General features: G+C 68.5%; 52 protein-coding genes and 2 tRNA genes (1 of these 54 cut by a window edge). 30 read left to right on the plus strand and 24 right to left on the minus strand.

From position 1 onward, the window contains the following. Window positions 1-222: 222 nt before the first annotated feature. The 15 genes from OXS27_RS19480 to greA all read left to right on the plus strand — a co-directional run bounded on the left by OXS27_RS19480 (window position 223) and on the right by greA (window position 19,502). On the plus strand, window positions 223-1,113 hold the full coding sequence (locus tag OXS27_RS19480) for a hypothetical protein (protein WP_267358312.1): 891 nt from the start codon (window positions 223-225) through the stop codon (window positions 1,111-1,113). A gap of 65 nt (window positions 1,114-1,178) precedes the next feature. Further along, window positions 1,179-1,255: transfer RNA gene (locus tag OXS27_RS19485), tRNA-Trp, on the plus strand. 180 nt (window positions 1,256-1,435) lie between these two features. Next, a complete protein-coding gene (gene secE / locus OXS27_RS19490) occupies window positions 1,436-1,732 on the plus strand; it encodes a preprotein translocase subunit SecE (RefSeq protein WP_243923916.1) in 297 nt (98 codons plus the stop codon). A 57-nt stretch (window positions 1,733-1,789) separates the two neighbouring features. Further along, window positions 1,790-2,323 (plus strand): transcription termination/antitermination protein NusG, encoded by a 534-nt coding sequence (gene nusG, locus OXS27_RS19495; protein ID WP_243923914.1) that lies wholly within the window; start codon window positions 1,790-1,792, stop codon window positions 2,321-2,323. Window positions 2,324-2,540: 217 nt separating this feature from the next. Then, window positions 2,541-2,990 carry a 50S ribosomal protein L11 gene (rplK, locus tag OXS27_RS19500; protein ID WP_043385646.1) on the plus strand — a complete coding sequence of 150 codons (450 nt, stop codon included), beginning with the start codon at window positions 2,541-2,543 and terminating at the stop codon, window positions 2,988-2,990. An 11-nt stretch (window positions 2,991-3,001) separates the two neighbouring features. Continuing rightward, the gene (gene rplA / locus OXS27_RS19505; RefSeq protein WP_243923912.1) at window positions 3,002-3,700 is read left to right on the plus strand and encodes a 50S ribosomal protein L1; all 699 of its coding nucleotides are present in this window, start codon (window positions 3,002-3,004) and stop codon (window positions 3,698-3,700) included. A gap of 135 nt (window positions 3,701-3,835) precedes the next feature. Further along, window positions 3,836-5,479 (plus strand): B12-binding domain-containing radical SAM protein, encoded by a 1,644-nt coding sequence (locus OXS27_RS19510; RefSeq protein ID WP_267358313.1) that lies wholly within the window; start codon window positions 3,836-3,838, stop codon window positions 5,477-5,479. Window positions 5,480-6,008: 529 nt separating this feature from the next. Beyond that, on the plus strand, window positions 6,009-6,527 hold the full coding sequence (gene rplJ / locus OXS27_RS19515) for a 50S ribosomal protein L10 (protein ID WP_243923909.1): 519 nt from the start codon (window positions 6,009-6,011) through the stop codon (window positions 6,525-6,527). Between the two features lie 49 nt (window positions 6,528-6,576). Next, complete coding sequence (gene rplL, locus OXS27_RS19520; protein WP_243923907.1) at window positions 6,577-6,954, plus strand: 50S ribosomal protein L7/L12; 378 nt, start codon at window positions 6,577-6,579, stop codon at window positions 6,952-6,954. Window positions 6,955-7,201: 247 nt separating this feature from the next. Then, the gene (gene rpoB, locus OXS27_RS19525; RefSeq protein ID WP_267358314.1) at window positions 7,202-11,326 is read left to right on the plus strand and encodes a DNA-directed RNA polymerase subunit beta; all 4,125 of its coding nucleotides are present in this window, start codon (window positions 7,202-7,204) and stop codon (window positions 11,324-11,326) included. 178 nt (window positions 11,327-11,504) lie between these two features. Then, window positions 11,505-15,713, plus strand: a complete 4,209-nt coding sequence (gene rpoC, locus OXS27_RS19530) for a DNA-directed RNA polymerase subunit beta' (protein ID WP_243923903.1) — start codon at window positions 11,505-11,507, stop codon at window positions 15,711-15,713. Window positions 15,714-15,980: 267 nt separating this feature from the next. Then, complete coding sequence (locus OXS27_RS19535; protein ID WP_267358360.1) at window positions 15,981-17,078, plus strand: cell wall hydrolase; 1,098 nt, start codon at window positions 15,981-15,983, stop codon at window positions 17,076-17,078. Between the two features lie 211 nt (window positions 17,079-17,289). After that, a complete protein-coding gene (locus tag OXS27_RS19540; RefSeq protein WP_243923901.1) occupies window positions 17,290-17,874 on the plus strand; it encodes a hypothetical protein in 585 nt (194 codons plus the stop codon). Between the two features lie 67 nt (window positions 17,875-17,941). Then, on the plus strand, window positions 17,942-18,928 hold the full coding sequence (locus OXS27_RS19545) for an MDR family oxidoreductase (RefSeq protein WP_267358315.1): 987 nt from the start codon (window positions 17,942-17,944) through the stop codon (window positions 18,926-18,928). Between the two features lie 100 nt (window positions 18,929-19,028). After that, a complete protein-coding gene (gene greA / locus OXS27_RS19550) occupies window positions 19,029-19,502 on the plus strand; it encodes a transcription elongation factor GreA (protein ID WP_243923899.1) in 474 nt (157 codons plus the stop codon). A 6-nt stretch (window positions 19,503-19,508) separates the two neighbouring features. On the opposite strand, the gene OXS27_RS19555 is transcribed toward greA, so the two are convergent. After that, window positions 19,509-20,408, minus strand: coding sequence for a LysR family transcriptional regulator (locus OXS27_RS19555; protein ID WP_267358316.1), 900 nt, complete (start codon window positions 20,406-20,408; stop codon window positions 19,509-19,511). 137 nt (window positions 20,409-20,545) lie between these two features. Between OXS27_RS19555 and wrbA the strand changes: the two genes are divergently transcribed. Continuing rightward, complete coding sequence (wrbA, locus tag OXS27_RS19560) at window positions 20,546-21,142, plus strand: NAD(P)H:quinone oxidoreductase (protein WP_267358317.1); 597 nt, start codon at window positions 20,546-20,548, stop codon at window positions 21,140-21,142. Between the two features lie 142 nt (window positions 21,143-21,284). On the opposite strand, the gene OXS27_RS19565 is transcribed toward wrbA, so the two are convergent. Beyond that, window positions 21,285-22,283 carry an L-threonylcarbamoyladenylate synthase gene (locus tag OXS27_RS19565; RefSeq protein ID WP_267358318.1) on the minus strand — a complete coding sequence of 333 codons (999 nt, stop codon included), beginning with the start codon at window positions 22,281-22,283 and terminating at the stop codon, window positions 21,285-21,287. 128 nt (window positions 22,284-22,411) lie between these two features. Between OXS27_RS19565 and OXS27_RS19570 the strand changes: the two genes are divergently transcribed. The 5 genes from OXS27_RS19570 (at window position 22,412) to OXS27_RS19590 (ending at window position 28,163) form a co-directional block, all read left to right on the plus strand. Then, a complete protein-coding gene (locus OXS27_RS19570) occupies window positions 22,412-24,151 on the plus strand; it encodes an acyl-CoA dehydrogenase (RefSeq protein ID WP_267358319.1) in 1,740 nt (579 codons plus the stop codon). Window positions 24,152-24,161: 10 nt separating this feature from the next. After that, window positions 24,162-24,929 (plus strand): enoyl-CoA hydratase-related protein, encoded by a 768-nt coding sequence (locus OXS27_RS19575; RefSeq protein WP_243923889.1) that lies wholly within the window; start codon window positions 24,162-24,164, stop codon window positions 24,927-24,929. Beyond that, window positions 24,926-25,768 (plus strand): SDR family NAD(P)-dependent oxidoreductase, encoded by an 843-nt coding sequence (locus tag OXS27_RS19580; protein WP_267358320.1) that lies wholly within the window; start codon window positions 24,926-24,928, stop codon window positions 25,766-25,768. Before OXS27_RS19575 ends, OXS27_RS19580 begins: the two co-directional genes overlap by 4 nt. Window positions 25,769-26,011: 243 nt before the next feature. Next, on the plus strand, window positions 26,012-27,700 hold the full coding sequence (locus tag OXS27_RS19585; protein WP_267358321.1) for a B12-binding domain-containing radical SAM protein: 1,689 nt from the start codon (window positions 26,012-26,014) through the stop codon (window positions 27,698-27,700). A 142-nt stretch (window positions 27,701-27,842) separates the two neighbouring features. Then, complete coding sequence (locus tag OXS27_RS19590; RefSeq protein ID WP_243923883.1) at window positions 27,843-28,163, plus strand: multidrug efflux SMR transporter; 321 nt, start codon at window positions 27,843-27,845, stop codon at window positions 28,161-28,163. Between the two features lie 126 nt (window positions 28,164-28,289). On the opposite strand, the gene OXS27_RS19595 is transcribed toward OXS27_RS19590, so the two are convergent. The 5 genes from OXS27_RS19595 to OXS27_RS19615 all read right to left on the minus strand — a co-directional run bounded on the left by OXS27_RS19595 (window position 28,290) and on the right by OXS27_RS19615 (window position 33,678). Then, window positions 28,290-29,975: a methyl-accepting chemotaxis protein gene (locus OXS27_RS19595; protein WP_267358322.1), complete on the minus strand. Its 1,686-nt coding sequence runs from the start codon at window positions 29,973-29,975 to the stop codon at window positions 28,290-28,292. A gap of 95 nt (window positions 29,976-30,070) precedes the next feature. Next, window positions 30,071-31,075 carry a magnesium transporter CorA family protein gene (locus OXS27_RS19600; RefSeq protein WP_243924817.1) on the minus strand — a complete coding sequence of 335 codons (1,005 nt, stop codon included), beginning with the start codon at window positions 31,073-31,075 and terminating at the stop codon, window positions 30,071-30,073. A gap of 268 nt (window positions 31,076-31,343) precedes the next feature. After that, window positions 31,344-31,616, minus strand: coding sequence for a hypothetical protein (locus OXS27_RS19605; RefSeq protein ID WP_267358323.1), 273 nt, complete (start codon window positions 31,614-31,616; stop codon window positions 31,344-31,346). Window positions 31,617-31,669: 53 nt separating this feature from the next. Continuing rightward, on the minus strand, window positions 31,670-32,917 hold the full coding sequence (locus OXS27_RS19610; protein WP_267358324.1) for an RNA methyltransferase: 1,248 nt from the start codon (window positions 32,915-32,917) through the stop codon (window positions 31,670-31,672). Then, window positions 32,914-33,678 (minus strand): TlyA family RNA methyltransferase, encoded by a 765-nt coding sequence (locus tag OXS27_RS19615; RefSeq protein WP_267358325.1) that lies wholly within the window; start codon window positions 33,676-33,678, stop codon window positions 32,914-32,916. The genes OXS27_RS19610 and OXS27_RS19615 overlap by 4 nt, the downstream gene beginning before the upstream one ends. A 108-nt stretch (window positions 33,679-33,786) precedes the next feature. On the opposite strand from OXS27_RS19615, the gene OXS27_RS19620 reads away from it, so the two are divergent. After that, window positions 33,787-34,326 carry a superoxide dismutase family protein gene (locus tag OXS27_RS19620; protein WP_243924813.1) on the plus strand — a complete coding sequence of 180 codons (540 nt, stop codon included), beginning with the start codon at window positions 33,787-33,789 and terminating at the stop codon, window positions 34,324-34,326. Window positions 34,327-34,393: 67 nt separating this feature from the next. Here OXS27_RS19620 and OXS27_RS19625 read toward each other — a convergent pair whose 3' ends face one another. From OXS27_RS19625 to OXS27_RS19650, 6 genes are all read right to left on the minus strand, one after another. Then, window positions 34,394-34,846 carry an acyl-CoA thioesterase gene (locus OXS27_RS19625; RefSeq protein WP_243924812.1) on the minus strand — a complete coding sequence of 151 codons (453 nt, stop codon included), beginning with the start codon at window positions 34,844-34,846 and terminating at the stop codon, window positions 34,394-34,396. Window positions 34,847-34,872: 26 nt separating this feature from the next. Next, window positions 34,873-35,010 carry a hypothetical protein gene (locus tag OXS27_RS19630; protein ID WP_243924811.1) on the minus strand — a complete coding sequence of 46 codons (138 nt, stop codon included), beginning with the start codon at window positions 35,008-35,010 and terminating at the stop codon, window positions 34,873-34,875. A 146-nt stretch (window positions 35,011-35,156) separates the two neighbouring features. Then, window positions 35,157-35,423 carry a hypothetical protein gene (locus OXS27_RS19635; protein WP_243924822.1) on the minus strand — a complete coding sequence of 89 codons (267 nt, stop codon included), beginning with the start codon at window positions 35,421-35,423 and terminating at the stop codon, window positions 35,157-35,159. Window positions 35,424-35,600: 177 nt separating this feature from the next. Next, a complete protein-coding gene (locus tag OXS27_RS19640; protein ID WP_267358326.1) occupies window positions 35,601-35,786 on the minus strand; it encodes a DUF1508 domain-containing protein in 186 nt (61 codons plus the stop codon). Window positions 35,787-35,921: 135 nt separating this feature from the next. Continuing rightward, window positions 35,922-36,395, minus strand: a complete 474-nt coding sequence (locus OXS27_RS19645; protein WP_243924809.1) for an SRPBCC family protein — start codon at window positions 36,393-36,395, stop codon at window positions 35,922-35,924. Between the two features lie 277 nt (window positions 36,396-36,672). Next, on the minus strand, window positions 36,673-38,202 hold the full coding sequence (locus tag OXS27_RS19650; RefSeq protein ID WP_267358327.1) for a DEAD/DEAH box helicase: 1,530 nt from the start codon (window positions 38,200-38,202) through the stop codon (window positions 36,673-36,675). 467 nt (window positions 38,203-38,669) lie between these two features. On the opposite strand from OXS27_RS19650, the gene OXS27_RS19655 reads away from it, so the two are divergent. After that, window positions 38,670-39,236 (plus strand): helix-hairpin-helix domain-containing protein, encoded by a 567-nt coding sequence (locus OXS27_RS19655; RefSeq protein ID WP_267358328.1) that lies wholly within the window; start codon window positions 38,670-38,672, stop codon window positions 39,234-39,236. A 98-nt stretch (window positions 39,237-39,334) separates the two neighbouring features. After that, entirely contained in the window at window positions 39,335-39,607 is a 273-nt protein-coding gene (locus OXS27_RS19660; protein ID WP_267358329.1) for a hypothetical protein, read from the plus strand. A 255-nt stretch (window positions 39,608-39,862) separates the two neighbouring features. On the opposite strand, the gene OXS27_RS19665 is transcribed toward OXS27_RS19660, so the two are convergent. Continuing rightward, window positions 39,863-39,947, minus strand: a tRNA-Leu gene (locus OXS27_RS19665). A 123-nt stretch (window positions 39,948-40,070) separates the two neighbouring features. Then, complete coding sequence (locus OXS27_RS19670) at window positions 40,071-40,376, minus strand: FliM/FliN family flagellar motor switch protein (RefSeq protein ID WP_243924821.1); 306 nt, start codon at window positions 40,374-40,376, stop codon at window positions 40,071-40,073. Window positions 40,377-40,486: 110 nt separating this feature from the next. On the opposite strand from OXS27_RS19670, the gene lipB reads away from it, so the two are divergent. Next, window positions 40,487-41,209 carry a lipoyl(octanoyl) transferase LipB gene (lipB, locus tag OXS27_RS19675; RefSeq protein WP_243924805.1) on the plus strand — a complete coding sequence of 241 codons (723 nt, stop codon included), beginning with the start codon at window positions 40,487-40,489 and terminating at the stop codon, window positions 41,207-41,209. A 155-nt stretch (window positions 41,210-41,364) separates the two neighbouring features. Here lipB and OXS27_RS19680 read toward each other — a convergent pair whose 3' ends face one another. Continuing rightward, the gene (locus OXS27_RS19680; protein ID WP_267358330.1) at window positions 41,365-43,521 is read right to left on the minus strand and encodes a carbohydrate porin; all 2,157 of its coding nucleotides are present in this window, start codon (window positions 43,519-43,521) and stop codon (window positions 41,365-41,367) included. A gap of 366 nt (window positions 43,522-43,887) precedes the next feature. Here OXS27_RS19680 and OXS27_RS19685 point away from each other — a divergent pair, with 366 nt between their 5' ends. From OXS27_RS19685 to OXS27_RS19700, 4 genes are read left to right on the plus strand one after another with little or no spacing between them, the layout of a single operon-like run. Next, a complete protein-coding gene (locus tag OXS27_RS19685) occupies window positions 43,888-44,451 on the plus strand; it encodes an iron transporter (protein WP_243924803.1) in 564 nt (187 codons plus the stop codon). A 16-nt stretch (window positions 44,452-44,467) separates the two neighbouring features. Then, entirely contained in the window at window positions 44,468-44,809 is a 342-nt protein-coding gene (locus OXS27_RS19690) for a cupredoxin domain-containing protein (RefSeq protein WP_267358331.1), read from the plus strand. Next, window positions 44,806-46,239, plus strand: coding sequence for a 4Fe-4S binding protein (locus OXS27_RS19695; protein ID WP_267358332.1), 1,434 nt, complete (start codon window positions 44,806-44,808; stop codon window positions 46,237-46,239). Before OXS27_RS19690 ends, OXS27_RS19695 begins: the two co-directional genes overlap by 4 nt. A 49-nt stretch (window positions 46,240-46,288) precedes the next feature. Further along, window positions 46,289-47,113: an FTR1 family protein gene (locus OXS27_RS19700; RefSeq protein WP_243924800.1), complete on the plus strand. Its 825-nt coding sequence runs from the start codon at window positions 46,289-46,291 to the stop codon at window positions 47,111-47,113. 94 nt (window positions 47,114-47,207) lie between these two features. On the opposite strand, the gene OXS27_RS19705 is transcribed toward OXS27_RS19700, so the two are convergent. Beyond that, window positions 47,208-47,684: a hypothetical protein gene (locus OXS27_RS19705; protein WP_267358333.1), complete on the minus strand. Its 477-nt coding sequence runs from the start codon at window positions 47,682-47,684 to the stop codon at window positions 47,208-47,210. 63 nt (window positions 47,685-47,747) lie between these two features. Next, on the minus strand, window positions 47,748-48,596 hold the full coding sequence (sseA, locus tag OXS27_RS19710) for a 3-mercaptopyruvate sulfurtransferase (protein WP_267358334.1): 849 nt from the start codon (window positions 48,594-48,596) through the stop codon (window positions 47,748-47,750). A 387-nt stretch (window positions 48,597-48,983) separates the two neighbouring features. Between sseA and OXS27_RS19715 the strand changes: the two genes are divergently transcribed. After that, entirely contained in the window at window positions 48,984-49,217 is a 234-nt protein-coding gene (locus OXS27_RS19715) for a GcrA family cell cycle regulator (RefSeq protein ID WP_243924797.1), read from the plus strand. A gap of 33 nt (window positions 49,218-49,250) precedes the next feature. On the opposite strand, the gene OXS27_RS19720 is transcribed toward OXS27_RS19715, so the two are convergent. From OXS27_RS19720 to OXS27_RS19745, 6 genes are all read right to left on the minus strand, one after another. After that, a complete protein-coding gene (locus OXS27_RS19720; protein WP_243924796.1) occupies window positions 49,251-50,228 on the minus strand; it encodes a type II secretion system F family protein in 978 nt (325 codons plus the stop codon). A gap of 46 nt (window positions 50,229-50,274) precedes the next feature. After that, on the minus strand, window positions 50,275-51,267 hold the full coding sequence (locus OXS27_RS19725) for a type II secretion system F family protein (protein ID WP_243924795.1): 993 nt from the start codon (window positions 51,265-51,267) through the stop codon (window positions 50,275-50,277). A 3-nt stretch (window positions 51,268-51,270) separates the two neighbouring features. Continuing rightward, window positions 51,271-52,716: a CpaF family protein gene (locus OXS27_RS19730; protein ID WP_267358335.1), complete on the minus strand. Its 1,446-nt coding sequence runs from the start codon at window positions 52,714-52,716 to the stop codon at window positions 51,271-51,273. Window positions 52,717-52,746: 30 nt separating this feature from the next. Further along, window positions 52,747-54,024 carry an AAA family ATPase gene (locus tag OXS27_RS19735; RefSeq protein ID WP_243924793.1) on the minus strand — a complete coding sequence of 426 codons (1,278 nt, stop codon included), beginning with the start codon at window positions 54,022-54,024 and terminating at the stop codon, window positions 52,747-52,749. A 68-nt stretch (window positions 54,025-54,092) separates the two neighbouring features. After that, a complete protein-coding gene (locus OXS27_RS19740; RefSeq protein ID WP_267358337.1) occupies window positions 54,093-55,016 on the minus strand; it encodes a CpaD family pilus assembly protein in 924 nt (307 codons plus the stop codon). A gap of 43 nt (window positions 55,017-55,059) precedes the next feature. Next, window positions 55,060-56,599 carry the 3' portion of a type II and III secretion system protein family protein gene (locus OXS27_RS19745; RefSeq protein ID WP_267358361.1) on the minus strand. It continues 17 nt past the right edge of the window, so only the last 1,540 of its 1,557 coding nucleotides appear in the window; its start codon lies off the right edge, out of view; it ends in the stop codon at window positions 55,060-55,062.

Consider the following 56,599-nt stretch of genomic DNA (forward strand, 5'->3'; position numbering starts at 1 on the left):
AAGGCTGCGCGAGCGCGTCACGACAAAAACTTGAGACCCTGCCCGATCGCATTACGACCGGGCAGGGCTCGACGGACCGGTGCACCGCGCGCCGGGCCACAAGCATCCCGCCGTCTCGCACGCGGGCGTCGACCCAGATCGATGTGACTCACGCCGGCCTTCGTCTTGACGGAGCGCCGGCGTTGCTTTGTCCTGTCTCCGCCTGGTCTTGGGGAGACTCGGATGTCGGTCGGTTCCATTCTTCGGCCTGGGTGTTTCGCGGCCCTGATCTGTGTGGGAGCGGCGGTTCTGACCGGCGCGGCCTGGGGTGATGCGTTGACCGATGGGCGCTTTCGTGCGGAGGTTGCCGCACTGATCCGTGACCTCCGGCCAGGGGTGAAGGTCCTCCTCGAGGCGGATCCGGCGCAGCTCAGCGTCGGCACGAAGACGATCGATCTGACGAACCTGTATCAGCGCGTCGACGGCCTCTCCGAGCCCGGGCGCCGGCATGAGGTCGAGGAATTCCTCGCCGTCGCTTTGGCGAAGGCCGCCCCCGCGCCGGATACGGGCGACTTCGCGACGATCCGGTCGCGCCTGCGGCCGCAACTCGTACCGGACGAGATCCTCCAGCAATACACGATGCTCGCGCATCGTCGGTTTTCCGAGACGCTGCACGTGGTCTACGTGCTCGACGAGCCGAATCGCTATCAGTACGTGACCCGCGAGATGCTTGCGGGCTGGCAGATCGATCCTGCACAGGTGGAGACGACGGCCGTCGCGAACTTGGCAGCCACGTCGAAGGATGCGCCGTTCGAACTGGTGCTCGGGGACGGTGCGCCCCTGTTTGCCATGGCCAATCCGGGCGACGACTTCGCCATCGCGCGGCTGCTCGTACCTCCTTATCTCAACGAGATCCGGAGCGCCCTAAAGACAGACAGCATCACGCTGGCCGGACCGACCCGCAACCTGCTCCTCGCATGGCCGTCCGGCAGCCCGGCGCGGCGCGCGTTGGCCGCGGAGGCCACGCGTTACCTGCGCACGGGCCCGTACGGCCGCAGCGACGAACTGTTCCGCTTCGATGGCCGCCACCTCCGGCCCCTGAACACGATGGAGCGGGCCGATCACGGCCGGTGATTTGCGGCGGCCGCTGGCCGAACCCCTTGCAAGCCGAGCCGCGATGAGGCATTGGGCGGTGCGCTAGGAGTGTAGCTCAACTGGTCAGAGCGCCGGTCTCCAAAACCGGAGGTTGCGGGTTCGAGTCCCTCCACTCCTGCCAGACATCCTGCCCGATCCCACGCAGCGGCCCGGTCGACAAGCCGGCGGAGTTGCGTTAGAGCGGGCGAAATCCGAGATCTGAAGCGACCGTCGGTGCGGGCCCATCCGGGTCCTCGGCGCCGTCATTCGTGTTCCCGGAGCGGTCTCTGCCCGGGGCCGAACACGCACAGACACTGGCGCCATGGCATCGAACGAAGCGACCAAGAAGGTGGACCTGGTGCGCGGCGCGGCCCGCGGCCCCGCGAACCCGCCGCCGGCCCGTCCGACGACGCCAGTTCGTGCGCCGCAGAAGCGCGCTACGCCGGGCGAGTTCTTCGCCCAGGTTCGCGACGAGGCTCGCAAGGTCACGTGGCCGTCCCGCCGGGAAACCACCATCACGACCATCATGGTGTTCGTGATGGTGGTGGTCGCAAGCCTGTTCTTCACGGTGGTGGATCAGGCCCTGCGCTTCGTCGTCGGCCTGATCCTGGGCCTCTGAGACCGGGCACCATCGGACGAGGGAGACCTCGCAGACGTATCGGAGTTGAACGGAACCGTGTCGAAGCGCTGGTACATCGTCCACGCCTACTCGAACTTCGAGAACAAGGTCGCGCAGTCCATCAAGGACCAGGCGGCCCAGCGCGGGCTGTCCGAGCTGTTCGACGAGGTGATGGTCCCGATCGAGAAGGTCGTGGAGGTGCGCCGCGGCCGGAAGGTCGATGCCGAGCGCAAGTTCTTCCCCGGCTACGTGCTGGTGAAGTGCGACCTCACCGACGAGGTCTACCACCTGATCAAGAACACCCCGAAGGTCACGGGCTTCCTGGGCGCCGACAAGTCGAAGCCGGTTCCGATCCCCGACTCCGAGGCCGAGCGGATCAAGGGGCAGGTCGCCGAGGGCGTCGACCGGCCGAAGCCCTCCGTGTCGTTCGAGATCGGCGAGACCGTCCGGGTCGCCGATGGCCCGTTCGCCAGCTTCAACGGCACCGTCGAGGAGATCGACGAGGCTCGCTCCCGCCTCAAGGTGGCCGTGTCGATCTTCGGCCGCGCCACGCCGGTGGAGCTCGAATACGCCCAGGTCGAGAAGGCCTGAGCCTCCTGGTTTCGGCGGCCCTCCGGCCGCCCGCCTTTCCCGGTCGTCGCTGAGCGGCAGCCGAGAAGCCGCCGCACCTCGCTAGGGATGCGGCACCATCCGCGGGAGATCCGCCCGGCCTCGCCTCCGGGATCAACGGTTCGCACCGCGAGCTGCAACCGTCCGACCCGCCGCGCTTCAGGCTGCGTGGGGGCGGATTATCATTGGGAGCAGTCCCATGGCGAAGAAGATCACGGGTTACGTGAAGCTTCAGGTCCCGGCCGGCGCGGCGAACCCGTCGCCGCCGATCGGCCCCGCGCTCGGTCAGCGCGGCCTCAACATCATGGAATTCTGCAAGGCCTTCAACGCGAAGACCGCGCAGATGGAGAAGGGCACCCCGATTCCGGTGATCATCACCGCGTATCAGGACCGCTCCTTCACCTTCGAGATGAAGCAGCCCCCGGTCACCTTCTTCCTGAAGAAGGCCGTCGGCTTGAAGATCGGCAAGAAGCCGGCCTCCGGCTCCAAGACCCCGGGCAAGGGTCCGACCGTCGGCAAGATCTCCGAGGCGCAGCTCCGCGAGATCGCCGAGAAGAAGATGCCCGACCTCAACTGCGACTCGATCGAGTCGGCCGTTGCCATGATCCGCGGCTCTGCCCGGGCCATGGGCCTTGAAGTCACGGCCTGAGGGAGGACATCATGGCTAAGGAAGGCAAGCGCATCCGCGCCGCCCGCGAGGGCATCGAAGTCACCAAGCTCTATCCCCTCGACGAGGCGATCAAGCTGGTGAAAGAGCGGGCGACCGCGAAGTTCGACGAGACCGTCGAGGTCTCCATGAACCTCGGCGTCGATCCCCGTCACGCCGACCAGATGGTCCGCGGCGTCTGCAACCTGCCGAACGGCTCCGGCCGGACGGTGCGCGTTGCGGTCTTCGCCCGGGGCGCCAAGGCGGACGACGCCAAGGCCGCCGGTGCCGACATCGTCGGCGCCGAGGATCTCCTGGAGATCGTGCAGAGCGGCAAGATCGAGTTCGATCGCTGCATCGCCACCCCGGACATGATGCCGCTGGTCGGTCGTCTCGGTAAGGTGCTGGGCCCGCGCGGCCTGATGCCGAACCCGAAGGTCGGCACCGTCACCATGGACGTGAAGAGCGCCGTCGCCGGTGCCAAGGGAGGCTCGGTCGAGTTCCGCGTCGAGAAGGCCGGCATTGTCCATGCCGGCGTCGGCAAGGTCTCGTTCGACGCCGACAAGCTCGTCGAGAACATCAAGGCGTTCGCGGACGCGGTCGCCAAGGCCAAGCCCGCGGGTGCCAAGGGCACCTACGTCCAGCGCATCGCCGTCACCTCGACGATGGGCCCGGGCGTGAAGGTCGAGCCGAACACCGTGCTCACCGCCTGACACCAGGCGAATCGTCCACGCTACGGAGCGCCCGGCCGGAACGGCCGGGCGTTTTTTCGTTGTCGATGCCCCCTCACGTCATTCTCAACCACGAAGGGGGGCGCCAAGCCGCACGGCTGTGCTAGATAAGCCGCCATGCGATGCACCCTGACGGTTTCCTCCAAGCGACGCATCCTGTGCGTCTTCCCGGCTTACACCCCGTCCTTCGGGACGTTCTCCCACGCCTACCCGCTGATGGGCGGGGTCAAGGCGTTCATGCCGCCGCAAGGCCTGCTGCTGATCGCGGCCTATATGCCGGAGGCTTGGGAATGCCGGTTCATCGATGAGAATATCCGCCGCGCGGGCCCGGCCGATTTCGCCTGGGCCGATGCGGTGTTCGTCTCCGGCATGCACATCCAGGAGCCGCAGATCCACGACATCCGCGACCGCGCCCGCGCGGCCGGCAAGGTCACGGCGCTCGGCGGCCCCTCGGTCTCGGGCGCCCCGGAGAAGTACCGCGACTTCGACTATCTCCATATCGGCGAGATCGGCGACGCGACCGACCAGCTCATCGCGCGCCTCGACGTCGACCTGACGCCGCCCCCCGCCCAGGTGGTGCTGGAGACCAAGGACCGGCTCGCCCTCTCGGATTTCCCGGCCCCGGCCTACGAGGCGGCACCGCTCAAGCGCTACCTGATCGGCTCGCTGCAATTCTCCTCGGGCTGCCCGTATCGCTGCGAGTTCTGCGACATCCCGCAGCTCTACGGCCGCCAGCCGCGCCTGAAGAGCCCGGAGCAGATGTGCGCCGAGCTCGACGCGATCATCAGCCAGCCGGGCCACCCGGCGGTGGTCTACTTCGTGGACGACAACTTCATCGCCAACCGCAAGGCGACCCGCGAGATGCTGCCGCACCTCGTGGCGTGGCAGAAGAAGAACGATTACCCGCTCCAGTTCGCCTGCGAGGCGACGCTGAACATGGCCAAACAGCCCGAGATCCTCGAGCTGATGCGGCAGGCGAACTTCATGACCGTGTTCGTCGGGATCGAGACCCCGGAGACGGAGGCGCTCAAGGGGATCGACAAAACCCACAACGCCGCCGTGCCGATGTACGAGGCGATCGAGACGCTCAATTCCTACGGGCTGGAGGTGACCTCGGGCATCATCCTGGGGCTCGATTCCGACAGCGACGAATCCGAGCAGAACCTGATCGACTTCATCGACCGCTCGGCCATCCCGGTCCTCACCATCAACCTGCTCCAGGCCCTGCCCAAGACGCCGCTCTGGGATCGGCTGCAGCGTGAGGGCCGGCTCCTGCACGATGCCAGCCTGGAATCGAACGTCCTGTTCAAGCGCCCCCACGATTCCGTGGTCAGCAGCTGGCGCCGGGCGATCGCGCACGCCTACGAGCCCGAAAAAATCTTCGAGCGGTTCAAGCATCAGTGCGCGGTGACCTACCCGAACCGAATCAAGACGCCGACCGCCGGCAAGCTGACCTTCACCAACCTGCGCCGCGGTCTGATCCTCGGCTTCAACATCATCACGCGGGTCGGGATGTTTTCGGATTACCGCAAGCCGTTCTGGAGCGCGGCGGGCTATGCCCTGAAGCGCGGTCAGATCGAGGCGGTGTTCAATATGGGCTTCGTGGCCCACCACCTGATCCGCTTCACCCGCGAGGCCCTGCGCGGCGAGCACAACGCCTCGTTCTACGCCGCCAAGGCCGCTGAGGCGAAGGAGGCCCGCGACCGGAGCTGGTGGGAGTCGGCAAGGCGGAAGCTGGCGCCGGAGCGGGAGGCGGCGTAGCCCGAGCGCGCGTCGAGTGATGCAATCGCAGCAGGGCTCCTCGACAAGCCCTTGCCTGCGGCGGAAAAGTCGCGCTTCGGCTCTTGGCAGGCGGCTTGCTAGGCTCTATACACCGCGCTTCACGCATTTATCCTCATGGAAGGAAACGGCCGATTGGCCGGTTTCCGCTCGAAATGTTGCCCGGGCAACCGGGTGGCACTGGCCGGCAGGATCCAGAGGGCATCACGCCCCGCGGAGCCTCGTCCGGCCATGTCCTGTCCGAGACTGCAGGCGCCGGTTCGCCGGCTTAATCCGCCAGCCTGCACAGACGGGGAAGACCGAATTCGAAACGCCTCGCCACGGCTCAGGCTGCGGAGGGGTATCGGTTTGAACCAACTCACCCGAAGCGACCCCTCAGGGGCACGTGCGGGGACAGGGCCGCGAAGCGTCGTTCGGACGTTCCCGGTCTTTCGAAGGCCGAGACCACGTCCGGGCGGCATGTGCAACCGGCGGGCCCGATTTTCGGGTTCCGCCAACCGGAGAGAGCCCAGTGGACCGGACAGCAAAAGCTGACCTCGTCTCGACGCTCAACGGCGTGTTCAATCAGAGCGCCGTCGTCGTCGTGGCCCACTACAAGGGCCTCACGGTCGCCGACATGCAGAAGCTGCGTTCGCAGATGAAGCAGGCCGGCGCCACCGTGAAGGTCGCCAAGAACAGCCTCGCCGGCATCGCACTCGATGGTACGGACGTCGCCTCCATCAAGCCGCTCCTGAAGGGCCCGACCCTGCTCGCCTATTCTGGCGATCCGGTCGCAGCAGCCAAGGTCGCGGTGGATTTCGCCAAGACGAACGACAAGCTCGTGATTCTCGGCGGCGCAATGGGCGCGACAACCCTGAACCCGGACGGCGTGAAGGCCCTCGCCTCGCTCCCGTCCCTCGACGAACTGCGCGCCAAGATCGTGGGCCTCGTACAGGCGCCCGCGACCAAGATCGCCCAGGTCGTCAATGCGCCGGCGGCCAAGCTCGCCCGCGTGTTCGGGGCCTATGCCACCAAGGACGAGGCCGCCTGAGGGCCTTCAAAAACCCTTCGTTCGAACCGATATCTGAGAGGAATTCACAATGGCTGATCTTGCCAAGCTCGTCGACGACCTGTCCTCGCTGACCGTTCTCGAGGCTGCCGACCTGGCCAAGATGCTCGAAGAGAAGTGGGGCGTCTCGGCCGCCGCTGCCGTCGCCGTGGCTGCTGGCCCGGCCGCCGGTGGTGGCGCCGCTGCCGTCGAGGAGCAGACCGAGTTCACGGTCGTTCTCACCGCCGCTGGCGACAAGAAGATCGAGGTCATCAAGGAGGTCCGCGCGATCACCGGCCTCGGCCTCAAGGAAGCCAAGGACCTGGTCGAGGGCGCGCCCAAGCCGGTCAAGGAAGCCGTCACCAAGGACGAGGCCGAGAAGCTCAAGGCCCAGCTCGAGAAGGCTGGCGCCAAGGTCGAGCTCAAGTAAGGCGACGATGGGCCGGTCCCGGCCCATCACCTCACGGAGGTCCGTTCCGGGCCTGTCGTGACCGAAGCCCGCGGGCGCTGCGCCCGCGGGCTTTAGGCCGCTTCGGCGGATGGTCCCGGAAGGGACCGAGAACGAGATTCGGTTCGGTGGCGCGGCTCGGCGGGGCGCGCGTCACGGCCCGGTGCGGGAGGTCCCTTCGCGGGAACGCTTCCCCGGGCGCGAGGCACGCGGGTAGGAGCGAGGTCACATGGCCAACACGCTGGTCGGTCGCAAGCGCATTCGGAAGTTCTTCGGCAAGATCAAGGAAGTTGCCGAGATGCCGAACCTCATCGAGGTTCAGAAGGCGTCCTACGACCAGTTCCTGATGGTCGACGAGCCCGAAGGCGGGCGCGGCGACGAGGGGCTGCAGAGCGTGTTCAAGTCGGTGTTCCCGATCTCCGACTTCGCCGCCACGGCCCTCTTGGAATTCGTCCGCTACACCTTCGAGCAGCCGAAATACGACGTCGACGAGTGCCGTCAGCGCGGCATCACCTTTGCGGCGCCGCTGAAGGTGACGCTCCGCCTGATCGTGTTCGATGTCGATCCCGACACCCAGGCCAAGTCGGTCAAGGACATCAAGGAGCAGGACGTCTACATGGGCGACATGCCCCTGATGACGGAGAACGGCACCTTCATCGTCAACGGCACCGAGCGCGTCATCGTCTCGCAGATGCATCGCTCGCCGGGCGTGTTCTTCGACCACGACAAGGGCAAGACCCACTCGTCGGGCAAGCTCCTGTTCGCCGCCCGCATCATCCCGTATCGGGGCTCCTGGCTCGATGTCGAGTTCGACGCCAAGGACATCGTGCATGTCCGCATCGACCGGAAGCGCAAGCTGCCGGCGACGTCGCTGCTCTACGCCCTCGGCCTGGACGGCGAGGAGATCCTGTCGACCTTCTACAACCGCGTCGTCTACGACCGGGATGGTGCCGAGTGGCGCGTGCCGTTCGATGCCGAGCGCATGAAGGGCATGAAGGCGACCATCGACCTGATCGACGCCGATTCCGGCGAGGTCGTGCTCGAGGCCGGCAAGAAGCTCAACGCCCGCAACGCCCGTCAGATCACCGACAAGGGCACCAAGTTCCTGAAGGCGACCGACGAGGATCTCGTCGGGCAGTACATCGCCGAGGATCTGGTCAACGCGCAGACCGGCGAAATATGGGCCGAGGCCGGCGAGGAGATCTCCGAGAAGCTCCTGAAGAGCCTCGAGGATGTCGGCAGCACCGAGCTGCCGGTGCTCGACATCGACCACGTCAATGTCGGTCCCTACATCCGCAACACCCTGGCGGTGGACAAGAATTCCGGCCGCGAGGGCGCGCTGTTCGACATCTACCGGGTCATGCGCCCGGGCGAGCCGCCGACCCTCGATACCGCCGAGGCGATGTTCCACTCGCTGTTCTTCGATTCCGAGCGTTACGACCTCTCGGCGGTCGGCCGCGTGAAGATGAACATGCGGCTCGACCTCGACGCCGCCGACACGGTCCGCACCCTCCGCAAGGAGGACATGCTGGCCGTGGTCAAGGCGCTGGTCGAGCTGCGCGACGGCAAGGGTGAAGTCGACGACATCGACCACCTCGGCAACCGCCGCGTCCGCTCGGTCGGCGAGCTGATGGAGAACCAGTACCGCCTGGGCCTCCTGCGCATGGAGCGCGCCATCCGCGAGCGCATGAGCCAGGTCGATATCGACACGGTCATGCCGCAGGATCTGATCAACGCGAAGCCCGCGGCCGCGGCCGTGCGCGAGTTCTTCGGCTCGTCGCAGCTGTCGCAGTTCATGGATCAGACCAATCCGCTGTCCGAGGTGACGCACAAGCGCCGCCTCTCGGCGCTTGGCCCGGGCGGTCTGACCCGCGAGCGCGCCGGCTTCGAGGTGCGCGACGTGCACCCGACCCACTATGGCCGGATCTGCCCGATCGAGACGCCGGAAGGCCCGAACATCGGCCTGATCAACTCCCTGGCGACCTTCGCCCGGGTCAACAAGTACGGCTTCATCGAGACCCCGTTCCGCCGCGTCCGCGACGGCGTGGTCACCAACGAGGTCGCCTACCTGTCGGCCATGGAGGAGGCGAAGTACTACGTCGCCCAGGCCAACGCCCAGATGGACGAGAACAAGAAGCTGACGGAGGACCTCGTGGTTTGCCGCCGGGCCGGCGACGTGATCGTCGTGGGGCCCGAGCGCGTCGACCTCATGGACGTCTCGCCCAAGCAGCTCGTCTCGGTCGCCGCGGCACTGATCCCGTTCCTCGAGAACGACGACGCCAACCGCGCGCTGATGGGCTCGAACATGCAGCGGCAGGCGGTGCCGCTGGTCCGCGCCGACGCCCCGTTCGTGGGCACCGGCATGGAGGCGGTGGTCGCCCGGGATTCCGGCGCTGCCATCGCGGCGCGCCGGGCCGGCATCATCGATCAGGTCGATGCCACCCGTATCGTCATCCGCGCCACGGAAGAGGCCGACGCCAACAAGCCGGGCGTCGACATCTACCGCCTGCAGAAGTTCCAGCGCTCCAACCAGTCGACCTGCATCACGCAGAAGCCGCTGGTCCGCGTCGGCGAGTTCGTGAAGAAGGGCGAGATCATCGCCGACGGTCCTTCGACCGAGTTCGGTGAGCTGGCGCTCGGCCGGAACGTGCTCGTCGCGTTCATGCCGTGGAACGGCTACAACTTCGAGGACTCGATCCTGCTCTCCGAGCGGATCGTGAAGGATGACGTGTTCACCTCGATCCACATCGAGGAGTTCGAGGTGATGGCCCGCGACACCAAGCTCGGGCCGGAGGAAATCACCCGCGACATCCCGAACGTCTCCGAGGAAGCGCTCAAGAACCTCGACGAGGCCGGCATCGTCTATATCGGTGCCGAGGTGAATGCCGGCGACATCCTCGTCGGCAAGATCACCCCGAAGGGCGAGAGCCCGATGACGCCGGAGGAGAAGCTGCTCCGCGCCATCTTCGGCGAGAAGGCCTCGGACGTGCGCGACACCTCGCTGCGGGTGCCGCCGGGCGTCACCGGCACGATCGTCGAGGTCCGGGTGTTCAACCGCCACGGCGTCGACAAGGACGAGCGCGCGCAGGCGATCGAGCGCGAGGAGATCGAGCGGCTCGCGAAGGACCGCGACGACGAGCAGGCGATCCTCGACCGCAACACCTACGCCCGTCTGGCGGATGTGCTGATCGGTCAGGCGCCGGTGGCCGGCCCGAAGGGCTTCAAGAAGGACACCACGCTCACCCGCGAGCTGATCAACGACTACCCGCGCTCGCAATGGTGGCAGTTCGCCGTCATCGAAGACCGTCTCATGACCGAGATGGAGGCGATGCAGAAGCAGTACGACGAGTCGAAGAAGCGCCTCGAGCAGCGCTTCCTCGACAAGGTCGAGAAGCTGCAGCGCGGTGACGAGCTGCCTCCGGGCGTCATGAAGATGGTCAAGGTCTTCGTGGCGGTGAAGCGCAAGATCCAGCCGGGCGACAAGATGGCCGGCCGTCACGGCAACAAGGGTGTCGTGTCGCGGATCGTGCCGATCGAGGACATGCCGTTCCTTGAGGACGGGACCCATGCCGACATCGTGCTCAACCCGCTGGGCGTGCCCTCGCGCATGAACGTCGGTCAGATCCTGGAGACCCATCTGGGCTGGGCAGCTGCGGGCCTGGGTCGCAAGGTATCCAAGGCGGTGGATGCCTATCTGAAGTCGCACGACATCGCGCCGCTGCGTCAGGAGATGGAGGCGATCTACTCCCCGGGTGAGCTCGACGGCCTGACGGACGAGGAGTTAGCCGAGGCCGGCAACAATGTCCGCCGCGGCGTGCCGATGGCGACCCCGGTGTTCAACGGCGCCAAGGAAGCCGACATCGAGCAGATGCTGGAGATGGCCGGGCTTGATCGCTCGGCGCAGTCGACGCTCTATGACGGGCGGACCGGCGAGTCCTTCGACCGCAAGGTGACGATGGGCTACATCTACATGCTGAAGCTGCACCACCTGGTGGACGACAAGATCCACGCCCGGTCGATCGGCCCGTACTCGCTCGTTACCCAGCAGCCGCTGGGCGGCAAGGCGCAGTTCGGCGGTCAGCGCTTCGGCGAGATGGAGGTCTGGGCGCTGGAAGCCTACGGCGCGGCCTACACGCTGCAGGAGATGCTCACGGTGAAGTCGGACGACGTGGCCGGCCGCACCAAGGTCTACGAGGCGATCGTCCGCGGCGACGACACGTTCGAGGCCGGCATCCCCGAATCGTTCAACGTGCTCGTCAAGGAGATGCGCTCGCTCGGCCTCAACGTCGAGCTGACGTCCTCGAAGAAGGCCGCGAACGACCAGCTCGAGCCGCCGGCCGACGCGGCCGAGTAAGCCAGTCGCAAAAACCTCCCGTGGCGGTGGAGATCACCGCCGCCACGGTCGAGCAGGAAGGGGAGGGGCCTTCCGGGTTTGACGACGGTGAGCAGCGCCCGTGCGGGGTGCGGCGCCGGACCTTTTTCAGGACACGACGGCCCGGCGCGGGGCCCTCGGCGTCAACAAGGAGCGGATCATGAACCAAGAGGTCATGAACCTTTTCAACCAGCAGGCCACACCGGTCAGCTTCGACCAGATCAAGATCTCGATCTCGTCCCCGGAGAAGATCCTCTCCTGGTCGTACGGCGAGATCAAGAAGCCCGAGACGATCAACTACCGGACCTTCAAGCCCGAGCGCGACGGCCTGTTCTGCGCGCGCATCTTCGGGCCGATCAAGGATTATGAGTGCTTGTGCGGCAAGTACAAGCGCATGAAGTACAAGGGCGTCATCTGCGAGAAGTGCGGCGTCGAAGTCACCCTGGCGCGCGTCCGGCGTGACCGCATGGGCCATATCGAGCTGGCCGCCCCGGTCGCGCATATCTGGTTCCTGAAGTCGCTGCCGAGCCGCATCGGCCTGCTGCTCGACATGGCGCTCAAGGACCTTGAGCGGATCCTGTACTTCGAGTCCTACTGCGTCATCGAGCCCGGCCTCACCCCCCTGAAGGAGCGTCAGCTCCTGTCGGAGGAGGAGTACCTGCGCGCCCAGGAGGAGTACGGCGAGGACACCTTCACCGCCATGATCGGCGCCGAGGCCATCCGGCGCATCCTGCAGGAGCTCGACCTCGACAAGATCGCCAACGATCTGCGTGAGGAGATTGCGGTCACGACTTCGGAGCTGAAGCCCAAGAAGCTCCTGAAGCGTCTCAAGATCATCGAGGCCTTCCAGATGTCCGGCAACAAGCCGGAATGGATGATCCTCACGGTTGTGCCTGTGATCCCGCCGGACCTGCGCCCGCTGGTCCCGCTGGATGGCGGCCGCTTCGCGACCTCCGATCTGAACGACTTGTATCGCCGCGTCATCAACCGCAACAACCGGCTGAAGCGGCTGATCGAGCTGCGCGCCCCCGACATCATCATCCGCAACGAGAAGCGGATGCTGCAGGAAGCGGTGGACGCGCTGTTCGACAACGGCCGTCGCGGCCGCGTCATCACGGGTGCCAACAAGCGCCCGCTGAAGTCGCTCGCCGACATGCTGAAGGGCAAGCAGGGCCGGTTCCGTCAGAACCTGCTCGGCAAGCGCGTCGATTACTCGGGCCGTTCGGTCATCGTGGTCGGTCCGGAGCTGAAGCTGCACCAGTGCGGCCTGCCCAAGAAGATGGCGCTGGAGCTGTTCAAGCCGTTCATCTACGCGCGCCTCGACGCCAAGGGCTTTTCCGCCACGGTGAAGCAGGCGAAGAAGCTCGTTGAAAAAGAAAAGCCGGAGGTCTGGGACATCCTCGATGAGGTGATCCGCGAGCACCCGGTGATGCTGAACCGCGCACCGACGCTCCACCGTCTGGGCATCCAGGCGTTCGAGCCGAAGCTGATCGAGGGCAAGGCGATCCAGCTGCACCCGCTGGTCTGCGCCGCGTTCAACGCCGACTTCGACGGCGACCAGATGGCCGTGCACGTCCCGCTGTCGCTCGAGGCGCAGCTGGAAGCCCGCGTCCTGATGATGTCGACCAACAACATCCTGCACCCGGCCAACGGTCAGCCGATCATCGTGCCGTCGCAGGATATCGTGCTCGGCCTCTACTACCTGTCGATCGTGGCCGAGGGCCTGCCGGGCGCGTTCCAGGCGGACAACCCCAAGAACCCGATGCAGGGCGTCTATGGCGACATGGGCGAACTCGAGCACGCGCTCGCCGCCAAGGCCGTGTCGCTGCACACCAAGATCAAGTGGCGCTGGACCGGCATCGGTCCGGACAACCAGCCGCTGACCAAGACCTACGAGACCACCCCGGGCCGGGTGATCCTGTCCGGCGCCCTGCCGAAGCACGCCAAGGTGCCCTTCGACGTCGTCAACAAGCTGATGACCAAGAAGGAGATCTCGGCGATGATCGACACCGTCTACCGCCACTGCGGTCAGAAGGAGTCGGTGATCTTCTGTGATCGGATCATGGCGCTCGGCTTCAACCACGCGTTCAAGGCCGGCATCTCGTTCGGCAAGGACGACATGGTCGTGCCGGACAACAAGTGGTCGATCGTCGACACCACCCGCGCGCTCGTGAAGGATTACGAGCAGCAGTACAACGACGGCCTGATCACCCAGGGCGAGAAGTACAACAAGGTCGTCGATGCCTGGGCCAAGTGCTCGGACAAGCTGGCGGCTGAGATGATGGGCCGGATCTCCGCCGTCCAGAAGGACGAGAACGGAGCCGACAAGCAGATCAACTCGATCTACATGATGAGCCACTCGGGTGCCCGTGGCTCGCCCGCCCAGATGAAGCAGCTCGCGGCGATGCGCGGCCTCATGGCCAAGCCGTCGGGCGAGATCATCGAGACTCCGATCATCTCGAACTTCAAGGAAGGCCTGGACGTTCTGGAGTACTTCAACTCCACGCACGGTGCCCGTAAGGGCCTGGCCGACACCGCTCTGAAGACCGCCAATTCCGGCTACCTGACCCGCCGCCTCGTCGACGTGGCCCAGGACGCCGTGATCCGCGAGGTCGATTGCGGCACGACCAACGGCATCAAGATGCGCGCCATCGTGGATGCCGGTCAGGTCGTGGCGACGCTCGCCACCCGTATCCTGGGCCGCGCCACGGCCGAGGATCTGGTGGCCGCGGACGGCACGGTGATCGTCAAGACCGGCGAGACCATCGAGGAGCGGCACCTGCCGGCGATCAACGCCGCTGGCATCCAGGAGGTGAAGATCCGCTCGGTGCTGGTCTGCGCCACCCGGAGTGGCGTCTGCGCCACCTGCTACGGGCGCGATCTGGCCCGCGGCACGCCCGTCAACATGGGCGAGGCCGTCGGCGTCATCGCGGCGCAGTCGATCGGCGAGCCGGGCACGCAGCTCACGATGCGGACCTTCCACATCGGTGGTGCGGCCCAGATCGCCGACTCGTCGTTCATCGAGTCGAGCTTCGAGGGCACGATCAAGATCCGCAACCGCGCGATCGCCAAGAACTCCGATGGCGATCTGATCGCCACCGGTCGTAACGTGGCAGTCGTGATCATCGGGTCGGACGGGGTCGAGCGGGCGGTTCACCGCCTGCAATACGGCGCCAAGCTCCGGGTCGACGAGGGCGACAAGATCAAGCGCGGGCAGCGGATCGCCGAGTGGGATCCCTACACCCGTCCGATCCTCACCGAGGTCGATGGTCTCGTGGCCTACGAGGATCTGGTCGACGGCCAGTCCATGACCGAGACCACCGACGAATCGACCGGCATCGCCAAGCGCGTCGTCGTCGACTGGCGCGGGTCTGCCCGGACGTCGGACCTGAAGCCCGCGATGGTCGTCGTCGACAAGGAAGGCAAGGCGCTCAAGCTGCCCCGCGGCTCGGATGCCCGCTACTTCCTGCCGGTCGATGCCATCATCGGCTTCGATCCGGGTTCGAAGGTGAATGCCGGCGACATCCTGGCCCGCGTCTCGACCGACTCGGCCAAGACCCGCGACATCACCGGCGGTCTGCCGCGGGTGGCGGAGCTGTTCGAGGCACGGCGCCCGAAGGACGCGGCGATCATCGCCGAGAAGTCGGGCACCATCGCGTTCGGCCGCGACTACAAGAACAAGCGTCGGCTCACGCTGACGCCGCATGACGGCTCGGAGGCGGTCGAGTACCTGATCCCGAAGGGCAAGCACATCCACCTGCAGGACGGGGACGTGGTCGAGCTCGGCGACTACATCGTCGATGGAAACCCGGCCCCGCACGACATCCTGGCGATCAAGGGCGTGGAGGAACTCGCGGCCTACCTCGTCAACGAGATCCAGGAGGTCTACCGGCTGCAGGGCGTGTCGATCAACGACAAGCACATCGAGGTGATCGTCCGGCAGATGCTGCAGAAGGTCGAAGTGACCGATGGCGGCGATTCCGACATCCTCTCGGGCGACCAGATCGACCGCACGGAGCTGACCGAGTTCAACGACAAGCTGCTCGCCGAGGGCAAGAAGCCGATCCAGGGCGTTCCGGTCCTGCTCGGCATCACCAAGGCGTCGCTGCAGACGAAGTCGTTCATCTCGGCGGCCTCGTTCCAGGAGACGACCCGGGTGCTCACCGAGGCCGCGGTCAACGGCAAGGTCGACCATCTGGAAGGCCTGAAGGAGAACGTGATCGTCGGCTCGCTCATCCCGGCCGGCACGGGTTCGATGGTGGCGGATATCCGCGCCATCGCCCGCCGCCGCGACGCGATGATCCTGCAGCAGAAGCAGTTCGAGAGCGGCGCAATCCCGGTCGAGGAGCGTATGCCCGCCGCCGAGTGAGGCGACGCGCAGCATCGAGACGAGACAGGGCGGCCTTCGGGCCGCCCTTTTTCATGGTCGCGTCCGAACGGGACGGCGCCCGTGACGCGCGCTTAACCCAGCCTCAACCATACCGGGCGATAAATCCCGGGCGGCCGCAGAAACACCCCGGAGACGGGGAGGATCGGGCCCTTCGGGTTCTGTGAGTACGGGTCTGGCGTCGTGGGTACGAGACGAGGACGACGGGAATCGAGCCTGCGCTGGCTCTCGGCCGCGATGACCCCCTGGATGGTCGGGCTCGGCCTGCTGGTGTCGTTCACCGCCGATGCCGGCACGGAGAACGCCATCGGATCGAGCCGCCTCGGCCTTATCGATGCCGACACGGTCCCGCCCCTGCCGCCCGGCACGATGCTGATCGGCTCCGCCCTGCGCAGCCTCGGCGACGAGGCGCCCCGGGCGGTGTTCAAGGCCGGCGCCCACGTCTTCCCGGTGGTGCAGCGGGCGGGCAAGGGCAACCCGGCCCAGCCGCCGGCCGAGAGCTTCGCCCGCCGTGCCGTGAACCTCCGCGAGACCGGCGCCGCCCTGGTGTTCGGCGACGTCACAGGCAGCGTCAGCGGCGTGCTCACGCAAGGGGCCGCAATCTGGGACCCCGAATCCGAACCGGATGCCGCCTTCCTGCCGGTACCCGATCTCGGCCTGACCACGGGCGCCGGCAGCGCCGCCTCCACGGGCGCGGGGACGGCCGACCTGACCGAGGACGGCGATCCCGCGCGCTTCGACGGCTCGACCCCGCCGGTGCCCCGCGCCGTCGCCCTCTCGTCCACTACCCCGGCACCCGCCGACGCGATCCCCGTCGAGGTCGCGGCCGCCAGCCTCGCGCTGCCCGATTTCGCGATCCGCACCGAACGCCCCGACAGTGCCCAGCCCGTGCCCGAGGATGCCCGCCGGCGCTACGCCGACCTGATCGACCCGGAATCCCTCGACAAGGAGCAGCGCTGCCTGTCGGAAGCCGTCTATTTCGAGGCCCGCAGCGAGCCCGAGGCCGGGCAGGCCGCCGTCGCCCAAGTGGTGCTGAACCGCGTGAAGAGCGGCCTCTATCCCGCGAGCGTCTGCGGCGTCGTCTACCAGAACCGGCACCACTACATGGGCTGCCAGTTCTCCTTCGCCTGCGAGGGGAAGTCGCTCCGCATCACCGATGCCGGCGCGTGGGAATCCGCCACCCGCATCGCCCGTTCGGTGATCGAGGGCCGGACCTATCTGGCTGAGGTCGGCGCCGCCACTCATTACCACGCCGATTACGTGCGGCCGGGCTGGGCGCGTCGGCTGCGGAAGATGGACGTGATCGGCCGGCACATCTTCTATCAGCTCAAGGCCGGCCAGACCTGATCGGGCCGGGTCTGGATTTCATAAGAGATCCTGATGCGGATCCGAGCAATTCTACCTAGGTAAGCGACGGCTAAGCAGTCGAAACCAAGGGTTAATTTTACCTTCGTTCCCGATAATGCTTGCGCGCCAGGCAACGAGTCTGGCCTCTGGTACGTCGAGACGGGCGCCCTTTCGCGGCGCTGTCCAGCGTATTGCGTACCAGAGGAATTCCATGACCGCGCCGGTCGCCAGCACCCTCGTCCTCGCCGCCCTCGGCGGTCTGCTCCTCGCCGCGCCCGCCCAGGCCGGCGGCTGCTACGGCAGCGCCTGCTACCGCCACGTGGTCATGCCGCCGGTCTACGACACGGTGCAGGAGACCGTGCTGGTGCGCCCGTCGCGCACCGTCTACCGCACCGTCCCGCCGGTTTACGATACCGTGTCCGAGCAGGTGCTGGTCGCGCCGGGCGGCCGGTTCTGGCAGACGAGCCGCGGCCCCGGCGGCGAGCTGGTCGGCTGCTGGATCACCACGCCGCCGCGTTTCGCCATGCGCACCCGGACCGTGGTGGTGCGCCCGGCCCAGGCGATCCCCGAGACGATCCCGCCGGAATATGCCAGCGTGAGCCGGCGCGTCCGTGTGGCGCCCGCCCGGGCCGGATGGGTTCCGGTCGGCGGCGGCTATGGCGGCTACGCACCGGCCTCCTATGGCGGTCCGCTGATCGGCTCGATCCCGGATGCCGTGGGCATGACCGGCGCCAGCTCGTCGGATCTCGGCGTCGCCCTCGGCTTTACCTACGGCAGTCAGTACGAAGGGTACTGACCCCCACCTTGCCGCCTTGATTCCGGGCGTCCCGGCGACACCTCACCGCCAACGACGGGAGGTGACGATGGGGACGTTCAAGGCTTGGGTGGTCGACAAGGGCGAGGCCGGACAGAGCCTCGCGTTCCGGGATTTCGACGAAGCCGACCTGATGGACGGTGACGTCACCGTCCGGGTGACGCACTCGACCCTGAACTACAAGGACGGCCTCGCGCTCACCGGCACCTCGCCGGTGGTGCGCCGCTTCCCGATGATCCCCGGCATCGACTTCTCCGGGATCGTCGAGCGCTCGGATCATCCCGAGTACAAGCCGGGCGATCCGGTGGTGCTCACCGGCTGGGGCGTCGGCGAGACGCATCTCGGCGCCTATGCGCAGCGCGCCCGGGTGAAGGGTGACTGGCTTGTTCCGCTGCCCCAGGGGCTGAGCCCCGAGCAGGCCATGGCGATCGGCACCGCCGGCTACACCGCGATGCTGTGCCGCATGGCGCTCGACGCCCACGGGGTGACGCCCGCCCACGGCCCGGTGATCGTCACCGGCGCCTCGGGTGGCGTCGGCTCGGTGGCGGTGGCTTTGCTCGCGCGGGCGGGCTGGCACGTGATCGCCTCCACAGGGCGCGACGGCGAAACCGATTACCTGAAGGGCCTCGGCGCGGCCGAGATCCTCGACCGGGCGGAGCTGTCGAAGCCCGGCAAGCCGCTCGGCAAGGAGCGTTGGGCGGCCGGGATCGATGCGGTCGGTTCGACCACGCTCGCCAACGTGTTGGCGCAGACCAAGTCCGACGGTGCCGTCGCGGCGTGTGGTCTGGCGCAGGGCATGGACCTGCCGACCTCGGTGGCGCCGTTCATCCTGCGCGGCGTCTCGCTGCTGGGCATCAACAGTGTCACGACTCCACAGCCGAAGCGCCGCGAGGCCTGGGCGCGGCTCGCCCGCGACCTCGATCTAGCCAAGCTCGCCACCATGACCAGCACGGTCCGCCTGGAGGAGGTCGGTCGGCTCGGCGAGGAGATTTTAGCCGGCAAGGTTCGGGGGCGGATTATGGTGGAGGTGGGCTAGAGCCGCGCCCGCTTGCGCCGAACCGGTGTTCGATGCGGCGGGCAGCGCTTTGCGTCCGGAGTGGTGGAACCGGAGCCGTACCAGCCCTGTTTCATTCTTTATGAGCGTTGCATTCATCAAAGAGCCCGAGGGCGGGGAAGCGTTCGAGAATCTGCCGGATCGGCCGATCTCGCCGCACACCAACTTCGTCACCCCGGAGGGCCTGGCCCAGATCGAGGCCGAAGTCGCGCGCCTCGAAAAGGAGGTCGCCTCCCTGGATCCCAACGATAAGGCTGAGGATTCCAGGATCGGGCGTGACCTGCGCTATTGGGCGGCCCGCAAGAACACCGCCCAGCTCGTGGAGCCGAAGGCCGGCGACACGGTGCAGTTCGGCTCGACCGTCACGGTGCTGCGCGAGGACGAGTCCGGCAAGGAGACCCGCCAGACCTTCCGGATCGTCGGTGAGGACGAGGCTGATCCGCACAAGGGTTCGATCTCCTACGTGGCGCCGCTGGCCCGCGCGATCACCAGCAAGACGGTGGGCGACGTGGTCGAGGTGAACGGCCACGATGTCGAGGTGCTCGAGATCCGCTGAACCCGGTTACGGCTGCTCCTGCGAGCCTTCGCACGGCAAACCCTCGAAGCGCGCCCGCAGGGGCAGGATCGCTTCTGCGATGTGCTCCATGAAGACCCGGACTCTGGCCGCGTGGCGCAGGTCCGGATGGGTGAGCACCCAGAGATCGACCCCCAGTTCCGGATGCGGCCCCGACAGGCGCCGCAGCGCAGGGTTGGCATCGGCCGAGAAGCACGGCAGGGGACCGATTCCAAGCCCCGCCGTGACGGCGGCCTCGAGCCCCGTCACCGTGTTGATCCGCAGCCTGACACGATCCGCTGGCGCTTGGGCGCCGACAAACCGCGCGAACGTGCCGCCGGCCACGGTCGGATCCGGACTGACCCAGGCCTCATCCGTGAGATCGCGATATTCCCGGTCGGCCCGGCCGTAGATGGCCCACGCCACCGCGGCGACGCGGCGTCCGACCAGGGTCTCGCTCGGATCGCGGCTCGCCCGGATCGCCACATCGGCATCCCGGCGTGACAGGTTGAGCGCCGCCTCGGCCAGGATCAGCTCGATCCGGATCTCGGGATAGCGCGTGGCGAAGTCCGCCAGGATCGGCATGAGCAGTTCCACGGCAAGGCTCGTCGGCGCCGTCACGCGGAGCTCACCGGCGGGGGTCTCGCTTCGGCCGGCCGCCCTGCGCTCGAACCGGGTCACGTCGGCCTCGATCCGGCTCGCGGCTTCGACCATGGCTTGGCCGCAGGGGGTCGGGACGTAGCCGGTCCGCAGGCGCTCGAACAGCCGCGCCCCGAGCTTCGTCTCCAGCGCGGTGAGTCGCCGGAAGGCGGTCGAGTGGTTGATTCCGAGCTGCGCTGCCGCCGCCGTCAGGCCGCCCTGCGCGGCGACGGCCTTCACGAAACGGAATTCGTCCCACTCCAGCGGCATGCCGGCTCCTTGCATCTGCGCAAGACAGGTTTTGCGCAGCAGGGCATTTTTGCAAGGCGCGAAACGCGCGATGGAGGCGGCATCGCGCCGTCCGTCGATTCGGGCGGCCGTGCGAAACGCGATTCGGAGATCCCGACATGGCCAAGGTGCTGGTGCTGTACTACTCGACCTACGGACACGTGGAGCAGATGGCCTACGCCGTCGCCGAGGGCGCCCGGGAGGCCGGGGCCGACGTGGTGGTGAAGCGCGTTCCGGAACTGGTGCCGGAGGAGGTCGCCCGGCAGAGCCACTTCAAGCTCGATCAGGCGGCCCCCGTCGCCACCATCGATGAGCTGTCCGACTACGACGCGATCATCTTCGGCACGCCGACCCGCTACGGCAACATGGCCTCGCAGATGAAGCAGTTCATCGACCAGACCGGTGGGCTCTGGATGAAGGGTGCGCTGGTCGGCAAGGTCGGCTCGGTCTTCACCTCGACAGCGTCTCAGCATGGCGGCCAGGAGACGACCCTGACGAGCTTCCACACGGTGCTGTTCCACCACGGCATGGTGGTGGTCGGATTGCCCTACAGCTTCCAGGGGCAGGGCGGGGTCGAGGCGGTGAAGGGCGGCACGCCCTACGGCGCCAGCACGATCGCGGATGGCGACGGCTCGCGTCAGCCGAGCGGCGTGGAGCTGGAGGGCGCCCGCTTCCAGGGCCGCCACGTCGCCGGGATCGCCGCCAAGCTGGCCTGAGGATTCTGGCCAAGAAAAAAGGCTCGGATTGCTCCGAGCCTGAAAGGAAAAAGGCCATTGGGGGCTGAGAAGGCCTTCGTGATCAATAAACGGGCGAAGTAGGGGTCTGTTCCGCGGCTGGCAAAAAAAATCGCATGCTGCCTCAACGGGGTGCGGCGGCCCGGGCCAGCCGGTCGCGGATCGCCTCGCCCAGACCCTCGGACGGGATCGGCGCCACCGCGATGGTCGCCGCCCCCGACGCGTCGAGCTCCCGCAGGGCGCCGAACAGGCGGGCGGCGGCTTCTTCGGCATCGCCCGCCGGGCTGAGGTTGAGCGCGGCGCAGGCCAGTTCATAGCCATCGGGGTGGTGCGCGCCGAACAGCAGCACCGCCTCCCCCGGCGCGATGCGTGTCGCGTCGAGGCGGACCCGCGCCCGGGGGGCGTAGTGCGAGGCCAGCATGCCGGGTCCCGCCGGCCGGTCGGCATCGGCTGCCTCAGGGCTCGCCGGATCGTGGCCCAGAACCGCGCGGAGCGCCGCCCGGGTAATCCCGCCGGGCCGCAGCAGACGCGGCGGTCCGCCGAGACAGGCCACCACGGTCGATTCGACCCCCACCGGGGTGTCGCCGCCATCGAGTACGGCGGCGATCCGGCCCGCGAGATCGTCGAGGACGTGGGAGGCCCGCGTCGGGCTGACCCGGCCCGAGCGGTTGGCCGAAGGCGCGGCCACCGGCCGGTCCACCGCGGACAGGAGTGCCCGCGCCAGCGGATGCGCGGGCACCCGCAGGGCGACGCTCGGCAGACCGGCGCGGGCGAGGTCGCAGACGCGCGTCCCCGGATGGGCCGGCACCACCAGGGTCAGGGGCCCCGGCCAGAAGGCGTCCGTCAAACGGCGCGCCGGACCATCGAGCACGCCCTCCGCCACGGCCGAGTCGGTATCCGGCAGATGCGCGATCAGCGGGTTGAAGCGCGGCCGCTCCTTGGCGGCGAAGATCCGCGCCACGGCGGCGGGATCGGTCGCGTCCGCCCCGAGCCCGTAGACCGTCTCGGTCGGGAAGGCCACGAGGGCGCCGGCCCGCAAAAGCGCGGCGGCCTCGGCGAGGCCGGCCGCGTCAGGATCGAGCCGCGTGGTCGCGGCCGGGACCGTTGACCCGGGATCGTTCATGGGGGAAGCCGTCTCAGAGACACGGGCGGTGCGCACGCCTATCCTCGGGCCGCCGTAGCCCCGGGATGCGGGCGCGGTCAAACCCGCGCCGCATCAAACGTGCGGGCCGCCGCCGAGGGAGGATCGTCATGAGTTACCGCGCCCCGGTCCCCGAGATGCTGTTCACGCTCCGGCACGTGGCGGGGCTCGACGCGGTCGATCCCGAGGATGCCGAGGCGATCCTCTCCGAGGCCGGGCGCATCGCCGCCGGCGTGCTCGCGCCGTTGAACCGGGTCGGCGACCGGCACGGCACCCCGTTTGCGGACGGGCGGGTCACCACCCCGCCGGGCTGGCGGGAGGCCTACCGCACCTTCACGGAGGGTGGCTGGAACGGTCTCTCGGCCGAGGCCGACCATGGCGGCCAGGGCCTGCCGAAGCTGATCGAGGCCGCCTGCACCGAGATGTGGAACGGCGCCAACCTCGCCTTCGGCCTCTGCCCGCTCCTGACGCAGGGCGGCATCGAGGCGCTGGCCGCCCACGGCTCCGAAGACCTGAAGGCGCGCTACCTCGCGAAGCTGGTCTCGGGCGAATGGCCCGCCACCATGAACCTGACCGAGCCACAGGCGGGCTCCGACCTCGCGCTGCTGCGGAGCCGGGCGGTGCCGGCCGGCGACGGCACCTACCGGATCACGGGATCCAAGATCTACATCACCTACGGCGAGCACGATCTCGCCGACAACATCGTCCACCTCGTCCTGGCCCGGCTGCCCGATGCGCTGGCCGGTACGCGGGGCATCTCGCTGTTCCTCGTCCCGAAAGTGCTGCCGGACGGGACCCGCAACGACCTGCGCTGCTCCGGCATCGAGCACAAGCTCGGCATCCACGCCTCGCCGACCTGCTCCATGGCGTTCGGCGACCAGGGCGGCGCCACCGGCTGGCTGATCGGCCAGGAGAACAAGGGGCTGGCCTGCATGTTCACGATGATGAACGCGGCCCGCCTCAATGTCGGCCTCCAGGGAGTCGGCGTCGCCGAGGCCGCGACCCAGCGGGCGCTCGCCTACGCGCAGGAGCGCCGCCAGGGCCGGGCCATCGGCGCCGCCGAGGCGACCAGCCCGATCGCCGCCCATCCCGACGTGCAGCGCATGCTGCTCACCATGAAGGCCTACACGGCCGCCGCCCGGGGGATCTGCTACCTCACCGCCGCCGCGCTCGACGCCGCGCAGGGGCCGGAGGGGCAACCCGCCCTGGATCGCGCCTCGCTGCTGACCCCGGTGGCCAAGGCCTTCGCCACCGATCTCGCCAACGAGGTGACCTCGCTCGGCGTGCAGGTCCATGGCGGCATGGGCTTCGTGGAGGAGACCGGGGCGGCGCAGCTGATGCGCGATGCGCGCATCCTCGGCATCTACGAGGGCACCAACGGCATCCAGGCGATCGACCTCACCGCCCGCAAGCTGCCCCTGAACGGCGGCGCGACGGTGCGGTCGCAGATCGCCTGGATGCGCCGGGCGGCCGAGGGCCTGCTCAAGGCGGGCGACCCGGCCTTCGGCCACATGGCGGCGCGGCTGCGGGACGGGATCGGCAGCCTCGACCGGGCGACCAGCCACCAGCTCGCCGCTTTGGCGTCCAACCGTCCGGAGGCGGCGCTCGCGGGCGCGACCCCGTACCTGCGCCTGTTCGGCCTTGTGCTCGGCGGCGCCTGCCTCGCCCGAAGCGCGCTGGCGGCGGGCGCTGCCCTGAAGGCTGGCGAGACCGACCCGGCTCATGGGGGGCGCGTCGCGCTCGCGCGCTTCTACGCCGAGAACCTTCTGGTGGCCGCGTCCGGGCTGGAGCAGAGCGTGGTCGAGGGCGGCGCCTTTACGGACGCGGCCGGGCTGGCGCTGGCGGTTTAGGGAGCGGATCATGGCTGAGACCGTCGCAATCACCGATCTCCCGGGCGGCGTCCGCCTGATCACCCTGAACCGCCCGGAGAAGAAGAACGCGCTCACGGGTGCGATGTACGACGCGATGCGCGCGGCGCTGGCCGCGGCCGATGCGTCGGATGCGATTGGCGCCGTGGTCTTTGCTGGGCAGCCCGGCATGTTCAGCGCCGGCAACGATCTCGCCGACTTCATGGGCCATGCCGAGGACGGGTTCAGCAACTCGCCGGCTCTGGCCTTCATTCGCCAGCTCGCCCGCACGCGCACCCCGATGGTGGCGGCGGTGGACGGGATCGCGGTGGGGATCGGCGCGACGCTCTGTCTGCATTGCGACCTTGTCTATGCCAGTCCCGCGGCGCGGCTGCGCATGCCCTTCGTGGAGCTCGGCCTCGTGCCGGAGGCGGCATCGAGCTACCTGCTGCCTCTGCGGGTCGGCCGGCTCCGGGCCACCGAATTGCTGCTCCTGTCCCGGCCGCTGGAGGCCGACGAGGCGCAGGCCCTCGGCCTCGTCAACGCGGTGCTGCCGGCCGACATGCTGTTGGAGCAGGCGGTCGCCCAGGCGACCAAGCTGGCCGCCCTGCCGCGTGGGGCGCTCGCCGCTTCCCGGGCGCTGATCCGGGGCGATCAGGCCCAGATCGAAGCGGCCGTGGAGGCGGAGGCCAGGGCGTTCGATGCGCAGTTGCGCTCGCCCGAATCCCAGGAGCGTCTCGCCGCCTTCCTGTCGCGGTCGAAGCCCGCGACCTCGGCGTGAGCACGCCCGATCTGTCTCAAAAGATCTGTCTGGTTGCAGGTGCGTCGCGGGGCGTCGGCCGGGGGCTCGCCCGGGCGCTCGGCGAGGCGGGGGCAACCGTGATCGTCACGGCCCGTTCCAGCGAAACCGGCGCGCGCACCGAGATGCGGTCGGAATCGATCGAGGATACCGCCCGCATGGTCGATGAGGCCGGTGGGCGCGGCCATCACTACCTGTGCGACCATCGCTCCGAGCGCGCCACCGATGCGATGATGCACTGGGCGCTCCGCCGCTTCGGGCGGATCGACGTGGCGGCCTGCAGCGTCTGGGGCGGCAACGAGGGTTACGACGGGGAGCGCTATCCGGACGGCGCAGGCTGGGGCACGCCGTTCTGGCGCCGCTCCGCCGAGCCCTATCTCGGCTTCCTCGAAGCCGGTCCTTTGCCGGCTCTCCTTCTCGCCCGAGCCGTGGCCCCCGCCATGGTGGCGGCGCGCTCCGGCCTGATCGCGTTGGTCTCCTTCGGGACCGAGGATTACCTCGGCGATATCTTCTATGATTCGGCCAAAGCCGCCACCAACCGGCTGGCCCTGGCCTTCGCGCGGGAGCTGGCGCCGCATGGCGTCACGGCGCTCGGCCTCTCGCCGGGCTTCGTCGCCACCGAGCGGGCGCGCGACCTCGGGCAGGACGCCCACGCCACGGAAGGTCCGCTCTATGCCGGCCGGGCGCTTGCCGCACTCGCCGCCGACCCCGACATCGCGCAGCGAGCGGGCGCGGTGCTGCATGCGGGCGACCTCGCCCGGATCTACGGCTTCACCGACGCGGACGGCACGCAGCCGGAGCGCTTCCGGATCGAACCCTGATCAGTTGTGCACCGGGTGTGTAGCCGAAAGGGCACGCGCCCGAACACGATGATGGAATCCACCGCCTCGGCGCACCGCGGTGGAGCATTCGCTGCTCGTAGAGGCGCGTCCTTTGCAACTCGGCGATCCGGATTGTTGCGGCAGCGAAAAACGGCCTCAATTCGCCCGCAAGTGAGGATGGCGCCTGTGCCTGCCCCGATTCCTCCCGGGGCCCGGCCGCGCGCATGAACGAGGGAAACCGGCATGTCGGAAGCGAACACAGCCCCGCGCGTGCTGATGGTGTTCCCGAAGTTCTACGAAAACTCCATGTGGAATTTCAAGGAGGCGATGGAGATCCAGGGCGCCCGCGCTCCGGCGCCGCCGCTCGGCCTGATCACGCTGGCCGCGATGCTGCCGCCGGCCTGGCAGGTGACGTTGGTCAATCGCAACTGCGAAGACCTGACGGACGACCAGATCCGCGCGGCCGACCTCGTGATGACCGGCGGCATGCTGCCCCAGGAGCCGGACTGCCTCGTCGTCATCGACAAGTGCGTGGCTTTGGGTACCCCGGTCTGCGTCGGCGGCCCCGCGCCGACCTCGACCCCGGAGGTCTACGACAAGGCGGATTTCCTCGTGCTGGGCGAGGCCGAGGGCATCCTCGACAAGTTCGTGGCCGCCTGGGAGTCGGGTGAGCGCCGTGGCCGGCTCACGGCGGAGAAGTTCAAGGCCGACGTCACCAAGAGCCCGATCCCGCGCTTCGACCTGCTGACCTTCAGCCATTATCTCTACATCGGCGTCCAGTTCTCGCGAGGTTGCCCGTTCACCTGCGAGTTCTGCGACATCATCGAGCTGTACGGCCGCGCCCCGCGCACCAAGACCACGCCGCAGATGCTGGCCGAACTCGACCGGCTCTACAGCCTCGGCCACCGGGGCCATGTCGACTTCGTCGACGACAACCTGATCGGCAACAAGAAGGCGATCAAGCTGTTCCTGCCGCACCTGATCCAGTGGCAGGCGGATCACGGCTACCCGTTCAAGTTCTCCACCGAGGCCTCGCTCAACCTCGCGGATGACGACGAACTGCTCGGGATGATGCGGGACGCGAACTTCTTCGCCCTGTTCACCGGGATCGAGACTCCCGACGAGGCGACCCTGATCCAGACCCAGAAGAAGCAGAACACCAAGCGCTCGATCGCCGACAGCGTCCACAAGCTGTACGAGAACGGGATGTTCGTCACCGCCGGCTTCATCGTCGGCTTCGACACCGAGCAGGACAGCATCTCCAAGGCGATGTCGCTCTGCATCAGCCAGACCGGCATCCCGATCGCCATGGTGGGCCTGCTCTACGCGCTGCCGAACACGCAGCTCTCGCGGCGCCTGCGCAAGGAGGGCCGGCTCTACGAGAATTTCGCCCACACCACCGCCGACCAGGGCGATCAGTGCACGCAGGGACTCAACTTCGTCACCCTGCGCCCGCAGCGCGACGTGCTGGCCGATTACCGGGACGTCCTGCAGGAGGTCTACGACCCGAAGAACTTCTTCGACCGGGTGCGCGTCGTGGCGCGGCAGGTCAAGCGGCCGAAATTCGCGGCCCAGAAACTCAACTGGCGCCACGTCGTCCACGATCTCTACTCGCTGCTGCGGGTGTGCTGGCGGATGACCGTGCGCCGGCCGGAACTCGCCAAGCATTTCTGGAGCGTGTTCCTGGACACGGCTCGCCATAACCCGGCCGCCCTGGAGGCGGTGGTCACCAACATGGTGATCTACCTGCACGTCTATCCGTTCTCGCGCTACGTCATCCGCGAGATCAACGGCCGGATCACCGAGCTCGACGCCGGCCGCTGGGTGCAGCCGCCGGTGCTGGCTCCGGAAGCCGAAAGCTGCGGTAAGGCCGCACCGGTGGGCAAGGTGGTGGTCAAGGCCGAGGTGAAGCACCTCGCCGCGGTGGCGTGACGGGGATCGGCTCGGGTTGGATCCCGCGCCGCCCTTGCGGCCGATCCGCGTGAACCTTAGCTGACGTCGCGCGAGGCCACGTCCTCCCCTCGTTCAGCGGGGCACAAGCCCGGGACGGCCCGGCCCTTTCAGGAGGGCCGCCATGGCCTGGATCTATCTCGTCACTGCGGGCATCCTCGAAGTCGTCTGGGCCTTCGCGATGAAGCAATCGGACGGCTTCACGCGCCTCGGGCCGACTGCGATCACGGCCGTCGCGATGGCCGCGAGCGTCGGCTTCCTGGCGCTCGCCATGCGCACGCTACCGCTTGGAACCGCCTACACGATCTGGACCGGCATCGGCGCCGTCGGCGCGTTCCTCGTCGGCATCGCCGTACTTGGCGAGGAGGCGGGCGCTGTACGGATGCTGGCGGCCGGCCTGATCGGTTCCGGGCTCGTGCTGATGAAGCTGTCGAGCCCGGGCTAGCGCGGTCTCCGCCGAAGCGGCCACCGGTTCGGCGTCAGAGAGCGCGTCGAAACGAAGGCCCTAGCCCCTCATCCCGAAAGGGAGCCCCCGGCTTTCGGGATGATGCACAATGCCGAGCGGGAAGCCTCAGGCGGCCCGCACGGTCGTCAGGAAGGTGTCGATCTCCCGGCGCAGCTCGGTGGATTGCTCGGACAGGCTTGCCGCCGAGGTGAGCATGCGGGTGGCGGCCGTGCCGGTCTCGTCGGCGGCCTGTGCCACCGCGTCGATCGTGCCGGTGACCGCGCCCGTGCCAAGGGCCGCCTCCGCGACGTTGCGGGCGATCTCCCGGGTCGCCGCCCCCTGCTCCTCCACGGCGGCCGCGATCGAGGTCGCCACGCCGTCGATCTCGCGGATCCGCGCCGCGATGCCGTCGATCGCGTTGACGGTCTGACCGGTCGCGCCCTGAATGCGGCCGACCTGCCCGGCGATCTCTCCCGTGGCCTTGGCGGTCTGCTCGGCGAGTTGCTTCACCTCGGCGGCCACCACCGCGAAACCCTTGCCGGCCGCCCCGGCCCGGGCCGCCTCGATCGTGGCATTCAACGCCAGCAGATTGGTCTGCCCGGCGATGTCGGTGATGAGCCGCACCACGTCGCCGATCCGACCCGCCGCCGCACTCAACTCCTGCACGAGGTTGGCCGTCTGACCGGCCTGGACCACCGCGCCCCGGGCGAGGTCGGCGGAGCCGTCCACCTGGCGGCTGATCTCCTGGACCGAGGCGCCGAGCTCCTCGGCGGCCGCCGCCACGGTGCCGACATGCTGGGCCGCCTCCTGCGCGGCGCCCGCCACCGTCGCTGACCGCTCGGCCGTGTGCGTGGCCGTGCGCGACATCGTCTCGGCATCGGCGCGCAGACCGCGTGCGGCATCCGAGACCCGCGCGAGCACGCCGCCGACCGCGGCCTCGAAGGTGTCCGCCATGGCGTGGACGGCGTGGCGGCGCTGGGTCTCGGCATCCTGGCGGGCGAGGGCGGTGTCACGCTCCAGTGCCCGGCTGCGGATGAGGTTGTCCTTGAACACCTGGACGGCGGCCGCCATCGCGCCGATCTCGTCGCGGCGGCCCGTATCGGAAACCGCCACGGTCTCGTCACCCTCGGCCAGCCGACCCATCGCACCGGTCATGCGCGCGATCGGCCGGGCGATTCCGAAGATCGCGAACAGCAATGCGGCGGCGGCGACCGCGAGGCCGACCACGGTGGCCACCACGGCGACGAGCTTGGCGCGGGTCGCTTCCCGGGCGGTCTCGGCGACGTTGACCTCCGTCTGCGCGCGGGCGGAGGCGATCGCTTCCGTGAGGCTCGCCACGGCCTCGTCGTTGCGCGCCCTGGTGGCGGGATCCAGCACGAGCGCGAGGGCTCCGGGCTGGTCGCCCGCGATCATCAGCTCGACCACTTGCAGCTGGACGTTCTGGTAGGCGTTCCAGGCCGTGGTGAAGCGCTCGTAGATCGCCCGGTCGCGCGGTGCCGTCAGGCGGTCCTGGAAGGCTTGGCGCAGGCCCGAGAGCGACCCGAGCGTATCGGTGAGGGCGGTCTGGTTCTTGTCCAGGGCTGTCGCGTCGGGGGACGCCACCGCGAGCCTGTAGAGACTCAGCCGCGCGTCCCGGACGGCCGTCCCGATCGCCTCGGCCTGGTTCTGGGTCGGCAGCGCCTGCTGTGAGACCGCCGTCGCGTTCTGTTCGATCTCGGACAGGAACACGACACTGGCGACGCCCTGGCCGGCCGCGGCGAGCGCCAGCAGGGCGATCGCGCCGGAGAGAACCGTCTTGAGGGAGATACGCATGGAAATTTCCGTCTTCGCGGCGGTGCCGCGCCTTCATGTTGCGTATTCTCCGATAAAAATCTTAATCCTTTTCCGTTTTGAGACCGGAATTATCTCTACAGCCACTTCTTCCAGCGGAAGAAAAAGTACGGAAATACCGCGGCCACGACCATCATGATCAGGGCCATCGGGTATCCGAACGACAAATCCAGTTCCGGAATGGACTTGAAATTCATGCCGTAGATCGACGCGATCAGCGTCGGCGGCATGAAGACGACCGCCATGACCGAGAACAGCTTGATGATGTTGTTCTGCTCAAGGTTGACGAGACCAAGGGTCGCGTCGAGCAAAAACTGAATTTTGTTGTTCAGGAAGGTCGCGTGCTCCTCCAGGGATTGAAGATCCCGCAGGGTCGAGCGGACATCCTCGCGCAGGTCGCGCGGGGCTTTGTTGGTTCGGTACGTCGCCGAGAGCGCGAGCAGGATGCGCTCCATCGAGACGAGGCTCTCGCGTTGCTTCGAGATCAGGTCGCCGTGCCGGCCCAGCGCGCGCAACGTGTCCTGAAGGGCGGTGTTGCGGGCGGAAGGATCGTCCTGCACCTCGAAGATCTTGCCCGAGAGGCGGTCGATCCGCTCGCCCTGCAGCTGGAGCACGTCGGCGGCCCGGTCGATCACCGCCTCGATCAGGCCCGCCAGGATGGTCTCGCCGGAAGGCGCGGAGGCGCTGCCGTTGCCCATCGTGCGGCCAGCGCGCTGCGTGTACATCCGGAACGCCTGCGGCTCCTCGTGGCGCACCGTCACGAGGCGGTTGCCCCGCAGGATGAAGGTGATGCCGGCGAGCCCCGGTTCCTCGGAATCGCTCACCTTCGAGAGCACCCGCCCGGTCATGTAGCGGGCGCCCTCCTCGACATAGAGCAGCTCGGACGGCTCGATGTCCTTCATCTCCTCGCGGGTCGGCACCTCGATGCCCGCGAAGGCCTCGACCTTCATCTCCTCCTCGCGGCTCGGCCGGATCAGATCGAGCCAGACGGTATCCTCGGGAATCGGATCCTGGAGGTCGATGATGCGGCGTTCAAGCAGCGCGGATCCGGCGCCGACGGCGGGCTGGTGGATGAAGATCACGAACAGGTCTCGGGTGCAGGACGATCACGGGACAGCGCTGGGTTTTATCCGCATCCGGCACGGCGACTCCCGGCGCAAGCTGCGCTGGGGGTGTGACGGTGTTTTCTGACGCTTCCGTGACATCGCGGTCAGGCTTGCCGCGCACCGGTCGGTCTCCGGTGCAGAGCCCCCGTCAGCCGTCCGCGGGGTGCACCTGGCGAACGGACGTGCGCCGGTGGTCAGGCACCGCGTCATCCGCCGCCGAATCTAACCGACCCTGGCGACCGGCCTAATTGCAGCCGTCGCAGATGCTGTCGTCGATCTTGTCGGTCAGGGCCCGCTCGCGCTGCTGCTCCTGGCGCGATGGAACCTCGCCGGGGCCCATGGAGGTGCCCGGCGGCTTGGTGACGCCGTAACGATTGGTGTTCGGCGCCGTGATCGTCGAGGCGGGGCCACCGCCTGTGCCGGTCTCGTCGGGGGCGACGGTCTGTGCGGCCAGCGAGCCCGGCAGGGCGAGGCTCAGGGCGGCGAGCGCCAGCGGGCGCAGGGATCCTCTGGGCATGGAAAATCTCCAATCGCCGAGAGAACGTGAGAATCCCCTGCAGGTTGCGTCGCTCATCGCCGTTGCGCCGTGCGTCGGAACACGCCGACCATCTCGACATGCCCCGCATGGCGGAACTGGTCGACCGGCGTGACCGATTCCAGCTGGTAACCGCCGGCCACCAGCGTGGCGGCGTCGCGGGCGAAAGTGCCGGCGTCGCAGGCGATGCCGATCACCAGGGGCACTTTCGCGGCGGCGAGCTGGCGGGCCTGGGCCTCCGCGCCGGCCCGGGGCGGATCGAACACCACGGCGTCGAAGGCGCCGAGTTCGAGGGGCAGCAGCGGGCGGCGGAACAGGTCGCGCCGCTCGGTGGTGATCTGGCGCAGGCCCGTCGCGGCCCGGAAGGCTCGGTCGAGACCGGCCAGCGCCGCCGCGTCGGATTCCACGGCATGGACCGCAGCGCGCCCGGCCATCGCCAGGCTGAGCGGCCCGCAGCCGGAGAACAGATCTGCGACCTTGCGGATACGGGACCCAAGGGCCGCAAGGGTCAGCTCGACGAGGACAGCCTGTCCCGCGGCGGTCGCCTGAAGGAACCCGCCGGGCGAGGGATAGAGGCGCGTGCCGCCGTCGGTCACCGAGACCGGTTCGGCCTCCATCAGACGTTCGCCGTGGAGCGACAGCCGGGCGAGGCCGAGTTCGCCCGCGACCCGCACCAGGGCGGCCCCGACGCCGGCGCTCACCGGTCCGTGGCCACGCAGGTCGACGTCGAGACCCTGGTCGGTGGCGGTGACGGCCACGTCGAGCGGCTTGCGGCCATGGCCGAGGGGAGCGGCGAGGCGGCGCGCCACGTCGGGCGCCGGGTGCAGCGCCGGCACCGTAATCGGGCAATGGTCGATCGGCACCAGTTCGTGGCTGCGCGCCGCCATCAGGCCCGCCTCGGCGCGACCCTCGACCGCCCGGACATGAAGCGTGAGCCTCCGCCGTCCGGTGCCGTGAGCGTCGATGGCGGGCTCGGGCGCAACGCCGAGACCGGCCTGCGAAAGGGCCTGGGCGACGAGGCCCCGCTTCCACGCGAGTTCGGCCGGCCGCGCGAGGTGCTGGGTGCGGCAACCGCCGCAGCGCATCACGTAGGGGCAGAAGGGCTCGACGCGGTCGGCCGAGGGCTGCTCGACGCCGAGCAGTTCGGCGCGGCGCCCCTCGCGCTGGATCGCGACGCGCTCGCCGGGCAGCGCATAGGAGACGAGGGTCCCGTCCTCCGCGATGCCGTCGCCGCGGGCGCCGAGATCGCGGATCGTGATGGTCTCGCTTATCGTTTCACTCACGCCAACCTCGCGCCGATCAGGAACTCGGCATTGCCGTCGCCGCCGGTCACCGGCGAGGCGATCAGGCCCAGGATCGCGGCGCCGAGCCGCTCCAATTCGCCGCGCACGGCCGCGCAGACCTCCGCGTGGATAGCGGGATCGCGCACCAGGCCGCCCCGGCCGATCCGGTCGCGGCCGGCCTCGAATTGCGGCTTGATCAGCGCGACGAGTCCCGAGCCCGGCGCCAGGAGGGCTGGTAGCACCGGTAGCACGAGGCGCAGGCCGATGAAGCTGACATCGACGCTCGCAAGGTCCGGTCGCGGCGCCAGCGCGGCGGGATCCAGGCTGCGGATATCGGCGCCCTCGCGGTTCACCACCCGGGGATCGGCCAGGAGTCGCGGATGGAGCTGTCCCCGGCCGACATCGACCGCATGGACGTAGCGCGCGCCCCGGGTGAGCAGCACATCGGTAAAGCCGCCGGTCGAAGCGCCGACATCGAGGGCGACGCGCCCCGCCGGATCGAGGCCGAACGCGTCCAGGGCCGCGGCCAGCTTGAGGCCCCCGCGCGAGGCGTAAGGGTGCTCGGGGCTAGACTCGATCCGGGCCCCGGGTTCGATCGCCTCCGAGGCACGCGCGAGCGGCCGGCCGTCGACGCGCACCAGCCCGGCGCGGATCGCGGCCTGCGCCCGGGCCCGGCTCTCGAAGTGGCCGTGCTCCACCAGGAACAGGTCGGCACGGCGCGCCGCCGTAGTGCGCTCCGGTATGGTCCGGTCTGAGGTCATCAAGGCTTCGTGCGGTCCCGGCAGATCTGCGGCATAGGTGCCCCGCTCGGCCCTGTCGCTGGCGAGCGCGCTCCCTAACTAGACCGGGCCTGACAGGAGAGCCACCGCATGATTCGTACCCTGCCGCTGCTCGCAGCGCTCGCGACCGTCGCCGCGGGCGCAGCCCACGCCCAGGAGCCGCCGAAGGAGGCCGCCAAGGCCGCCGAGACCTTCTCGGCGCCGATCAAGAACGCCAAGGGCGACACGATCGGTTCTCTGGCGATCCGCGACGGTGCCAATGCCCTGGTGCTGCGCGTCGCCCTTCAGGCCGGCGCCCTGTCGCCCGGCTGGCACGGCCTGCACTTCCACGCGGTCGGCGATTGCTCCGATCCGAAGTTCATGAACTCCAAGGCGCATGTGAACCACGACCAGAGCAAGCACGGCCTGCTGAACCCGGACGGGCCGGACGAGGGCGACCTGCCGAACCTCTACGTGGCGCAGGACGGCTCGGCCAACGCCGAGGTCTGGAGCGAGACGCCGCTCAACGGCGAGGGCGGCCTGAAGGACGGAGACGGCTCGGCGCTGATCATCCACGCCAACGAGGACGACCACACCACCCAGCCGATCGGCGGCGCCGGCGACCGGGTCGCCTGCGCGGTGATCAAGTAGCCGTCTACATCCTGAGCGGGTCGCAGGTTTTCATCGCAAAGCCGGCGGCCACTTTTGCGAAACCCGCTCAGGTAGCTGCGTGGGGCGAGGGGACTTCCGGCGGGATCGGCCGGGGTCGGCCCGCCTCGTCGACAGCCACGAAGGTGAGGGTGGCCTGCGTCACCCGCTCGCGGACCTGGGTGCAGAAGCGCCGCGCCCAGGCCTCGACCTCGATCTTCATCGAGGTCCGGCCGACATGGGAAACCCGGGTGTAGACGCACAGCACGTCGCCGACCCGGACCGGCCGGATGAAGGTCATGGCATCGAGCGCCACGGTCACGACCCGGCCCTGCGCCCGGTCGACCCCCGCGATACCGCCGGCCTGATCCATCTGCGACAGGACCCAGCCGCCGAAGATGTCGCCGTTGGCGTTGGTGTCGGCCGGCATGGCGATGGTGCGGACTGTCAGGTCGCCCTTCGGCAGATCGATCTCCGGAGGCGGCGCCACGCTCGCTGCCGATGAGATCCCGACGTGCTCCATGCCGACCACCCGTCCGTCGCGCGCCGTCAGGAGAGAAGGCCGGCGAGCTTGAGCCCCGCCGCCAGCAGGATGGCGGCCGCGCTCAGGATGCATTCGAGTGGGATCGATTGCCAGAGGTCCGGTGACGCCGCGGCAGGCTCGGCGCTTTGTGCAACATCGTTCATCGGGCATCCTCCCGGGCCGGCCGATCTGTCGTCGGCGGTCCCGTCTTCGGCATCATACCGCATGGTAACTTCATGCGCAGCCCGACTCACGGCATGAAAAACCCGGCGGCTCGGGGAGCCGCCGGGTCGGTCAGGCTGGAATCAGCTTAGTAGTAGAACCGGCGGCGGTAGTAGGGGCGGCGATAGAAGGGCCGCGGGCCGTAGAACCGGCGACGGTAGTAGGGGCGGCGGTAGAAGGGCCGCGGACCGTAGAAGCGACGACGATAGTAGTACTGGGCCTTCTCGGCCACCGCCGGCGCGGCATTGGCCGGCAGGGCGAGCCCCGGGCCGATCGGCGCGGCGGACGCGCCCTCCGGCGCTGCGGCCGCGAAGCCCAGCACCAGCAGGGCCGCGAGCAGGAATTTCCTCAGCACGGTCTCGACTCCCTTTGTGTGATTGCGTCTCCGACGACGAACCGCACGGGAAGCGAGAACCCACCGCCCGGTCCGAAACGCTGCAACGCGTGGGCGAGGTGAAGCGTTGCAGCGTAACCACTGCTGAGTTTTCGACAGGGTTGATCCCGGGTTGAGAAAGGCCTGGGACGCGTGGCGTCAGGCGATCTTCGTGGTCATGTCCTCGATGCGTGCCTCGGCGCTTTGCCGCACGAGAGCGATGCCGTGCTCGCAATCCTCGCGACGGACGTAGCCCTCACCGGACTCAGCGATCACCTCGCCGTTGCGCGCCCGCAGGCGCCAGCGCCACTCGTTCTTTGCATCCCGATAGAGTTCGAACCGCATGGTGCAGGCTCCCTGACAATCCGCCCGCTGAAATGGGTTGCCGCGTCAGGAAGGGAAGGCGCCCACCCGAGGGCGGGCGCCGGACGTTACACGCGGGAGAACGGTGCCGTTCTCCCGCATTGGCTTGGAGCCTGCTTACTTCGCCTTGGTGGCGATGCCCTTCAGGCCGGCCTCGTAGACGCCGGCGATGGCCTCCTTGGCCTTGTCGTCCGGAGCGCCCTTGGCCTTGAACGTGCCCGTCCACGTCACCTTGGAGCCGCTGCCTGCCTTCGCCACCATGATGGTCGAGTGGTAGTCGGTCACGGGCAGCGGGCCTTCCAGGATCGTGTAGGTGTAGTCCATCTTCTTGTCGCTGCGGGACTCTTCCTCCTCGACGATCGTCCCGCCGCCCTTCAGACTGAGCGTCCGGACATCCTTGCCGCCCTTCTTGGACAGGGCGCATTTCTCGATCACCGGATGCCAATCGCCGATCCCGCAGAAGCCGCCGATCGTCTTCCACACCGCCTCGGGCGCAGCGGCGACATCGACCGACTTCGTGACTTCCAGGGCAAGAGCCGGCGACAGCGACGCCACGACGAGGGCGGCGGCCGGGACAAGAATCCTTAGCATGAGGCGTTTTCTCCGATGATTGGATTGCTGGCTCTAGGGCCGGCTCGCTCAGTTAGCGCGCGTTCGTGCGGCTACGAGATCGACGTCTGACGGCTCACGAAGGTGTGAGCACGCGAAAAACCGCCCGGGACGGATCTGTCCCGGGCGGTTGTGTTGTCTCACCGCGTGCCATGCCCGATTGCGTTGCGATCAGGCATGGCTCCAACGCTCTGGTGTAGAGCGCTCTCCGCTGAGCCGATATCCAGTTCGGCGGAAAGCGTTCGAAGTCGTGGCCTGTTTAGGAGCGGGGCGCCCGCTCCAGCCAGCCGATGTTGCGGCCCTCGCTACCACCGCCGCCACCGCTACGCGGGCGGGCATCGGCCCGCTGGGGCCGGCTATCGCGGCTCGGGCGACCCTGGCTCGGGCGCTGCTCGCCCTGCGGCCGGGCCTCGCGGCCCTGCGGAGCCTGGCCACGGCCCTCCTGCGGCCGGCCCTCTTGAGGCCGTCCCTGCCGGGGGGCGGCACCCTGACCGCCGAAGCCGCGTCCGCCCTCGGGGCGCCCCTGCTGGGGACGACCCTGCTGCTGCCGGGGCCGCTGCTGGCCCGGGCGGCCACCACCCGGACGCTGCTGCTGCCGCTCGGGCCGGCGCTCTTCCTCGCGGGCGATCTCGGCCGCTTCCTGGCGGGACGGCGGAGTGAAGCCCTCGGGGAAGCCCGCCACCGGCACCTTCTGGCGCGTGATGCGCTCGATGTCGCGCAGGTAGGCCTTCTCCTCGTCGTTGCAGAACGAGATGGCGAGCCCGTCCGCGCCAGCGCGGGCGGTCCGCCCGATCCGGTGAACGTAGCTCTCCGGCACGTTCGGCAGATCGAAGTTGATGACGTGGCTCACGCCCTCGACATCGATACCGCGGGCCGCGATGTCGGTGGCCACCAGCACCCGGCAATCGCCGTCGCGGAAGGCCTGGAGCGCCCGCTCGCGCTGGGGCTGGCTCTTGTTGCCGTGGATCGCCGCTGCCGCGATGCCGACCTTGTCGAGGCCGCGCACGACGCGGTCCGCCCCGTGCTTGGTGCGGGTGAAAACGAGGACGCGCTCGATCGCCGGATCGCGCAGGATGTGGCCCAGCAGCGCCTGCTTGGCGCCGGTGTGGACGAAGATCACCTGCTGATCGACCCGTTCGGCCGTGGTGGCGACCGGCGTCACCGCGACCTGGACCGGATCGGTAAGGTACTGGCTCGCCAGCCCCGCGATGTTCTTCGGCATGGTGGCCGAGAAGAACAGGCTCTGGCGCTTCTGCGGCAGCATCTTCACGATGCGCTTGAGGGCGTGGATGAAGCCGAGATCGAGCATCTGGTCGGCCTCGTCGAGGACGAGGATCTCGACACCCTCCAGCGTCAGCGAGCGGCGCTCGATCAGGTCGATCAGGCGGCCCGGCGTGGCGACGAGGATGTCGACGCCCGGCGCCAGCGCGCGCTCCTGGCGGCTGATGGTGACGCCGCCGAACACCACCGTGTTGGTGAACGACAGGTGCCGGCCGTAATCGGAGAACGATTCGGCGATCTGGTTGGCGAGCTCGCGGGTCGGCGAGAGCACCAGCACCCGGCAGCCGCGGCGCGGGGCCCGGCGATCCGATAGGGCGAGGCGGTGCAGGATCGGCAGCGCGAAGGCCGCGGTCTTGCCGGTGCCGGTCTGGGCGATGCCGCAGAGGTCGCGGCCCGTCATGGCCGGCGGGATCGCCTGGGCCTGGATCGGGGTCGGCGCGACGTAGCCGGCTTCGCTGAGCGCCCGCAGCACGGGCTGGGCGAGGCCAAAATCGGTGAATTGGGTCAAGGATGTATCCGATGCAGCAGGTCCGGCCGGGCGCCGCGCGTTTCGCGCGAGAAATGCCGTGTTGAGGCCGGTCCGTTGGCAGGGGGCAGCCCGCGTGATGGGGCGGCCCGGGTGCATGCACGTTATGAAGAGGGGGGCCGGATCACGCCGCGATGGCGCAGGATCCGTCACGCAACCCCCTCAAGCGGGCCATGGCGGCCGCTGACGCTGCAACGCCGATATGCAGGTGTGCGGCTGCGAAGTCAACGTCGCGCGGCCTGAGCCGCCGCATGGCACCGCCCCCTCCTGTGCAAGGCTCGACAGGCCGCCGTCTTGCGCAATCCGGCCCCGGGGACAGCGTTGGCTCGCCGGAGGACGGTTCAAAGCGGCTCCATCGAACCTTGAATTGCCCCGCGCGATCCGTGAGGAAGCGCGGATGGTATCGCGGGCCCGGGGATAAGCATTGGGCCGGCCGAAGAGGGGGACGAATGATCCGATCTGTTCTGTCCGTGAGCGCCGGTCTGGCGGTGATCGCAATCGTCTTGGCAGCCCTGTGGATCGGGTATGGCCCACGCCCTCAAGGCGGGCCGGACAAGCGGACCTCCACGGTGATTCCCCTGTCGCAACAGCAGCGAACCACCCTGGACGCCAAGGGGCAGTCCATCCGGACCATCGTGCCGGGATCGTCGGCCGGTCCCGGGATGGCGGCGACGGCGCCCCCGGCATCATCCCCGTCCGCTGCTGCTCCGGCGAACCCGTCGCCCGGTCCCTCGGCCGATCTCGGCTCTCCCCCGCGGCAATCCGACGGTGCGTCCACAACAGGTTTGCGAACGGAGCCGGCCCCGGGAGAGGCTCAGGCCCCCTCCGTCTCGCCGGGTGGGAGCGTCGATCTCAACACGGCGTCGGTGGAGCAATTGAATGCGCTCGGGGCCGGTATGATCGGCCGGAGGATCATCGAGTTCCGTCCCTACGCCTCCCCCGATGAGCTCCTGACGCGCCGGGTCCTGAAACGCGCCGATTACGACACGATCAAAAACGCGATCACCGCCCGATAGCCCCCGAACGGACTGACGAAGTGAACAGGCGTCCGTTGCGGACGTTGGTGCACGGATCACGCACAAGACGTGATCGTGGAACGCTCGAGGAGTCTGCCATGCGAAAGACCGCACTGATCGCGGCTGTTGGCCTGTTGTCGATGGGGACCGCCAGTTTCGCCGCCGAAAATGCCGGTGGTGCTGGCACGCCCGGAACAACGCCCCGCATGCAGGGCTCGCCCAATGCCGCGGGCTTCGGCAAGGCGGAGACCATAGGGACAGCCGGCGCCACCACGCCGGACACCACCGCCACCCAGGACGGCAAGATGAAGGGCCCGCCGAACGCGTCGGGGTTCCAGCACGGCACGACCGGCCAGCCATCGGGCCGCTGAGCGTCTGCGGGCGGGGGTCGATTGTCGGCTGCCGCCTCGCAGCGCCGCACTTTCCCACGGCATGACGGCGTGGGTGGGCGTCGAACGTCGGGATCGGACTGAGTATCACCTGCGGACCGCCGACCCGTCCCGGTAGCCAGGGCCAGTCTGGTCGACTGCAAATCTGTTGGTGATCGTGCGGGACCGCTCCTGGGGCTCTGGTCGCCCCGGTCACGTCGTTCTGCACCAATCCTGTCTCTTCAAGAGAGAGAAGATTGGTGCGGCCAAGAGGACTCGAACCTCCACCCCTCGCGGGACTAGCACCTCAAGCTAGCGCGTCTACCAATTCCGCCATGGCCGCATCGGACGCGACGATCCGTGTCCGCTCGCTCGACAAAAGCGGCCCGCGGGAAATCCCGGAGGCCGATCTGGTGCCGGCGGCGCAGCGGATAACAGATCGATCCACCGCCGACAAGCGCTTCGCTCACGCGGACTCGTACCCGCTGTCCAGAAACGAGGCCGCACCGTCACCGATGCTGGCGCCCGGCTCCACGATCGAGGCCGCCTTGCGGATCAACTCCGTCACCTCGACGGAGATGCGGTCACCGGTCACCACGATCTGCCCGCGGGCGACCGGATGGTCGTTGGCCAGGATCTCGACCATGTCGCTGTCGCTGGCGTCCAGCTCGATCACGGCGCCGCGGCCCATGCGCAGCAGCATGTGCAGCGGCATGCGGGTGCGGCCGAGCACCACCGTCAGATCGACCTTCAGCGTCTCGAAGACCGCCACTGCCCGCCATCCCGTCTCGCGGCCAAGACCTTGCAACCGCCGGCCGCGGATGTTGAAGGCTTCGACCATCGACGCAGGATGGTGAACCATTGGTAAACGCGCCCCGCCTCATGGTGAGTCCCCATGCCTTCCCGAAGCGGCCCGGCTCCGATCCGGTCGCGGGGCCGGTGACGTGGCGGGTGAGCGACGCGCCCGTGGCGTACGAGGCCGCCGTGGCCTGGATGGAGGCGCGGGTCGAGGCGATCGCCCGCGGTACGGCACCCGAATGTGTCTGGCTGCTGGAGCATCCGCCGCTCTACACGGCCGGAACGTCGGCCCGGCCGGAGGATCTGGTGACGCCCGACCGGTTCCCGGTCCACGCCACGGGGCGGGGCGGGCAGTACACCTATCACGGACCCGGCCAGCGCGTGGCCTACGTGATGCTCGATCTCGACCGCCGCAGCCGCGATCTGCGCGCCTACGTGGCGAGCCTGGAGGCGTGGCTGATCGAGACGCTCGCGGCCTTCAACGTCCGCGCCGAGCGCCGGGAGGACCGGGTCGGCGTCTGGGTGCGCCGCCCCGAGAAGGGGCCGGAGGTCGAGGACAAGATCGCGGCGATCGGCATCCGGGTGCGCCGCTGGGTGAGCTTTCACGGGATCAGCCTGAACGTCGAGCCGGACCTCGCGCATTTCGACGGGATCGTGCCCTGCGGGGTGCGCCTGCATGGCGTGACGAGCCTCGTCGATCTCGGTCTGCCGGTGAGCATGGCCGAGGTGGACATGCAGCTCCGGGCGGCGTTCGAGGATATTTTCGGGGTGACGGCGATGGAGTCCGTAAACGCCGGCGATCCGTGAGCGCGTTCTGGCCGAGGCAAGCCTCAGGCGTCTGCGCGTCGGATCGCAGGGCGCTGCCCTGAACCCGCGGAAGGTCTCGACCTTTCGAAACCATGACGTTCCCAACACCCGCGCGGACGTTCGCCCAACACCATCCGAACAGGCGTCGTGCGCCGTCAGAAATCCGCGTGCAGCCGCGAGGCGAAGAAGTGGGCCGGGCCGCGGTCGCGGTTGTAGCCGGGATTGTCGATGAACTGGTAGTCGAAGGTCAGGGTCACGAACTTGGTCAGGTTCAGGGCGTAGTAGGTCTCCAGAGCCCGCTCGGTGCCGTAGTTGAGCCGGCCATCGCCGATCAGCAGCCCGTAGAAGCCGGCCGCGAAGGCCGCCCGGTGGGAGGGCGAGAGCCCGTTCATTGCCGCGCCGATCCCGACGGTGTCGTCCGGCCGGTCCCAGGCCTTGCCCTTCAGCGACAGGCCACCGGAGAAGCTCTGGTCGACATCGGTGAACGAGATGTTCTCCGTGCGGCCGTCGTTCAGGCTGGCGCGGGCGAACAGGCCGAGTTCCGGCGTCAGCGCCTGTTCCAGGTTGACGTAGCCGCCGGTCTTGCGCCGGGGGCGCCGGGTTGCCCCCGCCGCGTCGTTGATGTCGTCGAACGCGCCGAGTTGCGTCAGCGTCACCACCTCCCGGTTGTTGGCCGAGTTGCCGACATTCGAGAAGAACCCGAGGCGCAGCTTGCCCGGCTGGTCCAGCCCCGGCAGGACGTAGCGCTGCTCGAACTCGGCATTGAGCCCCGCCCGGCGGAACACCCGCGGATCGAGCACGTCGCTCGACGGCTCCTTGGGCACCTGCGTGTAGGCGGCGCGGATCGCGAATTCCGGCCGGTTGTACTCGGCATAGACACCCTGCGTAAAGCCGGGGAGATTCGCCGGGAAGTCCCAGGCCGAGGAGCCCCAGATCGACCAGTTGAAGAAGTCCACCCGCGGATCGTGCGCGTAGATGTTGCCGTCGAAGAAGTCGCCCAGCGCGAACTTGCCGGCGATCAGCGTGATCCGCTCGGCATCGTAGCGGGTGGCAACCTGGTTCGGCCCGTCCGGCACCTCTACGGTCTCACCGCCGAGGTTGATCGTCTGCTTCACGTAGTAGCGGTTCGAGCGCAGCTTCGGGAACGGGGCGCCGGCCTTCTGCGCCTCGCCGTTGACGAAGCCAGCCACGCCCAGCGTCCGCGACAGGCCGAACCCCTGGCTGAACTCGGGATTGTAATAGACTTCCGTGGTGTCGGTGAGCTTGAGCCCGAGGAAGATCGTGGCCGTGGTGGTCTGCCGGGTCTGATTCGGGATCTGGCTCTGCGCGCCCTCATAGGGCGAGCGGAAGTTCGGCACGCCCTGCGCAATCAGCGTCGTCTGCCCGTGCAGAGAAAAGCGGCCGGTATCGCCATTGTCGGGATCGTGCGGTGCCGTCTCGTCCGGATCCGGCGGGACCCGCAGCCCGTCCGGGAACCACATCAGGCGGGCGAACATCTGGTGCGAAGTGAAGCTGGACCGGGTCGAGACCGGTCCGCCCAGATCGCCGGGGACTGTGCCCAAGCCGAAGCGCCGGCTGCCGCCGAGATCGACGTAGCGATAGTCGATCCCCAGGGCGAGGTCGTCGGTGATGGCGTATTGCACGCCCGCTCCGAGCGTGAACCCGACATAGCCGAGTTCGCGCCGCGCCGTATTCTGGCTGCCCGTATCGAGATCCGGATAGGTCGCGAGGAAGCGCGCGTTCGCGCCGGCGAGGCCGAAGGACCCGTAGACGAGATAGCGCTCGAAGCTGTAGCCGAGCCGCGCCCGCAGGGTGCCGTAGAGTTCGGTCTTGGCGCGCACGATGTTGAACGCGGGGTCCACATCCGCGTAGCCGAAGCCCGCGAGGGTCGAGGGGACCGGCCGCTTCAGGTTCGCCGCGTCGATATTGGCCTCGACGCCGTACACCCAGGGGCCCGCCTGCCAGTTCCAGCCGCCGAACAGCCCGCCCGCCGCCGTGGTGGCGTTGCGCCCCTGGTCGCTGCGGCCCGTCGAGTCGCCGCTCTTGAAGGCCGGGACCGGCCGCCCCCCGATCGTCGTCGGGCCGAACGTGTAGGCCCCGTAGGAGCCGCCGGCACTGCCTTCCAGTCCGACATAGCCGCCCGACCAGTCGGTGTAGGCGGATACCTCCCCTGCCGGACGCTGCGCCGCGAGGTCGGCCGCGCCGGCAGGCGCGATGACTGCAGGCGTCAGCAGGAGAACGGCCGCCTGGGTCAGCGCCGGGATTCGAGCACGGAATTTCGCTTGAGCCAGGGGCGCGGGACGGATTCTCATGCGACTCACAGCAACAATATAGCTTTTGCTAAAACCCGCTTCGCTTCCGCGCAAGCCGTGGCGGGCCGGGGCGTCGCACGCGGTGTCGCAGGTGCGGCATCGCTGCATCCGCTCCTCGGCCATGGTTTCGGCCTTCAGCGTGGCAGTTGCATGACGTTCCCGAGATCGCTGCACCGGTCAAGATCCGGTCGGCAACAGGCGGGAGAAAAGTCTTGGTTGCGACAGATTACAATCGGACAATTGGGCGACTGAGACAGGGAAATACAGCGCCAGCATCCCAATAGGCTTTCAGATTAGAATTGTTATTATTTGATAGTGGGGTGATGCCTGTTTGAAGTTCTGGCGCGAGGGTCTATGTGCAAAACCATGCGTGCCTCAACCGCCCCGACGATTCTCCGCGGCCTCGCCATGGTCGCCGCCCTCGCGATCGCGGGATCGGCCGCGGCCAAGGAGGTGCCGATCGGCCCGCATGTGACCCGCAACGGCCTGGAGGTCGCTGCCGTCTATTTGCAGCCGATCGAGATGGAGCCTGCCGGGATGATGCGCGCGGCCGCGCAATCGGACCTCCATCTCGAGACCGACATTCGCGCCGCCAAGGACAACCGCAACGGCTTCGCCGAGGGCGACTGGGTGCCGGCCCTCGACGTGCATTTCGAGGCGGTGAAGCTCGACGGCGACAAGCCGACCGACCAGAAGGTGTCGGGGATGCTGATGCCGATGGTCGCCAATGACGGGCCGCATTACGGCGACAACGTCAAGCTGTTCGGTCCCGGCCGCTATCGCCTGAAGGTCACCGTCGCGCCCCCCGGCAAGGACAGCCATTTCGGCCGCCACGTCGACAAGGAGACGGGGGTCGGCCCGTGGTTCGAGCCGTTCGACGTCGTGCAGGACTTCACCTTCGCCGGCGTCGGCAAGAAGGGCGCCTATTAAGTTTCCGGAGGTGTTCGTGTCCCGCCCGCTGCGCGCTGCCGCACTCGCTGCCCTGCTCCTCGCCGCTTCCGCGGCCGCGTCCGTGCGCGCGGACGACATGCCGGTGATCAAGGTGGAGATGCGCGACGGCGTGATCCTCCCGGCGGTGATCGAGGTGCCGGCCAACACCCGCTTCAAGCTGGAGATCTCGAATACCGGCCAGTCGCCCGTCGAGTTCGAGAGCGCGGAGCTCAAGCGCGAGAAGGCGCTGGCGGCGGGTTCAACCTCGGCGATCGTGTTCCGCACCCTCGATCCGGGCACCTATCAGGTGTTCGACGATTTCCATCCGGACGCCAAGGCGACCCTGGTCGCCAAATGAGCGCGTCGACGACAGCGCCTGCGGCCCTGTCCGCCGTCTCTCGTCTCGCACGCCGCGCCTGGATCGACGCACGGCTCGCGCAACTCGGCGACGGCATGCGCCGCTACGGCTGGGTGCTCCGGGCCGTGCAGTGGCTGATCATCGCCGTCTACGCGGTGCTGGTGATCGTGCCCGCCCTGCTGCCGCTGCCCGACAACGCCGCCCATATCTGGACCAACCTGACGCTGGCCGCGCAGTTCGCCTTCTGGGGGATCTGGTGGCCGTTCGTGCTGCTCAGCATGGTGCTGGTCGGTCGGGCGTGGTGCGGGGTGCTCTGCCCTGAGGGGGCGCTGAGCGAGTTCGCCAGCCGTTGGAGCCGCGGCTACGCCGTGCCGCGCTGGATCACGTGGCAGGGCTGGCCGTTCCTGGCGTTTGCCGGCACCACGGTCTACGGCCAGATGACCAGCGTGTACGGCTATCCGAAGCCGGTCCTGGCGGTGCTCGGCGGCTCGACCCTGGCGGCGATCGTCATCGGGCTGCTCTACGGGCGCAACAAGCGGGTCTGGTGCCGCTATCTGTGCCCGGTCAACGGCGTGTTCGCGGTGCTGTCGAAGCTCGCCCCGATCAGCTTCCAGGTCGACCGCGCCGCCTGGGCGGCCTCGCCCAAGCCCGCCCGGGGTGCCGAGGCGTTCAACTGCGCGCCGCTCGTGCCGGTGAAGACGATGCGCGGCTCCGGGGCCTGCCACATGTGCGGGCGATGCAGCAATCATCGCGGGGCGGTGCGCCTCGCCCTGCGCTCGCCCAATCATGAGATCGTGCACGTCGCCGGCACCGAGCCGGATTTCAACCAGACCGTGCTGATCCTGTTCGGCATGCTGGCCCTGGCGGTGGGGGCGTTCCAGTGGTCGGCGAGCCCCTGGTACGTCGAGGCCAAGCAATGGGCCGCCACCTGGCTCATCGAGCGTGGGGTGACGTGGCCGCTGGAGATGTCTGCGCCCTGGTTCGTGCTGACCAACTACCCCGACCGCAGCGACGTCATGACACTTCTCGATGGCGGGCTGCTGCTGGCCTATATCGGCGCGGCGACGGTGATCCTCGGGCTTGTCCTGTCGGGGATCGTCGCGCTGGCGACCATCTCCCTCGGGGGCTGGTCGCTCCGGCGCTTTCACCACCTGACGCAGACGCTCATCCCGGTGGCGGGCTGCGGGGTCTTCCTGGGGCTCTCGGCGCTTACCGTCACGTTCCTGCGGGGCGACGGCATCGTGATCCCCTACGTGTCGGAGATCCGCGCCGGGATGCTCGGCGGGGCGAGCCTGTGGAGCGTCTGGCTCGCCTGGCGGGTCGCCGGCCTCGACGCCCACGGTCTCCGACGGGCTGCGGCCACCACCTGCATCCTCGGTGCGGCCATCCTGTCGGTGGTCAACTGGGTGCTGATGTTCTGGATCTGGTAGCGCGGTCCGCGCGCCCTCTCGCAACACCTCGCAACCTCTGGAGACCGCCATGATCGGCGCCTTCGTCATCGCCTTCCGCGAAGTCATCGAGGCAGGCCTCATCATCTCGATCGTGCTGGCGGCGACCCGCGGCATCCCCGGCCGGATGCGCTGGGTGCTGCTGGGCATCGCGGGCGGATTGGCCGGGGCCGGCCTCGTAGCCCTGTTCGCGGAAAAGATCTCCGACGCGTTCGAGGGCAGCGGGCAGGACATCCTGAACGCCGCGGTGCTGATCGTCGCGGTGCTGCTGCTGGTCTGGCACAACACCTGGATGAGCAAGCACGGCAAGGAACTGGCGGGCGAATTGCGCGCGGCCGGTGCGGCGGTGCGCTCGGGCGAGCGCGAGGCCGCTGCCCTCTCCATCGTGATCGGCGCCGCGATCCTGCGCGAGGGTGCCGAACTGGTGCTGTTCCTCTATGGCCTCGTGGCCTCGGGCACCTCGGGGGCGGATATCCAGTTCGGCGCCGTGGCCGGCATCGGGGCGGGGGCGCTGCTCTCGGCGGTGACGTATTTCGGACTCGCGTCGATCCCCAGCCGCTATGTGTTCTCGGTGACCAGCGTGCTGATCATCTTCCTGGCCGCGGGGCTTGCCGCGCAGGCTGCCCAGTTCCTGGCCAATGCCGGCGTTGTGGATGTCCTCGGCCACACCCTCTGGAACAGCTCGGGCGTGATCGCGGAGACGTCCTGGCCGGGCCGCATCCTGCATGCCCTCGTGGGCTACACCGATCGGCCCACTGTGCTGCAGGGGCTGGTCTACGTGGCGACCATCGCGGTCATGGTTGGGCTGATGCAATGGAGCGCCGCCGACAAGCGGCGCGCCATGCGGCCTGCCTGAATGCGGGTCGGCCCGGAGGCCGACCCGCGCCCGGATCTCGCACGCCTGGACGGCCCCGCCGCTTCCGGCGGAGAAGTCCGGTTTTTCCGGTTCGTCAGGCCGGCACGGCCCATTTCGCGACGTCGGCCGGCTTCTGCTTGTAGATCGTCCCGGCGAAATCGACGTGCAACTCCGTGGCGACGTCGTCGCCGCGGTGGGCCAGAAGCTCGAAGTGCTTCGGCTTCTTGCGCGGAGCCCCCGTGACCGACCAGCCATCGGCCGCCGCCGCCGCGAGGGCCGTGGCGGGATCGGCCGGCACGTCCGGCCGTGCTGCACCCGGCGGGTGGTGGGGCTTCTTGTGCTGGATCAGCACCGGCTCCCGGCCCTCGGCGGCAATCCGCGTGACCTTGATCTCCGAGGGGCGGCGCTCCCCCTCCAAGGTGACGCGCAGACCGGTCGCGAGCGGGAACGCGTCAGCGCCCTTGGGACCGAGATCGGCCAAGTGCGTGGCGCCGTCCGCTTCGAAGGTGAAGCGGTGTGCAAAGACGTGCTGGATGGTGCCCGACAGGGCGGTGGTGTCGTGATGCGGCATGATCTTCTCCGTAGAGCGCCCAGCCGAGGCGCTTTCGATATATCGGATTGGATCGGCCGTCCGTCAAGGAGCCCCGGTCGCCACCGCCCGGTTCGTGTCTGCGCCCCATTCCGACCACGAGCCGTCGTAGAGGCCGCGAGCGGGCCGGCCCATCGTTTCCAGGGCCAGCGCGATGATCGCCGCGGTCACCCCGGAGCCGCAGGTGGTCACGATCGGCCGGTCCGGATCGACGCCATTCTCCGCGAAGACGGCAGTCAGTTCCTCCGGGCTCTTCATCCGGCCGTCGCGCTGGAGCGCCGCATAGTGCAGGTTGCAGGCGCCCGGCATGTGACCGGGACGGACCCCGGGGCGCGGCTCCGGCTCCTCGCCGCGGAACCGGGTGCCCGAGCGGGCATCGACCACCTGAGCCGCGCCGCTCGCCAGGGCGCGGGCGACGTCGTCCGCATCCGCCACCGCGCCGTGATCGAGCCGGGCCGTGAAGTGCCGGCGTTCGCGCGGGTGCGGCTCGCCCTCCTCGGTGGGGTAGCCCGCCGCCACCCAGGCTGGGAGCCCGCCATCGAGCACGAGGGCATCGCGCACCCCGAAGGCCTTGAGCATCCACCAGACCCGCGGCGCCGAGAACAGGCCCATCCCGTCGTAGACCACGATCTGCTGGCCGTCGCCGACGCCGAGCGCCCGCATCCGTGCGGCGAAGACCTCCGGGCGGGGCAGCATGTGGGGCAGGCTCGACTCGGTGTCGCTCATCGCGTCGAGGTCGAAGCGCCGGGCGCCGGGGATATGGGCCTCGCGGAACTCGGCCTCGGGATCTCGGCCTGTGGCCGGAAGATACCAGGAGGCATCGAGGATCACGAGGTCGGGGGCGGTGAGGCGGTCGTGCAGCCAATCGGGTGACACGAGGGGCGCTTGGGCCATGGGCAAGTCCGGCTCTGGTCGCGGGAACCCGAACCAAACCACAGGTCGGTCCGGCTTGCACACCCGGACGGGATGCGATTGCGAGCGTTCAGGACGTTTCGTCAGCCCGGCGAATGTCAATCGAACAGGCGATATGCCCGCCAGCTACGCATCCGGCACCGTGCTCCGATGCAGTGCGTGCACGTTGGTCTTGTTTTAAATTGCCTTAACCCCAGTTACGACAACACGATGACGCCGATTGCGCCGGTCGGCATCGGGCGAGTCGATTCGGACGCCATCCCCACGGATGCGCCCGGGGTCGCTGCCCGAGGGAGAGGCGTCCGACCCTTCCAGCTGCCGGGGCCCCTGGTCCCATCGAGCAGGATCATCATTGAGCCGATCGACACCATGAATCAACTCGTTCGCATGTCCCAGATCGGCGACGCCGAGACCGTCAAGGAGCCGTCGGCCGATCTTCGCGTGCCCTTCGCGCAGTCCGGGGCCTTCGTGTGCAAGTACATCATCGGCGAGCCGAACGACCGGGCGGTCTGCTGCGGCGCACCGGTGTCTGACGGCAAGAGCTGGTGTGCCTATCACCGCCGGATCGTGTTCGAGCCGACCCGTCCGGGCCGTATCCGCTAAACTCTGCTCTGAGCGGGGCGTCGCCCCCGCGCATCACTGGGTCCGCATGATCTGGATGACGGCGGGGGTGATGATGACGACGAACAGCACTGGCAGGAAGAACAGGATCATCGGCACCGTGAGCTTGGGCGGCAGCCCGGCCGCCTTCTTCTCGGCTTCGGTCATCCGGTTGTCGCGGCTCTCCTGGGCGAGCACCCGCAGCGCCTGCCCGATCGGTGTGCCGTAGCGCTCGGCCTGGATCAGGGCGGTCGCCACGGCCTTCACGGGATCGAGGCCGGTGCGCAGAACCAAGTTCTCGTAGGCCTGACGCCGGTCCGGCAGGAACGACATCTCGGCGGTCATCAGCGCGAGTTCCTCCGCCAGCACCACCGACGAGGTGGCGATCTCGGTGCTCACCCGCCGGAAGGCATGCTCGATCGCCATGCCGGATTCCACACAGATCAGGGTGAGGTCGAGGGCATCCGGCCAAGCCTTGCGGATCTCGGTCTGGCGCTTCTTGGCGGCGTTGACGAGGAACAGTTCCGGCGCCTTGATGCCGGCATAGGCGGCGCCGATCACCAGTCCCAGCCGGACAAGGTACGAGGCGTCGATCGCCTCCAGCACGAACAGGTAGAACAGCGCGCCGATCACCGTGGCAACCGGCACGACGAGGCGGAAGAACAGGAACGCGGTCTCCGCCCCCTGGCCGCGATAGCCCGCCTGCATCAGCATGCGTTTGGCCGTGTCGGTGGCGAGCCAGCGTTGCAGCTGATACCGCTCGACGATCGACTTCATGTAGGCCTTGGGCTCGACGCGCAGCGTGCCCCGCATCGAGACCTGTGCGCCCTTGGCGCGCTCGCGCCGCCGGATCTTCTCGCGCTCGTCGCCCACGAGCTTCATCCGCTTCTCGAGCTTGTCGGTCTCGAAGAATGGCTGCGCCACCGCGAAGGCGGTCGCCGCCGCCGCGATGGCAGTCAGGAGCGTCCCCATGAACCGGGGATCGAACAGCTTCGCGGCGATGTCGTCGATCATGGGATCGGATCCGGGAAAAGCGCGCGGCAGGCGTGAGGGTCCGCCATCAGAACTCGAAGGCGATCATCTTCTTGATGGTGAAGACGCCGATCGACATCCAGATCGCGGCCCCCACCAGCGCGATCTTGCCGATATCGGTCGTCCAGAGCAGCGAGATGTAGTCGGGGCTCGTCAGGGAGGTGATACCCCCCACCCCGAAGGGCAGGCAGGCGATGATCGAGGCCGAGGCCTTGGCCTCCATGCTCATCGCCTGGATCTTGCCGCGCATCTTGGCCCGGTCGCGCAGCACCGTGGAGAGGTTGTTCAGCGCCTCCGACAGGTTGCCGCCCGATTGCTGCTGGATGTTGATCACGATCACGAAGAAGTTGACCTCCGGCGTCGGCACCCGCTCGAACATGCGCATCACGGCGTCGCCGAGGGACAGGCCGAGTGCCTGGGTCTCAACGACGGTCCTGAACTCGCTGCGGACCGGCTCCTCGGCTTCGCGGGAGACCATGCGGAAGCAATCCCCGACCGGGATGCCGGTGCGGATGCCGCGCACAACCACGTCGACGGCGTTGGGCAATTCCTTGTTGAACTTGGCGATGCGCTTGAGCCGCAGGCGGCGCAGCAGCCAGGCCGGCAGGCCGAAGCCCCCGGCGAAGGCTGCACCGACCCCCGCAATGGGGCTTTCGGTCAGCACGAAGAGCAGCAGCCCGCAGATACCGGCGCTGATGGCCGACAGCATGTAGAAGGTCTGCTTGGTCCAATCGAGGCCGGCGCGGGCGAGCTTCAGCTCCACGCTGGCCTTGGAGGCACCCTTGGCCTTGGCCTCGATCTCGCTCAGCGTCTTGGCGACCTGCTCGCGTCGGTTGACCGCCACGCCCCGCAACGCCGCCCCGGTCGGCGAGACGCCGAGCGCTTTCAGGCGCTTATTCGCCCGGCGCTCGCCGTCGAACAGGGGCAGGATCGCCACGTAGGCGACCGCCGCCGCGGCGATGCCGATGAGGCCCGCGACGATCGGAAGGTTCGAAGAGCCGATGGCGGCAAGATTCGGCATGCCTCAACTCCGATCAACAACCTCGGCGGCGTCCAGCGCCTCGCCGAGCCGACGCTCCAGGCCGTAGTAGCGGGCGCGCTCCCAGAATTTCGGCCGGCCGATCCCGGTGGAGCGATGGCGTCCGACCAGCCGGCCGTTCGCGTCCTCGCCGACGATGTCGTAAAGGAAGACGTCCTGGGTGGTGATGACGTCGCCCTCCATGCCGAGCACCTCGGTGATGTGGGTGATCCGCCGGGAGCCGTCGCGCAGGCGCATGGCCTGGATCACCACGTCGATCGAGCCGCAGATCATCTCGCGCAGCGTCTTCGAGGGCAGGGTGAAACCGCCCATCGAGATCATCGACTCGATACGCGACAGGCACTCGCGCGGGCTGTTGGCGTGGAGCGTGCCCATCGAGCCGTCGTGGCCGGTGTTCATCGCCTGGAGCAGGTCGAAGGCCTCGGGTCCGCGCACCTCGCCGACGATGATGCGTTCGGGCCGCATGCGCAGGCAGTTCTTGACGAGATCGCGCATGGTGACCGAGCCCTGGCCCTCCATGTTCGGGGGGCGCGTCTCCAGGCGGACCACGTGGGGCTGCTGAAGCTGGAGCTCCGCCGCGTCCTCGCAGGTGATCACCCGCTCGTCGTGCTCGATGAAGGCGGTCAGGCAGTTGAGCAGCGTGGTCTTGCCCGAGCCGGTGCCGCCCGAGATCACCACGTTACAGCGTGACTGGCCGATGATCTTCAGGACCTCGGCGCCCTCGGGCGAGATCGCCCCGAAGCGCACGAGCTGCTCCAGGGTGAGCTTGTCCTTCTTGAACTTACGGATGGTCAGTGCCGGGCCGTCGATGGCGAGCGGCGGCGCGATCACGTTGACGCGGGACCCGTCCGGCAGGCGGGCGTCGCAGATCGGCGAGGCGTCGTCGACCCGCCGGCCGACCTGGCTGACGATCCGCTGGCAGATGTTCATCAGCTGCTGGTTGTCGCGGAACCGGACGCTGGTCAGCTGGATCTTGCCGTTGACCTCGATGAAGGTCCGGTTGGCGCCGTTGACCATGATGTCGGCGATGTCGTCGCGGGCGAGCAGCGGCTCCAGCGGCCCGTAGCCCAGTACGTCGTTGCAGATGTCGTCGAGCAGTTCCTCCTGCTCGGCGATCGACAGGACGATGTTCTTGAGCCCGATGATCTCCGTGACGATGTCGCGGATCTCCTCGCGCGCGGTCTCGGCGTCGAGCCGCGAGAGCTGCGTGAGGTCGATTGCCTCGATCAGGGCGCCGAAGATCAGGCTCTTGGTGCGATAGTAATCCTCAGAGCGTGTGGTCTCGACGACCATGGGGGTGGACGGCTCGGACCGCTTGGGCGCTGGCGCGGCGTCCCGCTGCGGTGCCGCCGGTGAGGGAGCCGGCGACCGCGGCGCGGGCGCGGGCGCGGGGGCGGCCGGTGCGCCGCCGATCTGGCGTCTACCGAACATGGGCCATTCCCGGAGCGCAATCCCGCCGCATCACGAGGCCTTTCCGCCGACGAGCTTGGCGCCTGGGAACTTGCCGCCGGCGAATTTCGCGAGGAGCGGCTCGAACAGGCTGGTGCGCCCGGGGCGGCGGCTCTCCGAGCGCCCGAGCGTCAGGGCGGCGAGGTCGTTGAAGAGCTCTGCAACCTTCGAGCCGGCCTGGATTTCGGCGATCATCTGGCCGTTGTTGGCGGCCGTGCCGAACAGGGCCGGCTCAAAGGGAATCGTCAGCGCGACGGGAGACTCGAGGGTCTTGGCGAATTCGGGCGTGCCGATCTCGGGGCGCTTGGGCACGCCGACACCGTTGAGCAGGACCCGCGGCGGGGCGTCGTTGGGGCGCCCGTGCTTGAGCGCGCCGAGGAGGTTCTTGGCGTTGCGCAGACTGGCAAGGTCGGGCCCGGCGACGATCAGGATCTCGTCGGCCGCCGTGAGGACGCGCTTCGTCCATGCGTTCCACTGGTGCGGCACGTCGAGCACCACGCAGGGCACGCTCGCCCGCAGGTACTCGATCAGGGCGTCGAAGGCCGGCTCCGACAGGTCGATCGTGCGGTCGAGGCTCGCGGGCGCCGAGAGCAGGCTTAACATGTCGCTGCACTTCGACAGCAGCCGCTCGACCAGGGCGGAATCCAGGCGCTCGGGGGCGAACACCGCCTCGGCGATGCCCTGGGGCGGGTCCTGATTGAAGTTCAGCGAGGCCGTGCCGTAGGCGATGTCGAGATCGGCGATCACCGTCTGGACGCCCTGGCTGCGGGCCACCGACCACGCGAAATTGTGCGCCACCGTGGAGGCGCCGATCCCGCCCTTAACCCCGTAGACCGCCACCGTGCGGCCCACCGGCTTGACGCCCGGGGCCGTGAACAGGTCGGAGATCGCCGCGATCAGGGTCAGCGGATCCAACGGCGCCATCAGGTAGTCGGACACCCCGCGCTGGATCAGCTGACGGTACAGGGTGACGTCGTTGAGATGGCCGATCACCAGGACGCGGGTGCCCTCGTCGCAGACCTCCGCCAGGGCGTCGAGGCATTCGATCGGCTTGGAGCGCGGCCCCTGCGTCTCGATCACGATGACGTTGGGCGTCGGCGCGTGCCGGTAGGCCTCGATAGCCGCGGCACCGCCGCCCATCCGCACCTTGACCTGCGCCTTCTGCATGCGCCGGTCGAGGGCCGCCCCTTCGATCATCGCGGCGGTTTCGCTGGTGTCGCAGAACGCCTGGATGGTGATCCGGGGCACCGGGGCGATCGTGCGCTCGGCTGTCTCGGACAGGTCTGCCATGACGGCACTTTCAGGTTCGCGTTCGGGGTGCGGCGTCGAGGTTAGATGAGGCGGGCGTGTCAGCCAGCCTATTGGGCGACCTGAGATTTTACGTCGGTCTGCCCATCTTGCCGCCATGTGGTTGATGGATCCTTGCCGTCGCGCAACTGGCCAATGTCCCGGACCCGCTTGACCGTGTCGATGCGGCCCTCGGGTCGTCCGCGGACGAGGTCGACGGGGTCCGCCACCTGGGCGGCCACGGTCGATTGCGTGGCACAGCCGAGGTTCCACATCGGCCGGTTGTTGTAATCGAGCGCGAAGTTGCTGGTCCCGGTATCGTTGGGCCAGAGTCCGCAGGCATCCGAGACCTTGGCCTGCATCCGCTGGAAGCTCAGGCGGATCGGCGCGGCGAGGCTCGGAGCCGCCACGGCGTATCCGGTGACGGCGATCTCGCGGGGGCCGACCCGGTCCTGTGCGGCGAGCCGGGTGAGGACAGCCGCGGTGCGCTCGGCGGAGGCGGCCTGGGCCGGCGGCCCGCCGCGCGGGACCTCCATCAACAGGGTCCCGCGCCCGTAGCGGCGGTATTCCAGCATGAAGGCGTCGACATCGGCGGTCTGACGGGGATCGAGATGACCGACCCCTGTCGGGAACACGTCGAGGCTGCGGGTGCCGTCGGTCAGGACGATCGGGTGCCGGGCGCGGTAATCCGAGACCTCGATCGCCCCTGTGGTGGCGACCGGTTGGCTGTTGCAGCCGGCCGCGAGGGCACCGAGCGCGCAGGCGGCGAGCAGGGGGGCGATGCTTGCGGGCGCGACGCGCGCCCTCTCCCGTGCGGGAGAGGGTTGGGGTGAGGGACGAGAAGCTTCAGGACAGAGCACGGCGTCGACGCGCGTCGAGAGTGTGCCCTTTCCGCGCAGTTCTCGACCCTCACCCTGTCCCTCTCCCGTACGGGAGAGGGGACCCACGCCTCCTCCGGCGAACACGGCATCGCTCTGTCGTGGATCGTGGGTCATGGTTGCGATCCTGCGCTCTGACCTTGGATCGGCGTCATCGTTCTCACTCGACGATGAAGCCGACGCGGCCGCGATAGGTCTGTCCGACCGGAGCCGCCCCGGTGGGGGCGACCTTGCCGTACAGGCGGTTGATCTGGCCGAGCAGCACCGCTTGGCCGTCGGTGGAGTCGACGAAGTTGTCGTCGGGCCGGCTGACCTGCTTCGGCTCCATCGGCCGCGCGATGTAGGGGGTGACCATGATCATCAGCTCGGTCTCCATGCGCTGGTAGTCCCGGGAGCGGAACAGGGCGCCGAGGATCGGCAGGTTGATCAGGCCGGGTAGGCCGGAGATCGCCTGCTTGTTCACCTGCTGGATCAGGCCGGCCGTCATCATCACGCCGCCGGAGGGCAATTCGACCGTGGTCTCGGAGCGGCGGACCCGCGTGCCCGGGATGGCGGTCGTGATGCCGTCGTTGGTGTAGTTGAAGCTGGTCTGGGGATCGATCTCGGTCACGTCGGTGGCGACGCGGATCGAGATGCGATTGTCGGCCAGCACAACCGGCGTGAAGCTCAGGGCGACGCCGTAGGGCTTGAAGGTGATGCCGGGAGCGGAGCAGATGCCGCCGACGCAGCTCGAGGCCGCCGAGGGCACTGGGAACTCGCCGCCGGCCAGGAATTTTGCGGCCTCGCCGGAGATCGCCGTCAGCGTCGGTTCCGCGAGCACCCGGGAGACCCCGGCCTGCTCGAAGGCTTTCAGCGTCGCCTGGAGCGAGAAGCCCCCGGCCCGCACAGATGCCTGCAGTTGGTTGCCGGTCGGCGTCGTTCCGCCGGTGATCGGGAAGGGCAGGTTGTTGACCAGGGCGGGAGAGTTGAGGGCGTCACCGAGTGGGTTCAGCGCCGACCAGTTGCCGGTCACGTTGATGCCGAACTGCTTCAGGACGTTGCGCGACACCTCGACCACGGTGACGCGCAACATCACCTGATCCTTGTTGCGGATCGAGAGGTTGTTGATCACCGCCCCGCGCGCGCCGGCCGCGACGCCGCCGCTCGACCCGCCGGAGGCGCCGCCCGCGCTGCCCAACCCCACGAAGGCGTTGGAGATGTCGATCGCCTGCTGGGCGTCCGCCGATGAATTGACCGAGCCCGACAGCAGCACCGAGGCCCCGGAGGAGCGCACGTCGAACCGTCCGCCCGGAATGCTCTGGGCGAGCAACTCGCGGAGGGTCCCGAGATTGAGGTCGCGGGCCACCGTCACGTCGAGGGCGGCGATCTGGCGGCCCTCGGCATCCATGATGAAGATCGAGGTCGCGCCATCGGCCATGCCGATCACGAAGACCTTGCGGGTCGAGCGGACCACGGCGTTGGCCACCGCCGGATTGGCCACGAAGACTTCTTTGGCGTCCCGCGGCAGGTCCACGATCACGGAGCGGCCGGCGGTCAGCTCGACGCGGCGGGTGGAGGCGGCCTCCGCGGCGCCGACCGTGAGGACCGGCGCCGGGCCGTGGATCGGTCGCTCCTGCGCCGCGGCCGGGTTGGCCAGGGCGGCGAGGAGGGCGAGGGTGCAGGCCGAGCGGTAGGCTCGACGGCGCGCCGGGCGGGCGAGG

Origin of the sequence: Methylobacterium sp. GC_Met_3 (genome assembly GCF_026540775.1) — a bacterium.
Lineage (GTDB): Bacteria > Pseudomonadota > Alphaproteobacteria > Rhizobiales > Beijerinckiaceae > Methylobacterium.

Excerpts from the sequence above, each read along its gene's own strand:
- OXS27_RS19480 (WP_267358312.1), top strand. The coding sequence starts at position 223 with ATGTCGGTCGGTTCCATTCTTCGGCCTGGGTGTTTCGCGGCCCTGATC.
- secE (WP_243923916.1), top strand. The coding sequence starts at position 1,436 with ATGGCATCGAACGAAGCGACCAAGAAGGTGGACCTGGTGCGCGGCGCG.
- rplK (WP_043385646.1), top strand. The coding sequence starts at position 2,541 with ATGGCGAAGAAGATCACGGGTTACGTGAAGCTTCAGGTCCCGGCCGGC.
- rplA (WP_243923912.1), top strand. The coding sequence starts at position 3,002 with ATGGCTAAGGAAGGCAAGCGCATCCGCGCCGCCCGCGAGGGCATCGAA.
- OXS27_RS19510 (WP_267358313.1), top strand. The coding sequence starts at position 3,836 with ATGCGATGCACCCTGACGGTTTCCTCCAAGCGACGCATCCTGTGCGTC.
- rplL (WP_243923907.1), top strand. The coding sequence starts at position 6,577 with ATGGCTGATCTTGCCAAGCTCGTCGACGACCTGTCCTCGCTGACCGTT.
- rpoB (WP_267358314.1), top strand. The coding sequence starts at position 7,202 with ATGGCCAACACGCTGGTCGGTCGCAAGCGCATTCGGAAGTTCTTCGGC.
- rpoC (WP_243923903.1), top strand. The coding sequence starts at position 11,505 with ATGAACCAAGAGGTCATGAACCTTTTCAACCAGCAGGCCACACCGGTC.
- OXS27_RS19535 (WP_267358360.1), top strand. The coding sequence starts at position 15,981 with ATGGTCGGGCTCGGCCTGCTGGTGTCGTTCACCGCCGATGCCGGCACG.
- OXS27_RS19540 (WP_243923901.1), top strand. The coding sequence starts at position 17,290 with ATGACCGCGCCGGTCGCCAGCACCCTCGTCCTCGCCGCCCTCGGCGGT.
- OXS27_RS19545 (WP_267358315.1), top strand. The coding sequence starts at position 17,942 with ATGGGGACGTTCAAGGCTTGGGTGGTCGACAAGGGCGAGGCCGGACAG.
- greA (WP_243923899.1), top strand. The coding sequence starts at position 19,029 with ATGAGCGTTGCATTCATCAAAGAGCCCGAGGGCGGGGAAGCGTTCGAG.
- OXS27_RS19555 (WP_267358316.1), bottom strand. The coding sequence starts at position 20,408 with ATGCCGCTGGAGTGGGACGAATTCCGTTTCGTGAAGGCCGTCGCCGCG.
- wrbA (WP_267358317.1), top strand. The coding sequence starts at position 20,546 with ATGGCCAAGGTGCTGGTGCTGTACTACTCGACCTACGGACACGTGGAG.
- OXS27_RS19565 (WP_267358318.1), bottom strand. The coding sequence starts at position 22,283 with ATGAACGATCCCGGGTCAACGGTCCCGGCCGCGACCACGCGGCTCGAT.
- OXS27_RS19570 (WP_267358319.1), top strand. The coding sequence starts at position 22,412 with ATGAGTTACCGCGCCCCGGTCCCCGAGATGCTGTTCACGCTCCGGCAC.
- OXS27_RS19575 (WP_243923889.1), top strand. The coding sequence starts at position 24,162 with ATGGCTGAGACCGTCGCAATCACCGATCTCCCGGGCGGCGTCCGCCTG.
- OXS27_RS19585 (WP_267358321.1), top strand. The coding sequence starts at position 26,012 with ATGTCGGAAGCGAACACAGCCCCGCGCGTGCTGATGGTGTTCCCGAAG.
- OXS27_RS19590 (WP_243923883.1), top strand. The coding sequence starts at position 27,843 with ATGGCCTGGATCTATCTCGTCACTGCGGGCATCCTCGAAGTCGTCTGG.
- OXS27_RS19595 (WP_267358322.1), bottom strand. The coding sequence starts at position 29,975 with ATGCGTATCTCCCTCAAGACGGTTCTCTCCGGCGCGATCGCCCTGCTG.
- OXS27_RS19605 (WP_267358323.1), bottom strand. The coding sequence starts at position 31,616 with ATGCCCAGAGGATCCCTGCGCCCGCTGGCGCTCGCCGCCCTGAGCCTC.
- OXS27_RS19615 (WP_267358325.1), bottom strand. The coding sequence starts at position 33,678 with ATGACCTCAGACCGGACCATACCGGAGCGCACTACGGCGGCGCGCCGT.
- OXS27_RS19620 (WP_243924813.1), top strand. The coding sequence starts at position 33,787 with ATGATTCGTACCCTGCCGCTGCTCGCAGCGCTCGCGACCGTCGCCGCG.
- OXS27_RS19625 (WP_243924812.1), bottom strand. The coding sequence starts at position 34,846 with ATGGAGCACGTCGGGATCTCATCGGCAGCGAGCGTGGCGCCGCCTCCG.
- OXS27_RS19630 (WP_243924811.1), bottom strand. The coding sequence starts at position 35,010 with ATGAACGATGTTGCACAAAGCGCCGAGCCTGCCGCGGCGTCACCGGAC.
- OXS27_RS19640 (WP_267358326.1), bottom strand. The coding sequence starts at position 35,786 with ATGCGGTTCGAACTCTATCGGGATGCAAAGAACGAGTGGCGCTGGCGC.
- OXS27_RS19645 (WP_243924809.1), bottom strand. The coding sequence starts at position 36,395 with ATGCTAAGGATTCTTGTCCCGGCCGCCGCCCTCGTCGTGGCGTCGCTG.
- OXS27_RS19655 (WP_267358328.1), top strand. The coding sequence starts at position 38,670 with ATGATCCGATCTGTTCTGTCCGTGAGCGCCGGTCTGGCGGTGATCGCA.
- OXS27_RS19660 (WP_267358329.1), top strand. The coding sequence starts at position 39,335 with ATGCGAAAGACCGCACTGATCGCGGCTGTTGGCCTGTTGTCGATGGGG.
- lipB (WP_243924805.1), top strand. The coding sequence starts at position 40,487 with ATGGTGAGTCCCCATGCCTTCCCGAAGCGGCCCGGCTCCGATCCGGTC.
- OXS27_RS19680 (WP_267358330.1), bottom strand. The coding sequence starts at position 43,521 with ATGAGAATCCGTCCCGCGCCCCTGGCTCAAGCGAAATTCCGTGCTCGA.
- OXS27_RS19685 (WP_243924803.1), top strand. The coding sequence starts at position 43,888 with ATGCGTGCCTCAACCGCCCCGACGATTCTCCGCGGCCTCGCCATGGTC.
- OXS27_RS19695 (WP_267358332.1), top strand. The coding sequence starts at position 44,806 with ATGAGCGCGTCGACGACAGCGCCTGCGGCCCTGTCCGCCGTCTCTCGT.
- OXS27_RS19700 (WP_243924800.1), top strand. The coding sequence starts at position 46,289 with ATGATCGGCGCCTTCGTCATCGCCTTCCGCGAAGTCATCGAGGCAGGC.
- OXS27_RS19705 (WP_267358333.1), bottom strand. The coding sequence starts at position 47,684 with ATGCCGCATCACGACACCACCGCCCTGTCGGGCACCATCCAGCACGTC.
- sseA (WP_267358334.1), bottom strand. The coding sequence starts at position 48,596 with ATGGCCCAAGCGCCCCTCGTGTCACCCGATTGGCTGCACGACCGCCTC.
- OXS27_RS19715 (WP_243924797.1), top strand. The coding sequence starts at position 48,984 with ATGAATCAACTCGTTCGCATGTCCCAGATCGGCGACGCCGAGACCGTC.
- OXS27_RS19720 (WP_243924796.1), bottom strand. The coding sequence starts at position 50,228 with ATGATCGACGACATCGCCGCGAAGCTGTTCGATCCCCGGTTCATGGGG.
- OXS27_RS19725 (WP_243924795.1), bottom strand. The coding sequence starts at position 51,267 with ATGCCGAATCTTGCCGCCATCGGCTCTTCGAACCTTCCGATCGTCGCG.
- OXS27_RS19730 (WP_267358335.1), bottom strand. The coding sequence starts at position 52,716 with ATGTTCGGTAGACGCCAGATCGGCGGCGCACCGGCCGCCCCCGCGCCC.
- OXS27_RS19735 (WP_243924793.1), bottom strand. The coding sequence starts at position 54,024 with ATGGCAGACCTGTCCGAGACAGCCGAGCGCACGATCGCCCCGGTGCCC.
- OXS27_RS19740 (WP_267358337.1), bottom strand. The coding sequence starts at position 55,016 with ATGACCCACGATCCACGACAGAGCGATGCCGTGTTCGCCGGAGGAGGC.